The 57671-nt window shown below is 35.7% G+C and carries 43 protein-coding genes (2 of these 43 only partly in view); 19 read left to right on the top strand and 24 right to left on the bottom strand.

What is annotated here, in order from left to right; translation table 11 throughout:
• Window positions 1-560: the 3' portion of an aminoacyl-tRNA hydrolase gene (pth, locus tag QWY92_RS06980; protein ID WP_290269686.1), read on the top strand. Its footprint begins 67 nt before the window's first position; 560 of the gene's 627 nt are visible here — the last part of the coding sequence; its start codon lies beyond the left edge, outside the window; the stop codon is at window positions 558-560.
• An 8-nt stretch (window positions 561-568) separates the two neighbouring features.
• On the opposite strand, the gene QWY92_RS06975 is transcribed toward pth, so the two are convergent.
• On the bottom strand, window positions 569-3280 hold the full coding sequence (locus tag QWY92_RS06975) for a reprolysin-like metallopeptidase (protein ID WP_290269685.1): 2712 nt from the start codon (window positions 3278-3280) through the stop codon (window positions 569-571).
• A gap of 223 nt (window positions 3281-3503) precedes the next feature.
• Between QWY92_RS06975 and QWY92_RS06970 the strand changes: the two genes are divergently transcribed.
• The 5 genes from QWY92_RS06970 to QWY92_RS06950 all read left to right on the top strand — a co-directional run bounded on the left by QWY92_RS06970 (window position 3504) and on the right by QWY92_RS06950 (window position 10142).
• Window positions 3504-4436 (top strand): bifunctional riboflavin kinase/FAD synthetase, encoded by a 933-nt coding sequence (locus tag QWY92_RS06970; RefSeq protein WP_290269684.1) that lies wholly within the window; start codon window positions 3504-3506, stop codon window positions 4434-4436.
• On the top strand, window positions 4429-5745 hold the full coding sequence (locus QWY92_RS06965) for an HTTM domain-containing protein (RefSeq protein ID WP_290269682.1): 1317 nt from the start codon (window positions 4429-4431) through the stop codon (window positions 5743-5745). Before QWY92_RS06970 ends, QWY92_RS06965 begins: the two co-directional genes overlap by 8 nt.
• Window positions 5746-5930: 185 nt before the next feature.
• Window positions 5931-7202, top strand: a complete 1272-nt coding sequence (serS, locus tag QWY92_RS06960; protein ID WP_290269679.1) for a serine--tRNA ligase — start codon at window positions 5931-5933, stop codon at window positions 7200-7202.
• 208 nt (window positions 7203-7410) lie between these two features.
• Window positions 7411-7533 (top strand): hypothetical protein, encoded by a 123-nt coding sequence (locus tag QWY92_RS06955; protein WP_290269678.1) that lies wholly within the window; start codon window positions 7411-7413, stop codon window positions 7531-7533.
• Window positions 7534-8060: 527 nt separating this feature from the next.
• Window positions 8061-10142, top strand: a complete 2082-nt coding sequence (locus QWY92_RS06950) for a T9SS type B sorting domain-containing protein (RefSeq protein ID WP_290269676.1) — start codon at window positions 8061-8063, stop codon at window positions 10140-10142.
• 5 nt (window positions 10143-10147) lie between these two features.
• Here QWY92_RS06950 and pbpC read toward each other — a convergent pair whose 3' ends face one another.
• Together pbpC and QWY92_RS06940 are read right to left on the bottom strand one after the other, a co-directional pair.
• Complete coding sequence (gene pbpC, locus QWY92_RS06945) at window positions 10148-12463, bottom strand: penicillin-binding protein 1C (RefSeq protein ID WP_290269674.1); 2316 nt, start codon at window positions 12461-12463, stop codon at window positions 10148-10150.
• A gap of 114 nt (window positions 12464-12577) precedes the next feature.
• On the bottom strand, window positions 12578-12880 hold the full coding sequence (locus QWY92_RS06940; RefSeq protein ID WP_290269673.1) for an antibiotic biosynthesis monooxygenase family protein: 303 nt from the start codon (window positions 12878-12880) through the stop codon (window positions 12578-12580).
• A gap of 124 nt (window positions 12881-13004) precedes the next feature.
• Between QWY92_RS06940 and QWY92_RS06935 the strand changes: the two genes are divergently transcribed.
• A complete protein-coding gene (locus QWY92_RS06935; protein ID WP_290269671.1) occupies window positions 13005-14837 on the top strand; it encodes a T9SS type B sorting domain-containing protein in 1833 nt (610 codons plus the stop codon).
• Between the two features lie 88 nt (window positions 14838-14925).
• Here the strand turns inward: QWY92_RS06935 and QWY92_RS06930 are convergent, their stop codons facing one another.
• On the bottom strand, window positions 14926-20496 hold the full coding sequence (locus QWY92_RS06930) for an alpha-2-macroglobulin family protein (RefSeq protein ID WP_290269670.1): 5571 nt from the start codon (window positions 20494-20496) through the stop codon (window positions 14926-14928).
• A gap of 268 nt (window positions 20497-20764) precedes the next feature.
• Here QWY92_RS06930 and amaB point away from each other — a divergent pair, with 268 nt between their 5' ends.
• The 3 genes from amaB to QWY92_RS06915 all read left to right on the top strand — a co-directional run bounded on the left by amaB (window position 20765) and on the right by QWY92_RS06915 (window position 25028).
• The gene (gene amaB / locus QWY92_RS06925) at window positions 20765-22318 is read left to right on the top strand and encodes an L-piperidine-6-carboxylate dehydrogenase (protein WP_290269667.1); all 1554 of its coding nucleotides are present in this window, start codon (window positions 20765-20767) and stop codon (window positions 22316-22318) included.
• Between the two features lie 137 nt (window positions 22319-22455).
• Window positions 22456-23835 carry a DUF1800 domain-containing protein gene (locus QWY92_RS06920; RefSeq protein WP_290269665.1) on the top strand — a complete coding sequence of 460 codons (1380 nt, stop codon included), beginning with the start codon at window positions 22456-22458 and terminating at the stop codon, window positions 23833-23835.
• 2 nt (window positions 23836-23837) lie between these two features.
• Entirely contained in the window at window positions 23838-25028 is a 1191-nt protein-coding gene (locus tag QWY92_RS06915) for a DUF1501 domain-containing protein (protein ID WP_290269663.1), read from the top strand.
• Between the two features lie 25 nt (window positions 25029-25053).
• On the opposite strand, the gene mgtE is transcribed toward QWY92_RS06915, so the two are convergent.
• Together mgtE and rsmA are read right to left on the bottom strand one after the other, a co-directional pair.
• Window positions 25054-26427: a magnesium transporter gene (gene mgtE / locus QWY92_RS06910; protein WP_290269661.1), complete on the bottom strand. Its 1374-nt coding sequence runs from the start codon at window positions 26425-26427 to the stop codon at window positions 25054-25056.
• 11 nt (window positions 26428-26438) lie between these two features.
• Window positions 26439-27242, bottom strand: coding sequence for a 16S rRNA (adenine(1518)-N(6)/adenine(1519)-N(6))-dimethyltransferase RsmA (gene rsmA, locus QWY92_RS06905; RefSeq protein ID WP_290269659.1), 804 nt, complete (start codon window positions 27240-27242; stop codon window positions 26439-26441).
• A gap of 212 nt (window positions 27243-27454) precedes the next feature.
• Between rsmA and QWY92_RS06900 the strand changes: the two genes are divergently transcribed.
• The 5 genes from QWY92_RS06900 (at window position 27455) to QWY92_RS06880 (ending at window position 31956) form a co-directional block, all read left to right on the top strand.
• Window positions 27455-28297, top strand: a complete 843-nt coding sequence (locus QWY92_RS06900; protein ID WP_290269657.1) for a helix-turn-helix domain-containing protein — start codon at window positions 27455-27457, stop codon at window positions 28295-28297.
• Window positions 28298-28388: 91 nt separating this feature from the next.
• Window positions 28389-28544 carry a hypothetical protein gene (locus QWY92_RS06895; protein ID WP_290269655.1) on the top strand — a complete coding sequence of 52 codons (156 nt, stop codon included), beginning with the start codon at window positions 28389-28391 and terminating at the stop codon, window positions 28542-28544.
• Between the two features lie 131 nt (window positions 28545-28675).
• Entirely contained in the window at window positions 28676-29227 is a 552-nt protein-coding gene (locus QWY92_RS06890; protein WP_290269653.1) for a carboxymuconolactone decarboxylase family protein, read from the top strand.
• A 70-nt stretch (window positions 29228-29297) separates the two neighbouring features.
• Complete coding sequence (locus QWY92_RS06885; protein ID WP_290269651.1) at window positions 29298-29672, top strand: cupredoxin domain-containing protein; 375 nt, start codon at window positions 29298-29300, stop codon at window positions 29670-29672.
• Between the two features lie 157 nt (window positions 29673-29829).
• Window positions 29830-31956 carry a Tex family protein gene (locus QWY92_RS06880; RefSeq protein WP_290269649.1) on the top strand — a complete coding sequence of 709 codons (2127 nt, stop codon included), beginning with the start codon at window positions 29830-29832 and terminating at the stop codon, window positions 31954-31956.
• A 45-nt stretch (window positions 31957-32001) separates the two neighbouring features.
• Here the strand turns inward: QWY92_RS06880 and QWY92_RS06875 are convergent, their stop codons facing one another.
• The 12 genes from QWY92_RS06875 to QWY92_RS06820 all read right to left on the bottom strand — a co-directional run bounded on the left by QWY92_RS06875 (window position 32002) and on the right by QWY92_RS06820 (window position 48920).
• A complete protein-coding gene (locus QWY92_RS06875) occupies window positions 32002-32397 on the bottom strand; it encodes a hypothetical protein (protein ID WP_290269648.1) in 396 nt (131 codons plus the stop codon).
• A 17-nt stretch (window positions 32398-32414) separates the two neighbouring features.
• Complete coding sequence (locus QWY92_RS06870; RefSeq protein ID WP_290269646.1) at window positions 32415-33008, bottom strand: TetR/AcrR family transcriptional regulator; 594 nt, start codon at window positions 33006-33008, stop codon at window positions 32415-32417.
• A gap of 6 nt (window positions 33009-33014) precedes the next feature.
• Window positions 33015-34430: an efflux transporter outer membrane subunit gene (locus tag QWY92_RS06865; protein ID WP_290269644.1), complete on the bottom strand. Its 1416-nt coding sequence runs from the start codon at window positions 34428-34430 to the stop codon at window positions 33015-33017.
• A 4-nt stretch (window positions 34431-34434) separates the two neighbouring features.
• On the bottom strand, window positions 34435-37572 hold the full coding sequence (locus QWY92_RS06860; protein ID WP_290269643.1) for an efflux RND transporter permease subunit: 3138 nt from the start codon (window positions 37570-37572) through the stop codon (window positions 34435-34437).
• A 22-nt stretch (window positions 37573-37594) separates the two neighbouring features.
• The gene (locus QWY92_RS06855) at window positions 37595-38728 is read right to left on the bottom strand and encodes an efflux RND transporter periplasmic adaptor subunit (RefSeq protein WP_290269641.1); all 1134 of its coding nucleotides are present in this window, start codon (window positions 38726-38728) and stop codon (window positions 37595-37597) included.
• A 14-nt stretch (window positions 38729-38742) separates the two neighbouring features.
• A complete protein-coding gene (locus QWY92_RS06850; protein WP_290269639.1) occupies window positions 38743-39246 on the bottom strand; it encodes a GbsR/MarR family transcriptional regulator in 504 nt (167 codons plus the stop codon).
• A gap of 164 nt (window positions 39247-39410) precedes the next feature.
• Window positions 39411-40718, bottom strand: coding sequence for a Na+/H+ antiporter NhaA (gene nhaA, locus QWY92_RS06845; RefSeq protein WP_290269637.1), 1308 nt, complete (start codon window positions 40716-40718; stop codon window positions 39411-39413).
• A 242-nt stretch (window positions 40719-40960) separates the two neighbouring features.
• A complete protein-coding gene (pheS, locus tag QWY92_RS06840; protein WP_290269636.1) occupies window positions 40961-41980 on the bottom strand; it encodes a phenylalanine--tRNA ligase subunit alpha in 1020 nt (339 codons plus the stop codon).
• Window positions 41981-42173: 193 nt separating this feature from the next.
• A complete protein-coding gene (locus tag QWY92_RS06835; protein WP_290269633.1) occupies window positions 42174-44726 on the bottom strand; it encodes a T9SS type A sorting domain-containing protein in 2553 nt (850 codons plus the stop codon).
• A gap of 530 nt (window positions 44727-45256) precedes the next feature.
• Window positions 45257-45706, bottom strand: a complete 450-nt coding sequence (locus tag QWY92_RS06830; RefSeq protein ID WP_290269632.1) for a DUF3157 family protein — start codon at window positions 45704-45706, stop codon at window positions 45257-45259.
• A 273-nt stretch (window positions 45707-45979) separates the two neighbouring features.
• Entirely contained in the window at window positions 45980-47074 is a 1095-nt protein-coding gene (gene bioB / locus QWY92_RS06825; RefSeq protein WP_290269630.1) for a biotin synthase BioB, read from the bottom strand.
• A gap of 25 nt (window positions 47075-47099) precedes the next feature.
• Window positions 47100-48920, bottom strand: a complete 1821-nt coding sequence (locus QWY92_RS06820; protein ID WP_290269627.1) for a TonB-dependent receptor plug domain-containing protein — start codon at window positions 48918-48920, stop codon at window positions 47100-47102.
• Between the two features lie 71 nt (window positions 48921-48991).
• Between QWY92_RS06820 and QWY92_RS06815 the strand changes: the two genes are divergently transcribed.
• Window positions 48992-50500 (top strand): aminotransferase-like domain-containing protein, encoded by a 1509-nt coding sequence (locus tag QWY92_RS06815; protein ID WP_290269625.1) that lies wholly within the window; start codon window positions 48992-48994, stop codon window positions 50498-50500.
• Here the strand turns inward: QWY92_RS06815 and QWY92_RS06810 are convergent.
• A complete protein-coding gene (locus QWY92_RS06810) occupies window positions 50464-50937 on the bottom strand; it encodes a putative signal transducing protein (RefSeq protein ID WP_290269623.1) in 474 nt (157 codons plus the stop codon). The genes QWY92_RS06815 and QWY92_RS06810 overlap by 37 nt on opposite strands.
• A gap of 191 nt (window positions 50938-51128) precedes the next feature.
• On the opposite strand from QWY92_RS06810, the gene QWY92_RS06805 reads away from it, so the two are divergent.
• Window positions 51129-51653, top strand: coding sequence for a SixA phosphatase family protein (locus tag QWY92_RS06805; RefSeq protein ID WP_290269620.1), 525 nt, complete (start codon window positions 51129-51131; stop codon window positions 51651-51653).
• 236 nt (window positions 51654-51889) lie between these two features.
• Here the strand turns inward: QWY92_RS06805 and QWY92_RS06800 are convergent, their stop codons facing one another.
• Genes QWY92_RS06800 through QWY92_RS06780 form a run of 5 tightly spaced genes read right to left on the bottom strand, consistent with a single transcriptional unit; the run spans window position 51890 to window position 55314 of the window.
• Window positions 51890-52438, bottom strand: coding sequence for a CopD family protein (locus QWY92_RS06800; RefSeq protein WP_290269618.1), 549 nt, complete (start codon window positions 52436-52438; stop codon window positions 51890-51892).
• Between the two features lie 3 nt (window positions 52439-52441).
• Complete coding sequence (gene hemH / locus QWY92_RS06795) at window positions 52442-53476, bottom strand: ferrochelatase (protein ID WP_290269617.1); 1035 nt, start codon at window positions 53474-53476, stop codon at window positions 52442-52444.
• A 14-nt stretch (window positions 53477-53490) separates the two neighbouring features.
• On the bottom strand, window positions 53491-54195 hold the full coding sequence (locus QWY92_RS06790) for a ThuA domain-containing protein (protein ID WP_290269615.1): 705 nt from the start codon (window positions 54193-54195) through the stop codon (window positions 53491-53493).
• Window positions 54192-54356 (bottom strand): hypothetical protein, encoded by a 165-nt coding sequence (locus tag QWY92_RS06785; protein WP_290269613.1) that lies wholly within the window; start codon window positions 54354-54356, stop codon window positions 54192-54194. Before QWY92_RS06785 ends, QWY92_RS06790 begins: the two co-directional genes overlap by 4 nt.
• A gap of 52 nt (window positions 54357-54408) precedes the next feature.
• A complete protein-coding gene (locus QWY92_RS06780) occupies window positions 54409-55314 on the bottom strand; it encodes a helix-turn-helix transcriptional regulator (protein WP_290269611.1) in 906 nt (301 codons plus the stop codon).
• 184 nt (window positions 55315-55498) lie between these two features.
• Here QWY92_RS06780 and hemA point away from each other — a divergent pair, with 184 nt between their 5' ends.
• Both hemA and hemC read left to right on the top strand, forming a co-directional pair.
• Window positions 55499-56761, top strand: coding sequence for a glutamyl-tRNA reductase (gene hemA / locus QWY92_RS06775; protein ID WP_290269609.1), 1263 nt, complete (start codon window positions 55499-55501; stop codon window positions 56759-56761).
• Window positions 56754-57671: the 5' portion of a hydroxymethylbilane synthase gene (gene hemC / locus QWY92_RS06770; RefSeq protein ID WP_290269607.1), read on the top strand. It continues 657 nt past the right edge of the window; only the first 918 of its 1575 coding nucleotides appear in the window; it begins with the start codon at window positions 56754-56756; its stop codon lies off the right edge, out of view. Before hemA ends, hemC begins: the two co-directional genes overlap by 8 nt.

The following is a 57671-nucleotide window of genomic DNA, read 5'->3' as shown; positions in this document are numbered from 1 at the left end:
AATATTTAATAGTTGGTTTAGGAAACATTGGATCAGAGTATGAAAACACTCGCCATAACATCGGTTTTAAAGTTTTAGATCACTTAGCACACCAAGAAGACCTTACCTTTACCACACAAAAACTAGGCGACCTAACCACCTATAAATTAAAAGGACGCACCTTTATTTTACTCAAACCAAGTACCTACATGAATTTAAGTGGTAAAGCCGTGCAATACTGGCTTACCAAAGAAAAAATTCCATTAGAAAACTTACTTGTAATTACAGACGACCTCAACTTACCCTTCGGAAGTATACGCGTAAAAACCAAAGGTAGCGATGGTGGCCACAACGGATTAAAAGATATCCAAAGCACACTAAACACCACAAAATACAACCGTTTCCGCTTTGGTATTAGTGACGCCTTCAGTAAAGGTAAACAAATAGATTACGTACTTGGCGAATGGAGCGACGAGGAAAACAAAACTCTAAAAGAACGTTTAACCAAGTCTATAGAACTTATTAAATCCTTCGGTTTAGCAGGAATGAGTAACACCATGAATAGCTTTAACGGAAAATAAACAACGTATTATTCAACAATAATTTTTCGGGTAGATTGTTTAAAACCATCATTTACACTTAAAATATACATGCCCGATTGCGCATTATTTAATTGTATCATATCGCTAACGTTTCCGTTGCCCTCAAAATTATTACTATAAATTGAGCGACCTCTCATATCAAAAACCTGTACCTCAATATTACTCGATACTGTAGAAAGCTTAAAATTAAACTCACCCTTATTTGGGTTTGGAAATACTTTTAAATCTTCAAACTCAAAAGTGGTCATACTTAATGGCTCTGTGGTGGTGGTACAAATTTCAATATACCAAGAATTTAAAAACCCCTCATCATTAGCACCAACATCGGCTACACCAAGTCGCCATATACCTGAAGCGTCTTCGCCATTAAAAGCAGACAATGCATTTCGTGCCTGATACACCTCATAAGTATCCATATTAGAGCAATCTATTTCCGGTGCATCATCATCAAATTTCACCTTTAAATTTCCAGCAGAACAGTAAAACGGCAGCATTAAATCAACACTATCAAAATCTGGATTAAACAAAGTCACTTGTAAGTCACCATGACTCGTATGAGTAAAATCGACCCCCACATTAATATCGGTTATTACTGTAGATTCCGTTACAAGTAGTTCGCTAAACACAAAAACCGCCGTATTATCAGGGATACTCAAATTAGGCGACACAGTATATTGATTGCAAGTCTGCGTTACCGTGTAACCAATAGCAAAATCTTCAGAATTTATAGCGAAAAACACATTTCCTACAGCTTCAACCATCACCCTACAATTTGACTCTGTAATATCTGGCACTGTAATAGTTTCCGAACCATCGTTACTCACATTTGTGGCCAACTCAATAGGATACGTTAATCCACCATCAGTAGATAAAAGGATATTTACATTAGCCGTATTTACACCATTTCCGGTAGTTCCTGCAACATCCCAAGTAATGGTTTTACTCTCGCCACCAACCCAACCAATACCAGCTGTATTTTGTGAGGTTACCACAAAAGGACCAGCTGCTGAAACGGTTGTTATAACCACATCTGCCGAAGCCGTCCTACCATAAGCAGCATTATCTCTAACGGTCAATTTAAAATTGATATCACGACTTACCGACGCTAATTTTTCCCAAGTAGTAGAACCATTTGAATAAATAAGATCTTTTAATTCAGGGATATAACGCGTCGCATTTGTTGTTCCTTGATAAGAACGCACTAAAGGACCACCGCTCATATCACTTTCCGATGGTAAACCAGCATTTCCTAAGTCGTATTGTTCCCAAGTGTAGGTGTGCGATGCCGTACCATCTGCATCAGTTGAGGCTCCTATAAGTTTATAAGGTGTAGAAATAGGAATAGTATAACTACCTGCTGAAACAACTGCCACTGGCTCACTGTTTCCGCTTGTTGTTTGTGTAGCACAAGCACCACTACCTGTAGCAATATGTGCCCAAATCATCTGTAAACTTTTTTGATGAAAATAATCATCACTATTACTTTGTACATTCTCCGGACTGCAAAGTCCTGCGTAGGCCATTATCGTGCTTCCACTTCCTGGCTCGTACGCATTAGAATTCGTTCTATTTCCATCGCCACATTGGTTTTGCTCACTGTTAAACGTATGCGGAGCTCCTAATTGGTGTCCCAATTCATGAGAAACATAATCTACATCATAAGCATCACCAACCGGTGAAGTTAATCCTGTTACTCCCCTTGCTTTAAAACCAGAAAGACACGCTGAACCTAAATCGGCTACACCACCACCACCAGTGCTAAACACATGGCCAATATCATAGTTGGCATCACCAATAGTATTATCTATTTCGGTTTGATTTTGCCCTAATAATGTTTGCCCGTTATTGTTATTAAAACTATCGCTATCTATAAAAATAATATCCTTATTATTGGGTACAAATTCAAAATGTAACGATAATTCACGCTCGTAAATACCATTAACTCTAGTCATGGTTACCATCATAGCATTCATAACCGCATCTTTTTTATCAGCTTCAGAATCTCCACTTGTTAAGCCTGCAGCCTCCCAATGAAATTGAGAATACTCCACCGTACTCGCTAAAGCAATTCTCAATGTTCTAATAAATCCATCATTTAAAGCGACAGCAACACCTTTTGTTCCTGCTGCTTTTTCAAAAATTTCATCCGTCTCAAATTCACATAAAAAATGATCTTCTAACTGTGGTAAATCTTTTTTTCCATACACTAAGTAATCAGATTCACCATAACTTAATGGATCTATATACTGTGTTCCTTCCCCTGGAGACATAATCATGGTGTGTAAACCTTGCGGTGTTATACTTAACCGGATGGTATTTTCTGGGTTGTCTATACTTTTACCAACATAACTTCTGGAGTTAGGCATGCTAGCCTGAAGATCGGGGTGCAAAACAGAAGCTTCTTCAATTTGAAAAGCCTCAAAACCACCATTACTTACAGGGAAACTTAATATTACATCAGAATTAGAATGCACCTGACGTTGCGGTGCATTTTTCAAATACGCTTTTAAGCCCTCAATATCTAAACTGTAATTTAATGCTTTTTCTGGAGTTGATTTTCTTGGTGTTTGTTTTGAATTTGCCGACCTACTTTGACTCGTTTTTGTCCACAACGTTTCCCCATTCTGGGCATAACCAGCAACAGAAAACAAAAAAACTAACAATAAAAAATGTATCGATTTGGGGTATAAATGCTTCATTTGTTATTTTTTTAATAATGTTCTAGCAATAAAAATAGCGTGTTATATTAGCATTAGCAAAAAAATAATAGAATCATTTCAAATAAGAACATTTCAAAAACGCTTTGTTTTACTATTTATTTCGTTTTATAATCTTACAATCCTTCATTTTTCAATCTAAATTGATCCTTTCAATAATGGTTTTATACAGACTTAATAAGTAAATTTGTGGAAAATTGATACGTTGAAATTAAGCAACTCTACAGACACTATTAAAGATCAAGATACCATTGTTACTATTGGCACCTTTGATGGTGTGCATATTGGGCATCAGAAAATAATAAAACGATTAATAGACTCTGGTAACTTACAGCAGTTAAAATCGGTTATACTCACCTTTTTTCCGCACCCAAGAATGGTGTTACAAAAAGATTCGAATATAAAACTGATTAATACGATTGATGAGCGCCAAGATATTTTAGAGGCTTTGGGTTTAGATTATTTACTGGTAAAAAAGTTCACAAAAGAGTTTTCTCGCCTTTCGGCAGAAGATTTTGTGAAACAAATTTTAGTCGATAAACTCAATGCTAAAAAAGTTATTATAGGGTATGACCATCGTTTTGGAAGAAATAGAAATGCCGATATTAACGATTTAAGAACTTTTGGCAAACGTTATGGTTTTGAAGTTGAAGAAATTTCAGCTCAAGACATTGATGATGTTTCGGTGAGTTCTACAAAAATCAGAACCGCTCTACTAGAAGGCGACATTACCAAAGCTAACAACTATTTAGGCTACCCATTTATGTTAAATGGCACCGTTGTAAAAGGCAAAGGCTTGGGCAAACAACTAAATTACCCAACTGCAAATATCCATGTTGAAGAAGATTATAAACTCATCCCGAAACAAGGCGCATATATTGTAAATACCACTATAAATAACCAATTGGTTTATGGTATGATGAATATTGGCACCAACCCAACGGTAAACGGAAACAAACAAACTATAGAAGTTAATTTTATAGATTTTGATAAGGATATCTATGATAAAAAACTTCAAATAAACTTACTAAAACGTATTCGCGACGAAGAAAAATTTGAGTCTATAGATGCCTTAAAAATGCAACTCTCCAAAGACAAAACCGAGACTATCGATTTTATTAAAACCCACAATGCTTAATAAATTCTTATTTAAACATATAGACAATTCAGCATTAATCGTTTTTCGTATTATTTTTGGATTGCTTTGTTTTTTAGAATCTGTTGGCGCCATTTTTACGGGTTGGGTAAAAAAAACCTTAATCGATCCCAAGTTCACTTTTTCCTTTATTGGTTTCGAGTGGTTACAACCGCTTCCCGGAAACGGCATGTATTTCTATTACGCTGTTATGGGCCTTTTTGCACTGGGCGTTATGGTTGGTTACAAATACCGTTTTAGCATTATAGGGTTTACCTTAATGTGGGCAGCGACGTATTTTATGCAAAAATCGTCGTACAATAATCATTATTATTTACTGATGTTATTGAGCAGCATTATGGCTTTTATGCCTGCAAACCAGTATGCTTCCGTAGATGTTCATCAAAACCCAAGTCTCCAACGTTTTTCCATGCCGCAATGGTGTAAATGGGTATTTGTGCTACAACTTTTTATTGTTTACACGTACGCATCGGTAGCAAAATTATATCCCGACTGGCTAGACACCATAGTTATTGAACTCTTAATGCGGAGCAAAAAAGATTATATTTTAGTTGGCGAATTACTGCAACAAAAAACAGTACATTATTTTCTGGCTTATGGTGGCATTTTGTTCGATGGTTTAATTATTCCGTTGCTCCTTTTCAAACCCACGAGAAGATACATGTTTTTTATTTCGGTGTTTTTTCATTTATTTAACTCTGTCGTATTTCAAATTGGCATTTTTCCGTTTTTATCATTAGCCTTCACCCTTTTCTTTTTTGAACCTCAAACCATTCAGAAAATATTTCTAAAAACGAAGATGTTTTACAATAAATCGGCTGTGATTCTTCCGAAGAAAAAAAACATTTTAATTTCATTATTTGCCATATACTTCATTATTCAAATAGGTTTACCGTTACGCCATCATTTTATTGAAGACAACGTACTTTGGACAGAAGAAGGTCACCGTATGTCTTGGCGCATGATGCTTAGAGCAAAAAGTGGAAGTGCCACTTACAGTATAAAAAACAACACTACAGGCAAAAAAAACATTGTTAAACTGAACGATTATTTAACTCCAAAACAGAGACGAGCGGCAACAACAAAACCTGATGTGATGTGGCAATTTGCACAACACCTTAAAGAAGAACACCAAGCTAAAGGCGAAGATATTTCGGTTTTTGTAAACGCGAAAGTAAGTGTTAACGGCCGGCCATATAAACTATTAACAAACCCAAAAGTAGATTTAGCAGCCATAGATTGGCAAACAATAAAGCACAGCGATTGGCTTTTAAAATCGGATTTAAACTAAGGTTTCTCCACTAAAATCTACATTTTTTACGGCATTCTAAATACTGAAAAAGACTCACGGCCAACCCTCAAAATTCATTTAAAAAGTTCTCAATTCTATATTCGTAATAATTCGTGAAATTCATGACTTTTAAATCCTCAAATTTATTCGCAATTCCCTAAATTTGTTGCTTAAATATTAAGCAAATGCTACAAGTACCTTTTATTAGAGAGAACAAAGATTTAGTTATTAGCCGATTGGAAAAGCGAAACTTAGATGCCACAAGTATGGTAAACGAGGTGATTTCGCTTGATGAAGACCGTAAGCGTATTCAAACCGAACTGGACAACACTTTAGCCGAATCCAACGCGATTTCTAAAGAAATTGGAAACTTATACAAATCGGGAGAAGGGCAAAAAGCCAATATTCTTAAAGAAAAAACGACGCAACTTAAAGAAGCATCGAAAACACTTGCCGATACACTTAGTAACACTGTAGATGCTTTAACGGAATTACTTTATAAAATACCAAATGTACCAAACGCGATTGTTCCTGCAGGAAGCACCGATGAGGATAACGAAGAGATTTTTAAAGAAGGGGATATTCCTGTATTGCACGACGGAGCGTTACCACATTGGGAATTAGCTAAGAAATACGACATTATAGATTTTGAACTTGGTAATAAAATTACAGGTGCAGGATTTCCGGTTTATAAAGGTAAAGGCGCACGATTACAACGTGCTTTAATTGCTTATTTTTTAGATAAAAATACAGCTGCTGGTTACACCGAATACCAATTACCACATTTAGTAAACGAAGCTTCGGGCTTTGGTACCGGGCAATTGCCAGATAAAGAAGGGCAAATGTACCATGTTGGTGAAGATAATTTATATTTAATTCCTACTGCGGAAGTACCAGGAACCAATATTTTTAGAGACACCATTCTTGATGAATCCGAATTACCTATTGGTATTACAGGTTATACACCGTGTTTTAGACGTGAGGCTGGAAGTTACGGTGCGCACGTAAGAGGTTTAAACCGTTTACACCAATTTGATAAAGTTGAAATTTTACGTGTGGAGCATCCAACGCAATCTTACAAAGCTTTAGATGCTATGGTGGAGCATGTAAAAGGTATTTTACAAGAATTGAAATTACCATACAGAATTTTAAGACTTTGTGGAGGCGATTTAGGCTTTACCTCTGCTTTAACTTACGATTTTGAATTGTTTTCTACCGCTCAAGATCGTTGGTTAGAAATTTCTTCAATTTCTAATTTTGAAACTTTTCAGGCGAACAGGTTAAAACTTAGATTTAAAAATGCAGAAGGTAAAAATGAATTAGCACACACTTTAAACGGTAGCTCTTTAGCTTTACCAAGAGTACTTGCTGGTATTTTAGAGAATTACCAAACTGAAGCCGGCATTGAAATTCCAGAAGCACTACAAGCTTACACAGGTTTTAAAATAATAGATTAAGCTAGAAATAACATAATACATATTTAAAAAAGAGGTGTTTCTCAAAAAGCACCTCTTTTTTTAATGTAAAACTTCACGATTTACTTTGATTTTATCGATTAAGTGTATTAAAAACACGATTTAAAGCATAAAACTAGTGAGTTTCTTTGTGGTATCGAAAATATTTTTGACTTTGCAGGTACCAAACCTACTAACCCTTTTTTCGATTATGAAAAACACACTTAGAATAGTCCTACTTATGGCATTGGCTTTTATCGCTTTTGAAGTTTTGTTTACAGATTTCGAAATTTCTAAAAGCGAACAAAAAATCGCCATAAGCCACCATAAATAAAACATCACCTCTCTAAAAATTAATCAAAGCAAAACATGATAACCTCATGTAGAACATGTCCCCAATTAAATATGATCTAGTTTTTGACAAACAGTACGTTATAAAACTTTATTTTGGTTGGTTATGCCCGAATTTACATTCGGGCATTTTTTTTTGTTATACTCTAACTCCCTCTACATAAAAGACTTTAAACACTTGTATGGTTTTTGTATAGGTCTATTTTTCTACTAAACACCTATATTCCAAAATCTATTTTTATAATATAGCAAAACCATTTGTTTTTAAACAAAAGAAAATAAACAACTAAAACGGACATTATCATTATATTTAAAAACTGCATATTAGGGCTTATTCTTTCCTGTTTTGTATTAACGAATCTCCATGCACAACTTGGGTTTTGCAATGGAAATTCTGGCGATCCAATTTTTACAGAATCTTTTGGCTCAGGCACTTCAAATAATCCATTACCATCTAGTGTTACAACATACTCCTACTCTAATAGTTTTCCTGGTGATGGCTTTTACACCGTGGGAAATGGTACTATAGGAAATGGTTTTGATTGGCATCAAATAGAAGACCACACAAGTTTTGATACTAACGGCAAGTGTTTAATTGTGAATGCAGCCACAGACCCAGGCGAATTTTACAAAACGACTATAACTGGCCTTTGTGAGAATACGACATATGAGTTTTCGGCCTGGCTAATAAATTTAGTTAAAGCTAATAGCTTTTGCGCAACACAACCCGGAGGTACCATACCCATTAATGTAAGTTTTGAAATATGGGATGCCACTGACGCTAACCTATTAGCCAGAGGTGTTACCGGTAATATAGCAGAAACATCTAACCCAAATTGGGAGAAATATGGTTTAGTTTTTGAAACGCTTGCTTCTCAAAATACCGTTATATTAAAAATGATAAATAATGGTGTTGGCGGTTGTGGCAACGATTTAGCCATAGATGATATTGAATTTAAATCTTGCGGAGATTACGTAACAACCACAGAACCATCAAACAGTAACGCAGTGAGTTTATGTAGCACAGAAACACCTTATAATACCACATTAACAGCCACTCCTGATTTTTCTGTTTACAGTACTCATTTTTACCAATGGCAAATCAGTTATGATGGTGTTATTTGGAATGATATCACTAGTGAAACAAATGCTTCACTTCCCGTATCCATTTCAGCAACCAGTTATTATAGAACTAAAATTGCACAAGTAGCTATTAATTTAAGTAATCCTCAATGTGTTTCATTTTCAACAGAATATAAAGCTGAAGTTGCTATTTTACCACCTACTCCAACACTTTCATGCTGGCAAACAGCAACATTAAATAGTACAACATGTGATTGGGATATCACCGGAACACAACCTATCCAACCAACTTTAGAGTGTTGGCAAAATGCCACTTTTAATACAGCAACCTGTTCTTGGGATATAACGGGAAGTCAAGCCATAGCTCCAACAACAGCTTGTTATGAAACTGCCACATTTAATACTTCAACATGCGCTTGGGATGTTACAGGAACGCAACCCATTCAACCAACTTTAGAGTGTTGGCAAAACGCCACTTTTAATACAGCAACCTGTTCTTGGGATATAACGGGAAGCCAAGCCATGGCTCCAACAACAGCTTGTTATGAAACTGCCGCATTTAATACTACAACATGCGCTTGGGACGTTACAGGAACACAACCCATTCAACCAACTTTAGAGTGCTGGCAAAACGCCACTTTTAATACAGCAACCTGTTCTTGGGATATAACGGGAAGCCAAGCCATGGCTCCAACAACAGCTTGTTATGAAACTGCCGCATTTAATACTACAACATGCGCTTGGGACGTTACAGGAACACAACCCATTCAACCAACTTTAGAGTGCTGGCAAAGTACGACTTTTAACACAACGACATGTTCATGGGATATTTTTGGAGATCAACCCGGATTTATTTTTGAGAATGATATTGAATTATGTGAATTTCAAACGTTGATTTTGGAGCCCGAAACAAGTATTGCAAATGCCTCCTATTTATGGAATACCGGTGAAACAACTGAAACGATAACTATTGATTCTTCAGGTCGTTTTTCTGTTGAAATAACCGGAAATATTTGCGATTATGAAACCCGAATTTTTAATATTTCAACCGCAGAAACGCCACTTATTGAGACTGTAACATCTCATGGAAATGATATTGTTATTTCAACCTTAAACATGGGTAACTTTCTGTATTCCATTGATGGGAATATTTTTCAACCAAATTCTTATTTTTATAATGTTGATGGCGGACTTTACACGATTTACGTAAAATCTCAGAATTGTTCAGATATTGTTACACAACAGTTTCTTCATTTTTATATTCCGAAGTTTTTCACACCGAATAACGATGGAATTAATGATAGCTTCAATCTATCCGGTATCGAACAGTACAGCGCATCGGAAGTTTCTATTTTCGATCGCTATGGAAAATTATTAAAATTCGCTAAAAACAGTGCTTTTGAATGGGACGGGACTTATAAAAACAACCAATTATCTACCGGTGATTATTGGTATGTAATTATTATTGATGGGCAAAAACTTACCGGACACTTTACATTAAAACGTTAAAAAAACTATAAATCCACCTCAATTTTCCGGGTAGCAGTATTCCCAAATTCATCTACCACAGTAATAATATGCTTGCCTGCTATTGGGATTATCGCCATTTCGTGAATCATTTTTGTGCTCCCAACAAACAACTCGTCCACATACCAAAACAAAGTGCTTTCTGGTTTGGAATGTGCTATTTTAAGAATTAACGCATTGGTTTCACCATCAAAATCCTTTGGTAAAAACACACTATTGTCTTCTTCCGGATAAACAAAATCCATAGACACGCTATTCTCCCCCAAACAATCAGCTCTAAATTTTGGTAATGCTTTATAAAAAGGATTTTTACTTTTATAATAATGTGCCATTAACGGCGGTAGGACAAACCATGATTGATGCCGGATATTGCCGACATCTTCACAAGACGTGTTTACTTGTAAGTTTTCGTTTTTATCTAAATGAATTAAAACATGATACGGACACGGCTTTGTTTTTAAACCTGAAACTTGAATAAAGGCTTCCGTTACATCGTCGCAATTTGGTGATGCTCGATGCCCACTTTGCTTGCAAATAGACACTTCTTGCATGGCATCGAAAGGTTGAGCAAACCAATCGCTATTTGGTAAGACATCAAAAACATCAAACAAAATAGGTGCTGCCGTTTGCACACCAACCAAACCCGGACGTCCTTCGCCATCAGCATTTCCTACCCAAACGCCTACAACATAACCTTTGGTACTTCCAATAGCCCAAGCATCTCGAAACCCAAAACTCGTTCCGGTTTTCCATGCAATTTGTTTGGAATCGTCAAAAAACTCCCAACTTTCATCACTTTCAGGACGATTGACTTCCTTTAAACTTTGGTAGGTTAAATACACCGAAGCTGCATTAAAAATTGTTTTATCCGGTGTTATTTTTCCGAAGTTTACCTTTTCTGAAGCAAAAAAAGTAGGCTCGCAAAATTCATTAGAAAAATAAGTACTCGAATTATCAGAATAATGATTTAAGGTTGAAGATAAGGCTGCATAACTTTTACATAAATCCCACAAGTTGCTTTCGGCACCACCTAAAATTAAAGATAAACCATAGTGGTTGGCATTATACTTTAAATCTTTCAACCTCAACATTTTTAAATAATGATGAAACCGATCTAAACCAAAAGCCTGCAGCATGCGCACCGATGGTACATTTAAAGAGCGAGACAAGGCCAAACTTGCAGGTACAACGCCATCAAAGGTTTTATTATAGTTTTCAGGTGTGTAACTCCCATATTTTGTTGGTACATCGGCCACTAAAGTATTAGGTAATAAATCGCCGGCATCTAACATGGCTGCATATAGAAAAGGCTTTAAAATACTACCAGTACTTCGTGGTTTATCAATAATATCTACATCTTTTTGATGCGCTTTATCGGTTGGCGTATTACCTACATACGCTAAAACTTGGCGCGTTTTTACATCTAAAACCAAAACAGCAGCGTTGTAAATTTCATTTTGTTTTAACTGGTTGTAATGTGTATTTACAATATAATTTACGCGTTTTTGAAGTTTCGCATCTATCGTGGTTTGCATACGCTTACCTTGATTCGTTTTTGCTACTTTCTGCAACAAATGCGGAGCGCTTTGTGGTAACGGATATGGTTTTTGTGGCAAACCTTCAGCAACCGCTAATCGATAAGTTAAACTATCAATTTTACTATTTTCTAGCAACTTGCTCAATAACCTATTGCGTTTTTCCAGTAAACGTTTTTGGTTTTTCCCTGGATAAATTAAACTAGGGGCATTAGGTAACACAGCCAACGTAGCACTTTCTGCCCATGAAAGCTGACTAGCATTCCGGTTAAAATAACGCCAAGATGCGGCATCGAGCCCTACAACATTTCCCCCGAAAGGGGCATTACTGGCATAATAGGTTAAAATTTTACGCTTGGAAGCCGAAAACTCCAGACGTGTAGCCATAATAATCTCTATAATTTTCTCGAAATAAGTTCTTTTTTGCCCCTTACGTGCTAAGCGAATAACTTGTTGTGTAATAGTGCTTCCGCCGCGTTTAATACCATTGGCTTGCAAATTTTCTTTTAAAGCTTTAAAAATAGAAATAGGATTAAACCCTGGGTGTTTATAGAAATAAGCGTCTTCAAACTGAATAATACAAGTTTCAAACTTATTAGGAATACTATCGCTATACGGAAAGCGCCATTGTCCATCGTTTGCTATTTGCCCGCCTAATAAATGCCCTTGCGCATCGGTAATTACCGTAGCCGTAGCATCTTTAAAAAGGGGATTTGGCAAACAAAAACAATAGGCCACTAGCAAGAATGCCAGAATTGCCGATTTCACCTTATGTTTTTTTATATGTTTGAGAATGACTTTCACTTAAATTATATACTCTAAATAGGTGGGTTTAGATGGCGTTTCACTTAAATTAATGAAGTAATATCTAACATCGGAATATTAACTAAAATCGTACTCCCGCTCTACTTTACACACTTTCACATTATACCAACTGTACCAATGCTCTCGGCCCTTATGTTGCGCTTCCAAATGGGCACTTTCCTGTTTCCATTTTTTTATGGCATCTAAGTTTTCCCAATAACTCACGGTAATACCTACCTCGTCCCGAGCACTTTCCATACCTAAAAATCCGCTTTGTGTTTTCACTAAAGCTTCCATTTTTAAAGCCATGGCATCGTAGCCTGCAATATCATCCTTTTGTGTCGATGTAAAAATGACAGCATAATAAGGTAATTCTCTCATTTTTAGATTCTTTCTTTTGAAATTTACTTTAATATTTCACTAATATAGTTATTCGACGTATTTTGCATAGTATTCCAACTAAAAAAAACCAAGCATTATCAAAAAATCCCTCATCCTATTTAGCTTGATATTTGCCATAAAAACACATGCGCAACTCGGCTTTTGTACCGGACATTCGGGCACCCCTATATTTACGGAAACTTTTGGCACCGGAACAACAAACACACCACTTCCCTTCGGAACAACAACATATACCTATGCCAACGGACAACCAAACGACGGATTTTACACGGTATCTAACCGAACCAATGGATTCGGCTGGCACGACATTCAAGATCATACTGTTGGGGACGTCAATGGCCGAAGCCTTATAGTTAATGCCGATTTTACTCCGGGTGAATTTTACCAAACAGCCATTAGTGGTTTATGTGAAAACACCACTTACGAGTTTTCTTCATGGATGATAAATTTATTACCTTCCAACCATTCGTCTTGTGGTTCTGGGATTCCCATAAATGTAAAGTTTGAAATATGGGACAATACCAATACGCAACTTTTAGCAAGTGGTGACACCGGCAATATTAATAGTACATTAACCCCTAATTGGGAACAATATGCACTTGTTTTTCAAACGGAACCGGGGCAAACTTCAGTAATTTTAAAAATGCTGAATAACGGTGTTGGCGGCTGCGGAAACGACTTAGCTATAGACGATATTGTTTTTAAAACCTGTGGTGATAGCATTTTTATTGAAACCCCTACAAACGAAACTCAAATTGCGGTTTGCGAAAATCAGCTTCCTTTTTCTACCACACTAACGGTTATACCCGATTTCACCATTTTCGCAACACACTTTTACCAATGGCAACAAAGTAACGATGGCGTAAATTGGACCGATATTCTTGGAGAAAACAATAAAACATACAACACTCCACCAGTAAACACCAACACCTTTTACCGTGCGAAAGTAGCCGAAGATGCTATTAATTTATCCAATAACTCCTGTAATACCACCTCGGAAATATTCGAAATTCAAGTTATCCCCCAGCCTAATGCGCCAACGAGTAACGGCGATGTTTTTGTTTGCGAAAACAGCAACGCACCAATAACCGCAAATGCGCCCTCTAGCTCCACTATAAACTGGTTCGATGCGCCAACTAACGGCAACTTACTAAAAACCAATAGCAACAGCTACACACCAACCGTTTCAGGCACCTATTATGCTGAATCAGAAACAATAATTGGCGGTTGCATCTCGAACTCTAGAACGCCCATCGAGATTGTTTTTTACAACATCCCTCAAATTGAAGACGAAACTTTAGAGTTTTGCGAAAACGAAACCATAGATCTTCATGCCGATACTAATATCACAACCGCAACCTACCTTTGGAGCACAGGTGAAACCACCGAATTTATTACCGTAAATCAAGCAGGAACATACACCGTAGAAGTCTCTAACCAAACCTGCTCCGTAACTAAAACCATAACGCTTTCGCGGAAAGATTTACCCATATTTGAACAGGTAATTTCGGATGGAAATAACATCGTAATTACCACAGCCAACACCGGAAATTTTATATTTTCTATTAACGGAAACATCTATAACCCCAACCAAACTTTTACTAACATCGAAGGCGGACTTTACACCATTTACGCAAAAGAACAAAGCTGTAACACACTAGTAACAAAAACCTTTATTCATTTTTATATCCCTAAATATTTCACACCTAATAACGACGGTTTTAATGACACTTTTGATTTAAAAGGAATTGAACTCTATGAAAACAGCGAAGTTTCTATCTTTAATCGATATGGTAAACTTATAAAGTACTCTAAAAACGAACCTTTTTCATGGGACGGCACCCTTTCTGGAAACCCTCTAGAATCTGGTGATTATTGGTATAGCATCATCATTAACGGCCAAAAAACTAACGGCCATTTTACATTAAAGCATTAAAAAAGATAGTCATCATTATACAAAAAAAGACCTATTTAATTTTAAACCTAAACAGGTATTTTTTTCTAGCTTTTTATAGGCTGAAAAGTTACTTTTCTACCGTCACCCATTGGCCTTTAGTTCGCACTAAAAAGTCGTTATCGTACATGGCTTCTGCCTGAATGCCATATAAATAATACGATCCTAAATACGATGCATTAAGCATCACATTAAATGTTTTGGTGCTATGTTTTCCTTTTTCCGGTAAATCGAAATAGAAATTTACACGGTCGTCACGAATATCTGTAAATCGTGCCTGACCCGTTGTACTACTACCAAAAGCAGTAAAACGTGTGTTTACAATTTCCCATCCCGATGGAAAAATTTGCGTTAAAGCCACATTATTAACTTCGCTATCTTTTAAATTACTTACTGTTACAGTCGCCACAAAATCTTGACCTTGTTGTAATTTAGATATTGATATTTTATTTCCTGATAAATCTTTATAAACCACCGAAACACTCAAGCCACGTTGTTCAGCAAACTCATTACCCAACGGCAATTTTCCCGAATTTAAAACGCGTACATAAACCAAATTATCCTTTTGGTTGATAAACGTTAAGGTGTTTTCACCATCATTAACTTTTAATTCACGCTGTGCAATGGCGCTTTCCGAAGAAATCGTTTCTTGTTTTCCATTAATAGTATAACTTAAATCTAGTGATTTTCCGCCGTTAGCATTTACCATTTTTGCCATAGCAAGCAAACTATACGCACTGGTTTGCGTACTCATCCAACGCGTACTCGATAAATCTTTAGCAATAGTTTCGGCAAGCTCTCGCATTTTAGAATTTTTAGTCAACACCATAGTTTCTAAGGCCATGGCACGGTTTCTATCTGGCGAACCATAAGTGTACGCATTTGAATTCGACGATTTAAAATTAATGTTAGCCGATTGTGAAATAGCCATACTCGCTTCTTTCTGCCCCGCTAAAGCATACGCCGCTGCTAAACGCCATTTAGCCTCGTTAGAAATCTCGCTAAATTCACGTAAACGATTCATACTTGACAAATCGGGACTTCCCGCCAATGCCAACGTGTATAAACGATAAGCCTGTGCCAAATCGGAATTATAACTGCGATAACTTGGTCGCCAATCTCGAGCCGATTGTGTTTGATATTTTATCCAATTACTTTTAAAACTAAGCGGTAATACAAAGCCTTTCTTTTCGGCTTCCATCATAAAATGTCCAGCGTATGTGGTACCCCAATCATCAGCACTATGTTCACCAATCCAATAACTTAAGCCACCACTTGGTCTTTGAAAATGCCCTAAACGTTTAATACCATTTTCAATATTTGTTTGAATCTCCTTTTTCTTTTCAAATGTTAAATCGAAAATATCAGATAAAAACAACTGCGGAAACACGCCAGATGTAGTCTGCTCTACACAACCATGAGGATACTGAATTAAATATTGTAAACGACGTGAAAAATCCATCGGAGGTAAAGTTGAAAACTCTACCGTTGCCAAATTTGTCCCTGTTACTCCAAAGGTTGAAAACGCAATGGTTTCATTTGCATTAGCTTCTAACGTTTTATCAATAGTTTTTGAGGTGATTGGATTTGGATTCACAACATCAAGTTCTACTTTATAAGTCGATTTTTCACCATTTCCTGTAGCTATAACTTCAACAGTATTGATGCCTTTTGCTTTACTGACGTCTAATTCAAAATACGTCATTTGTTCGTCAGGCCTCGCAAAACTTAAAGTCTTTTTTTGAGCACCAACAACCGAAATTCCGTTGCTTAATTTCAAACTAATATCAACCTGTTTTACTTTAGATTCCATAGCAAAAACCGTTACCGGAAGCGTTACTTTTTCTCCAGGACTCAATTTCCGCGGAAGCGTAGCCAAAACCATTAAAGGCTTTTTAACTTGAACCGATTTATCCGTGCTACCATAAGCTTCATCGGCATTGTTTCCAGCAACCACCATGGCACGCACAGCTCCAATATAATTCGGTAGTTTAACATTATGCGTTTTTTGTTGTCCAGCAGCTAAACTGAAAGGCCCCAAATAAGTGACTACAGGTTTAAAACGGTTGGCTTTTTTATTTTTTCCACCAGCTGCACTGCCATCGCCACCAATTGCAAAAACCTGATCGATACTCCCTGAATAAGCTCCAATAACATCATCATAAATATCCCAAGTTTTTACACCCAAAGCTTCACGTTTGTAAAACTCATTCCATGCATTTGGCGTTTTAAAACGTGTTAAATCAAGTAAACCTTCTTCCACCACAGCAATCGTGTAAGTCATCGCTTTTTTATTTTTTTCTGAAACTTTAATTTCGAAATTTTGTTCTGGACGCAGCGCATCAGGCATACTCAATTGAGGCTCTAGCTTTGTCAATGGATCTTCCACAAGCATTGGAATAACGCCATACAAACGAATAGGTAAATCGTTTTCAGAAATAGCATGCGGTTGTAAAAGTGAAATATTCACAAACACATTAGGCGCCATTTCTGGAGTTACAGGCACATCAACAACGGTTTCTCCCTTTTCGGTTTTCACCCAGCGATAATCTAAAACTTCAGTCCCATTTTCAATACTTACCAACGCACGTCCTTCGCTACCTGAAGCAAAGGTGATTTTGGCTATTTCGCCAACATTATATTTTTCTTTATCGGCAGAAAACACCAACATTTTTGCTGCTTCTTTATCACTCGAAGGCGATTTTTGCCACCAATTTTTATAGAAATAAGCCGTTCTTCCTGTGGCATGACCACTAACTGGGTCGGTAATTCTAATCAAGTATCGTCCGCGAGCATCATCAGGAATAATCAATTTAAAAGTCCCTTTTCCATTGGCATCGGTATTTACTTTTGAATCAAAATACGGACGGTGATAACTAGTAGACACGTAGCTCGATAAATCATCATAAGACGAATTCCACCACCAACGCCATTCTACTTTATAGACTTTAACCTCTAAATTATTGCGTTTTAAAGGCTTGCCATTGGCATCGACCACAACCACATCAAAAGTTTGATTTTCATCTGTAAAAAACGAACCGTAAGCATTACCTTCCGGTGAACGCAACCCCACAAAAGATTCGTAAGGCGCGTATTGTTTAGTAAACGCATCCATCGAAAAATCGCCTCCGTTTTCAAAAGCACGCACTAAAAATTGTACATTCAACATACCAGGCGCATTTTTACCAACAGCCAATTTGTTGTTAATTTCAGCTAAACCTTCTTCATTAACTTTTCCATCAAAAACAATAGCTTCTTCGGTTTGAAAAACACGCGTAGGATCGTTAAAAGTATATTGCTTAAAATTTTCAAAAGCCGTATGCGCTGTGCTAAATTTCGCTTTAATTTCAGCCTTTAAGTTTTTCCCGGGTGCACCATGCAGCCATTTCACATCCAACATACCCTTTAAAGGCGTATTGTTTGTCAGGATTTCATTTTCAAAATCTACCTTAATTTTTAAACGATTTGGTTTTACAGTTTCAATAGATAAACTTTTATAAAACGTAGCGCCACCAACCGAAACTTTCGCGTTATAATCGCCAGTTTTATCTTCTTGAGACGTTGGTACAGTAAATTTAAACACATTGTTTAATTCATCTGTAGTTACTTTTTTATACACTAATTTTCCGTTCGGATCGGTAATTTCCATTTTCACAGGGTGCCCGCTTGGTAATTTATTAGCCTTATCATTCAACATAAAAGTTAAATGCAACGTATCACCCGGACGCCAAACACCACGTTCGCCATAAATATAGCCTTTAAGTCCGCGTTGCAAACGATTTCCTGAAACATCGAATTTACTTAATGACAAGGAATTACCATCGTGCAGCCTCACATAAGTGGTGTTTTTTCCTTTAGAAACAATAGCAAAAGCTGCTTTTTTATCAGAATCAATCAAAGTTAAACCTTCACTATCTGTGATACCACTGCTCAATTCTTGTTGCTGAAAATTATAAAGTGCCACTCTAGTATTCGGCTCTGGGTTGGTGTTTAAAATGTTTGAAACTGCGAAATAATACGAATTATTCGCGCCCTGCTTTACAATAACCCCCAAATTAGAAGCCAATATATTTTGCGATACTATTCTGCGTTCGCCATAATAGGCATCATGGCAAGGATTCTCTTCTTCACGCCAATTATAACTGTAATCTTTATAACGGTAAGTTAAATTATCCCAATAGGCTTCCTCACGTAAATCTTCATCTTCCGAATCTATTTCAGCTAAATCACCTTCATAATATTCATCGTCATAGTAATCATCATAACCATCGTCTTGAGTGTTTGATGTTCCCGCATTAGCTTCACAATCGTATAAAGAATAACTTTTAGTATAACTCACCTCTACACGATAAATAGCTCCCGGATCGGCTTTAAAAAACTGAGATAAATCGATACTATACGCTTTCCATTTCCCTGTATTTTCTTCGGAAGATTGAAGCTGAATAGTCTGTTTTGCAATGCGACGCCCTACTTTTTTTATTTCGTATTGATTGTCCGAATTCAAGTTATTGTCTTGAAGAAATTGAAGTACATTGTCCTCAAAAATTTTGATCACGCGTACATCAACAGCGCTCAAGTTTACGGCTTCAAAATTAAATTTCAAAGCTTCTGAATTAGGCAAAATAGTACCATTTCCAATAAGTCGAGCTTGTGGTTTAATATCTTCAAAAGCTATGGTTTCTGAAAACGGTTTTTTAAGTTTAAAATCGTCTGTGTTTTTAATACCTTGAAAAATATCAACCTGAATATTCCCCACCAATTTACTCTCTGGATATACTTTTAAAACATGTCCATCGACTATATATTTTGGGTTTTTCCCATTCTGAATAGTGACTAATCCATCAAAATTTTGTTGTTTTTTTAAAGGATCGGAAAAATTGATTGCCAAATATTGTTCTGGCGATTGCACCACATCAACATCAACAATACTGAAATTATTAATACCCGGAATGTTTACGGAATTCTCTCCCTCGCTAGATGCGTTTATTGGTTTCCCATTCCATGTTATTAAAATTTTATCATCTTCAATATTTCGATGAATACTATCAATTTTAAATTCGAAATATTTTGCCGTTTTGCTGGCTTCATTAAAAACTAGGTTTAGTTTTTTTCCGCTTTGCGATGCTTCAACTAAGTTTTTAGCATCTGTAATTGAAATAATATCTGCCGATTTTATAACGCCTTCCAGGTATTGCCAATTTTTGCTATACGATTGTAAATACTGCGTTTCTATATTGAAATTTGGCGTAATGGTTTTAAACTGAAAGGTGTAATTTGTATAATCTGCTGGTATATTTTTATAAATTTCGCCCAATTTAACGGTTACAGCATATTCAGTATCAGCGGCCAAAGGTTCGTCGGGCGTAAACAACAGCGTATGGTTATTCCCAACGGTTAATTTACCTTGTGCATGAGGTTTTATACTCACGATATTATCGGTTATTTCTTGCCCCATTTCCCAACCTTCAACCGGATTGGTTAAATTAATTTGAATGGGTTTTGCTACCGAAACACGCCCCGAAGTGGTGTAACTGATATAATCGCGGAATTTGAAAATATTATCAGTTTCCACAACTTCTTTTTTACAAGAAACAACTAACGCAATAAGCGTAACAAAAATGAATAGCTTTTTAAAAGACATAAACTATGAGGTTAAATAAAAACGAACGGTTTTATGAAAAAAAAGACACAAGGCAATCTTAATAAAATTACGTTCAATTACTGAGAATTAGTTTTTTAGGCTTTGTTAATTTCATCACAAAGTTAAAGATTTTTAAACAGTATAGCTCATTCAATCTTGTAAAAAACACTTTAAACAACCTTATATTTAAAAGAGTAATTTCAGTAAAAAAGGTTTTTTATTATTATATTCGTAAGAAAACAACACAAAACCCACAAATTCACAATCCATGCAAACTATAGCCAATCAATTCGGTATACACAAGGCGCTTAAAGTTTTAGGCGTTAATTCTATAAATGAAGGCACATCAACCGGAAGTCAAAAATTTTCCAACGGAGATCTTATCGACAGTTTTTCCCCTGTAGATGGTCAATTAATTGGACAAGTAAAAGCAACAACCAAAGCCGATTTTGATGTCGTTATGGAAAAAGCAACGAGCGCCTTTAAAACCTGGAGAACACTTCCCGCACCGCAGCGTGGAGAAATTGTACGTCAGTTTGGAGATAAACTAAGAGAAAAAAAAGAAGCTTTAGGCAAATTGGTATCATACGAAATGGGAAAAAGCTACCAAGAAGGCTTGGGAGAAGTACAAGAAATGATAGATATCTGCGATTTTGCCGTGGGTTTATCGCGCCAACTTCACGGACTAACCATGCACTCCGAACGCCCCGGACACCGCATGTACGAGCAATACCATCCGCTTGGTGTGGTTGGTATTATTTCCGCATTTAATTTCCCCGTGGCGGTTTGGGCTTGGAATACCGCTTTAGCTTGGATTTGTGGTGACGTTTGTATTTGGAAACCCAGTGAAAAAACACCACTTTGCGGTATTGCTTGCCAGAATATTGCTGCGGAAGTATTTGCCGAAAACAACTTACCCGAAGGTATTTCTTCCTTAATTAATGGCGATTATAAAGTGGGTGAATTTATGACGAAAGACACTCGTATTCCATTAATTTCAGCAACAGGATCTACTCGAATGGGGAAAATTGTAGCCCAAGAAGTTGCAGGACGGTTAGGCAAAAGTTTATTAGAACTTGGCGGCAATAACGCTATTATTGTTACCCCTGATGCCGACATAAAAATGACGGTTATTGGAGCTGTTTTCGGTGCTGTAGGCACTTGTGGACAACGTTGTACATCAACTAGGCGCTTAATTATTCACGAGTCTGTATATGACACGGTAAAAACAGCTATTGTAGACGCTTACAAACAACTCCGTATTGGAAATCCTTTAGATGAAAACAACCACGTTGGACCATTAATTGATACCGATGCCGTAAATATGTATAAAAATGCTTTGGATAAAGTAGTTGAAGCAGGCGGAAAAATTATAGTTGCAGGCGCCGTACTTGAAGGTGAAGGTTACGAAAGCGGATGCTATGTAAAACCAGCTATTGCCGAAGGAAAACCCGATTTTGAAATTATACAACATGAAACTTTTGCTCCTGTTTTATACCTTTTGAAATACAGTGGAGGCGTTGAAAATGCCATTGAAATCCAAAATCAAGTGGCTCAAGGTTTATCATCAGCTATAATGACGAATAATTTGCGTGAAGCCGAACATTTTTTATCCGTTCAAGGTTCTGATTGCGGTATTGCAAACGTAAATATTGGTACATCGGGCGCAGAAATTGGCGGTGCTTTTGGCGGCGAAAAAGATACGGGCGGCGGCCGAGAATCGGGCAGCGATGCTTGGAAAGTGTACATGCGCAGACAAACAAACACGATTAACTACACTACAGAACTTCCTTTAGCACAAGGGATTAAATTTGATTTATAGAAATATACTCAATATATAATACCAAAAACCGTTTTAATTTATTAAGACGGTTTTTTTTGTATTTTACACGGAATTAAACCTTTAGATAAAAAATAAGTCTAAAGAAACACCAGAGTTCATTTTTAATACACTTTCAAATGAAAAGCAAACATGTTCAGCATTTATATTGGCGCGTAGGTTTCGGCATTCTTCCTAAACAACTCGAAACACTTTCAAAAAAGAGTAAAAAATCGGTTGTTAATGCCTTGATTGAATCTTCAAAAGAAATAAAACCTTTGCGGCTTGATACTTCGGAAATGGACAAGTTACTAAACGACTCTCAGGATAATTTCAAAGAAAACATTAAAAAATTTCAGAAGCTAAGCCGAGAAAAAACCAAGGAACTCAACGTGGCCTGGGTTGATAGACTATCACACTCCAACGCTCTACTTCGAGAAAAGATGACCTTATTTTGGGCCAATCATTTTGTATGTGAAGACAATAATTACATATACACCCAAAACTTCCATAACCGATTACGCGAACATGCTTTAGGTAATTTTAAAGATTTTGTAAAAGCTATTTCCAAGGAAGCAGCCATGACCAAATACTTAAACACCAAACAAAATAAGAAACAAAAACCGAACGAGAATTTTGCTCGAGAACTCATGGAATTGTTCACTTTAGGTGTTGGGCATTACACCGAAAACGATATTAAGGAAAGCGCCAAAGCATTTACAGGCTATAGTCATAATTTGAAAGGTGAATTTGTTTTCAAAAAACGAACACACGATGAAAGCGATAAAACTTTTTTCGAGAAAACAGGTAATTTTAACGGTGATGATATTATTGATTTCATTCTAGAAAAAAAACAATGCGCTTATTTTATTTCAGAAAAAATATACCGCTATTTTGTTAACGACACCATAAATGAAACCCATGTAAACCAAATGACCGATGTATTTTATAAAGATTATAACATCGAAAACCTGATGCGCTACATGATGCTTTCCGATTGGTTTTATGATGATGAAAATAGAGGAACGAAAATAAAATCCCCTATTGAATTATTGGTTGGAATGAATCAAGTGGTGCCAATAAAATATAAAGCGCCTCGACAGTTATTTAATATTCAGAAGTTATTGGGACAAATTTTATTAAATCCGCCAAACGTTGCTGGGTGGAAAGGTGGACGAAGTTGGATAGACAGCAATACCATTACGCTACGGCTAAAATTGCCATCATTAATTTTAAATCAATCGTATATTTCCAAGAGTAAAATAGGGATTTCAGATGAGGCTATTTCAGAAAAAAAAGATGCCTTTAAAAAAGCTTATGGCAAACGTTTTAAAACAGAAGCCAATTGGAAGGCTTTCGATAAAGCATTTGCCAACATAGACCTCAACGATATAGAAAACCACTTATTAGCCTGCCCTATTAGTGATAGTGCACGCTTGTATTTAGAGTCGCTAAACAAAGTTTCTAAACAGGAATATGGTATACAACTTATGTCGTTACCCGAATATCAAATGTGCTAATTATGGACAGAAGAAAATTTTTAAAACAATCGTCGCTCGCCAGTAGCTTGTTTTTTGTGCCTAGTTTTGTAAAAGCTTTCGAGCGAGTAGCACAAAGCCAATTAGGTTATAAACGCCTGGTTATTATTCAACTTTCGGGTGGAAATGACGGGTTAAACACCGTAATTCCTTACCAAAACGACTTGTATTATAAAGCCCGCCCCACTTTAGGTATTAAGAAAAATGAGGTTATAAAATTAACAGATGAAGTTGGTTTACATAAAAGCTTAAAACCTTTAAAACAATTGTATGACGATGGGCATTTAACCATTATAAATAATGTGGGCTACCCCAACCCAATTCGGTCGCATTTTAGATCGATGGACATTTGGCAAACCGCTACCGATTCTGATACATATTCGCAAAGCGGATGGTTGGGGCGTTACCTCGATCAATACGGCAAAAACCCACATAGCGCCATTGAAATCAACGACAGTTTATCCCTTGCCATGAAAGGCGAAACCATGAACGCTATTGCTACTCAGGACGCTAAAACACTTTACAACTTATCGAAAGACCCGTATTTTAAAAACGTAATAAAACATCAAAACGATGCACATTTAAGTGAGCATAATTTGGGCTATTTATACAAATCGATGATTTCGGCAGAATCATCTGCTAAATATATTTTTGAAACTAGTAAAACAACTTCATCTAAAATAGAATATCCGAATAACGCTTTTGGAAAACAACTAAAAACAACGGCTCAGTTTATTAATTCAGGATTAGAAACCAAAGTATTTTATAGCGCATTAAATGGCTTTGACACCCATGTGAATCAATTAAATAGCCAAAACCGATTACTCGGTATTTACGCTAATAGTATCGACGCTTTTGTCCAAGATTTAAAAACCAACAATACGTTTGATGACACCCTTATTTTAACCTTTTCGGAATTTGGTCGTCGTGTAAAACAAAACGCCAGCGTAGGTACAGACCACGGTACCGCAAATAATGTTTTTGTTATGGGTGGAAAACTTAAAAAGCAAGGTTTATATAATAACATGGCCGATTTAAGTCATTTAGACACGAATGGCGACTTAAAATTCGAAATTGATTTCCGTACCATTTATGCCACGGTTTTAAATCAATGGCTGGAAGTAAACGATGAAAAAGTACTTAACAAATCGTTTGAGCAATTGCATTTTGTATAAATAGAATAAGAATTCCGTTTACAAACTAAAACCCAAGCATAATTTTCGCGATAAGAAAATAGATTAAAATACCAAACAAGTCGTTACTCGTAGTTATAAACGGACCTGTTGCTACGGCAGGATCTATACCTCGTTTATCCAGAAAAATAGGAATAAATGTACCTACTAATGCAGCCATAAGTATCACGGCTACAAGTGCAATACTAATGGTTACAGACACCATATAAGATGTATTGAACACAAAATGCGTAACGAGTAAACCTATACAAGCTATAGCAAAACCATTGACAAGTCCTAACAAAGCTTCTTTTAGTAAGCGTTTTATAATATTACCTCCTATGCTATTATTGGCTAAACCTTGTACGACAATTGCTGAAGATTGAACCCCAACATTTCCTGCAGTTGCTTGTATTAATGGCACGAAACTTAAAAGCACCACAAATGCTCCCATGTGGTCGTTAAATTGCTCGATTATTCCAGCAGCTCCCAACCCTCCAAACATACCAATTAATAACCATGGTAAGCGGGCTTTGGTAAGTTTCCAAACACTATCATCAGCCTCAACATCTTGAGAGATACCTGCTGCTAATTGATAATCTTTTTCAGCTTCCTCCTTAATAACATCTACAATATCATCAATAGTAATACGCCCTAAAAGGATTTGATTTTCGTCCACCACCGGAATGGCTTCCAAATCGTATTTCGCCATCACTCTGGCCACATCTTCAACATCATCATGTACGTTTACAAAATCGACACTAGAGATGTATATATCAGCAATTTTCTTTTCACTTTTTGCAACAATTAAGTCTTTTAGCGAGAGCCTTCCCACTAATTTTCCTTGTTTATTTACCACATAAACGGAGTGTACACGGGTAACTTCTTCGGCTTGACCGCGAATTCTACGTAAACAACCCGCTACCGTCCAAGTATCATAAACCTTAACCAACTCCTTCGCCATGAGTCCACCAGCGGTATCTTCATCGTAAGCTAAAAGTTCGGTGATTTCAGCTTTATGGGCTTCATCTTCAATTTGAGAAATAACTTCTTGCTGACGTTTCTCTGGTAATTCTGCAATAATATCCGCAGCATCATCCGTGTCTAATTCTTCAATTTCTTCGGCAATTTCTTTAGCAGAAAGGTTTCTTAAAACTTTTTCACGATTATCCTCATCAAGTTCCATTAAAATATCGGAAGTTGTTTCAGAATCTAAAAGTTTAATAACATACACTGCTTCTTCTAGATTTAATTCATCTAGAATTTCAGCAATATCGGCATAGTGAAATTCATCTAGAAGCGATTTGAGTTCCTTATCACTTTTAATAGCGATTAATTCCTCAACTTGCCCAATGAGTTCGTTGGTTAACTGAAATTGTATGTTTTCTTTTTCTTCAGACAAATGGAAAGAATTTAAGAGGTTTCAACGTTGTTTTCAAGCATTTGCGTTAGCTCAATAAAAGCTTCGACGCTTAATTGCTCTGGACGCTTGCCAAATATACTATTTGCTTTTAAATTATCGGACAAATTGAATGTTTTTAAACTGTTACGAAGTGTTTTTCGACGCTGTTGAAAAGCAGTTTTCACCACTTTAAAAAGCATTTTTTCCTCGCAAGGCAAATCATAATTCTCCTTACGCGTGAGCCTTAACACTCCAGATTCCACTTTTGGTGGCGGATTAAATACATGTGGCGGTACGGTAAACAAATATTCTGCATGGTAAAAAGCTTGCACCAAAACCGACATAATACCGTATACCTTAGAGCCTTCCTTTGAACAAATTCGGGCGGCAACTTCCTTTTGAAACATCCCTGAAAACTCAGGAATTTGATCGCGCATTTCCAACGTTTTAAAAACAATTTGTGTTGAAATATTATAAGGAAAATTCCCAATAATAGCGAATGGTTCGCCGTTAAGCACCGTATTTAAATCGAATTTTAAAAAATCCTCTTCTATAATTCGCGGTGCCAAATTAAGGTAATTGGCTTGCAAATATTCCACCGATTCGGTATCGATCTCTACCACATAAGTAGTTACCGGTTTTTTAAGAATATACTTGGTAAGCACACCCATACCTGGACCAATTTCCAAAACTGTTTTGTAATTATTTAAGGTTAACGTGTCTGCAATTTTCTCTGCCACCGTTTCATCATTTAAAAAATGCTGTCCTAAATGTTTCTTTGCTCTTACCTGATGTTGTTTTGGGTTGTGTGCCACGAATTTTGGAGTATTTAATATCGCATACGAAGATATGAAACTTAATCTCCAATTCTGCAACCGAAAGCCTATTACCTACTAAAAGGCCTGCAATCTATAGCATTTCGTTCCTTTTGCAGTATAAATTGGTTGTTTTTAATATATTTAGTGTTACACACAGCGCTACATTACAAAAAATGTAATGTTTTCTTAATCGATAAGACTAACCCCACATGCAGCAAACATTTACAGAGTTTTCGACTAATGCTATTTTAAAAATAGGCAACGAATCGCTTTTAGAGCCATACAAAAACTCTATGCAAGCCGGTTTATATACCTTTATTAGAACGCACAAAACGAAAGCTGAAATTGTTGTAGATAGCATTCCGTACACCATTGAACCTAGTAGCTTACTGGTGTTAACGCCTGTACAATATGTTCAATTTATTAAAGGCGAAAACTTAGTAGTTTACCAATTTAATCAAGAATTCTATTGTATTAAAGATCATGATAAGGAAGTTAGTTGTGCCGGTTTATTATTCTTCGGAAATGTGCATGTGCCGCTTATTGGGCTTAACGCCGATGAAGAACGGAAGTTCTCTATTTTAGATGAAGTTTTTAAGGATGAATTTGAAACCAAAGACACCATACAAGCCGAAATGCTAAGAATGCTTATGTCCCGCTTTATTATAATAAGTACCCGATTGTTAAAAGCAAAAGAAGGTTTTGTTGAAAGCACCAAAAACACAAAAATTGAATTATTACGAGAATACAATATATTGGTAGAAACGCATTTTAAAACCGAGCATAGTGTAGCTTATTATGCCGATAAACTTTTTAAATCTCCAAAAACATTATCGAACACGTTTGCCAAACTTAAAACGAGTCCGTTACAAATTATTCACGAACGCATTATTTTAGAAGCAAAACGTTTATTAATCTACACCGATAAAACAGCTAAAGAAATTGCTTATGAAGTAGGCTTTGAAGATGCCTCACATTTAAGTCGATTATTCAAAAAACACACCACGTTTTCACCTTCAGACTTCAAAAAACAACTCAAAACTTCCGTTTAGGGAAAAATTGACAATCTTTCGGGTATTCTAGATATGTTATTGCCCTTCCTTATGTTTCATCTTTGCAGTGTACAATTAAAACATCAAAGTTATGAACACAAAAAACATATCCATTTTCAACTTAATTGAAATATTCAGAGGAAACAGAAAACCTGTATTAAATACGATTAGCCCAAAAACACATTGCGAGCAAAACAGTCTACACGATTTTTATTGCGATGCCGAGAAACCGTATATCTCACTTTAAAAACCCAAAAACACACCAAGGGAAAAATTGACAACTAAAAAGGAAAAACCTACATGGTGTAACTTTTAAAAGCGTCGCACCTTTGTACCAAGACATTTAATAAAATATAACAGCAATAAAATTTAAAAATTATGAGCACATTTAACATATTATCAAGAGCAGAAGTAAGCGAAAACAACCAAGCCATTTTCGATAACTTAGAAAAAGCAGTAGGTTTTGTACCCAATTTATACGCCACTTACGCACATAGTGATACCGCTTTAGAAAACTACTTAAACTTTGCCAATGCAAAAACATCTTTATCAGCAAAAGAAAAAGAAGTAGTAAACTTAGCCGTTAGCGAAGTAAACAACTGTATTTACTGTTTATCTGCCCACACAGCCATTGGAAAAATGAATGGTTTTACAGATGAACAAATCTTAGAATTAAGAGGCGGTTTTTCTACTATAAACAACAAATTAGATGCTTTAGCAAAATTAGCTAAAAACATTACCGAAAATCGTGGAAAAACCAATGCTGATGTATTAGAAAACTACTTTAACGCAGGTTACACCAAAGGAAACTTAATAGATACCATTGCTTTAGTTGGCGATAAAACCATCTCAAATTACGTACACAGTACTACGCAAGTTCCTGTAGATTTTCCAGTAGCACAACCATTACCAACAACAGTAGTAGCATAATTTCAACACCTTATTTAAAACCATAATTAATATCAATTTTTCACGAAAGTGAAGTAAAAACAATTTTAAAATGAAAAAAGTAATTGCAATTTTAGTATTAGCCTTAGCATTCTCTTTAAATTCTAACGCCCAAGATCAAGCCGTAAAAACCGTTTCTTTAGAACAAACAAAAGGTGATTTTACACAAAAACACGTTACCATAAGCGAAGGTTCGTACATTTTTGAAATCGCAAATAACCATTCTGGAGTAGACGTTGGTTTTGTATTAATTGAAAAAGGAAAAGATGCATCAAACCCAGAAAACCATATTAAAACGGCCTATGTTACAAAAGTTGTTGGCGAAGGTCAAACCGAAAAAAGTAACGTTACCAAATTAGCAAAAGGCGAATACACTTATTTTTGCCCGCTAAACAAAACCCCACAGTACACACTTACTGTTGAGTAATACATTTTCAGTGTTTTTTTAATTATTAAGGCTGCCCACAATACGGGTAGCCTTTTTTATGCACTAAAAACGAGCTTATATTAGAAGAAAAGCTTCGGTAGATGCACGCCATTTTTACAGAACTTTATTACTTTCGCTTCAATATATTTTTAAGCCTATGAAATCGCTCGTTTCCTATATTATTTCAAACACCAATTTACCAGAACAATCTGTAAAAAACACGGTAGAATTATTAAATGAAGATTGCACCATTCCTTTCATATCGAGATACAGAAAGGAACGCACCGGAAATTTAGACGAAGTACAAATAGGCGACATTGTAAAATTTAAAGATCTATTTGAAGCTTTAGAAAAACGAAAAAAAGCAATTCTGAAAGCCTTAGAAGAACAAGGTGTTTTAACTTCGGAATTGGAACAAAAAATCATCAACACTCTAGATTTAACAACGCTTGAAGATTTATATCTGCCTTATAAAAAAAGCAGAAAAACCAAAGCCGAAAAGGCTAGACAAAGCGGACTAGAACCTTTGGCTAAAATAATAATGAGCCAGAATGCCAACGATGTGGAATCTATCGCATATAAATACGTGAAAAACGATATCACTTCCGTGGAAGATGCTCTGGAAGGCGCTCGCCATATTATTGCCGAATGGATTAACGAACGTACCGATATTAGAAATAACATTCGCCGTCAACTAGAGCGTTTCGCAATGATTTCCACGAAAGTGATAAAAACAAAATCGGATGATGAAAACGCTCAGAAATTTCGAGATTATTTCGATTGGGAAGAAAACTTATCGCGCATTCCTTCACACCGGTTACTTGCCATTTTACGCGCCGAAAAAGAAGGTTTTATCCGAGTAAAAATCGCCATTGATAACGATCGCGCATTAGATAATATAGAACGCCGTATTATAAAAAGTAATAACGCTTGCGCGGAAGAAATAACCATTGCCATAAAAGACGCTTACAAACGTTTATTACTACCATCGCTAAGCAATGAAGCTTTACAAATTTCGAAAGACACAGCAGACGAAGCTGCCATAACCGTATTTGCCAAAAACTTAAAACAACTACTACTAGGATCACCACTTGGTGAAAAACGCATTTTAGCCATTGACCCAGGATTTCGATCGGGTTGCAAAGTGGTTTGTTTAGACGCTCAGGGCCAATTAAAATATAACGAAACCATCTATCCGCATCCACCAAAAAGCGATAGTATTGGCGCTATGAAAAAAATAAGTTCGCTTTGCGATGCTTATAAAATTGAAGCTATTGCTATTGGCAACGGCACGGCATCGCGCGAAACCGAAGCTTTGATTAGAAAAGTCCACTTTAAAAACGATGTGCAAGTTTTTGTGGTTAGTGAGGCTGGTGCCAGTATTTATTCGGCGTCTAAAATTGCTCGTGAAGAATTTCCTGATTATGACGTAACGGTAAGAGGTTCGGTTTCTATAGGGAGACGCCTGCAAGATCCGTTGGCCGAATTGGTTAAAATTGATGCCAAATCTATTGGAGTTGGGCAATACCAACACGATGTAGACCAAACCAAACTGCAAAAACAGTTAGATGTTGTTGTGGAAAATTGCGTGAATGCCGTTGGTGTAAACATAAATACCGCCAGTAAAAGTTTACTGAGTTATGTATCAGGTATTGGACCTAAACTTGCCGAAAATATTTTTAATTATCGAAATGAAAATGGTGTCTTTAAATCGAGAAATGATATTAAAAAAGTACCGCGTTTAGGCGGAAAAGCCTTTGAACAAGGCGCTGCTTTTTTAAGAATAAAAGATGCTAAAAACCCGTTAGATGATTCGGCTGTGCACCCGGAAAGTTATACTATTGTTACCCAAATGGCAAAAGATGCTAAAACATCGGTAACCGATTTAATTAATAACAAAGAAGCGCTTCAGAAAATAAATTTAAAAAAATATTGCTCCGAAACTGTTGGTTTACTAACGCTCGAAGATATTGTAAAAGAACTTGAAAAACCAGGTTTAGACATTCGTGAGCAAGCCAAAGTATTTGCTTTCAACCAAAATATTAAAACCATAACCGATTTACACGAAGGCCAATTATTGCCAGGTATTGTAAACAACATTACCAATTTTGGCTGCTTTGTAGATGTTGGCATTAAAGAAAGTGCTTTAATTCACGTTTCCAACCTATCGGATAGTTTTGTGAAAGATGTAAACGAGCACGTAAGCCTGCACCAACAAATTATTGTAAAAGTTTTAGAAGTGGACGTAGCACGAAAACGTATTCAGTTGAAATTACATAAATAACCGTGTAATTTACATCCATAAAACCTCAACCAAAAACCAAAGAAATTATTTAACTAAAACACCACGCGCTTCCATTAAGGGTATAGCTTGCAATGCTTTTAAATTAATAGTGTTTTTTCTGAATAAATACGTTTTATCAAACATTTTATTACCTTCAAAAAAGGAGACTTTAAACGTGTTGTTTAGCGCGAATAATTCCTCTTGAAGTAATTCAATCTTGGCATAACTTTTCTTCGGAAGCCTATCTAGTTTCTTTCTAAAAACAGATGTTGTTTTGTCTTCATTATAACCACTGGTTACAATAATAATCATGTCTAAATCGACATCTTTATCGTTTATTATGTAAGCATTCCAGTCTTGGGTTTTATAAATAGCGTTGTATTCGTTAACCACAGCGATGTAAACGCCTTCAACTTTTGGAATTTCGATATCTTTTTTCATTTGGCAAAAATACGAATCTATTCAAAATAAGAATTAGAATATGTCCTTGAAGTTAGTCCTTTCAAATTATAAATAACCATGTGCTTAAACAACACCTCTTTTCCGTATAAATCGAATAAATTATTTTCTTTGAAAGCAACATTATCAATACGCAAAAAATAGATTCTCACTGCTAATTTAAGATTAACACCTGGATTAATATCTCCATTTTTTTGAGCTTCTACAAGTAAATTATACACTGTAGAAAAGGCTAATTCATCGGTAAAATCTTGAAATATCTTATACGCTTTTGGATAATATTTTTCTAACCCAAAAAGAAAAGCGGGCTTGAAGTATTTTAAATACCCAAACCCGCTTTTATAAATTAAAATAACACAAAGTATAGGATCGTTGCCGTTATTAGCAATAATCTCGTTTATGTCTTGTTTATAATCATCCACCAAACGCTCCAAACTGGCCGTTACTAAAGCGGCTTTATTGCTATAAAACGTGTAAATTGTTTTTTTAGAAATGCCTAAGGTTTGCGCTATTTCGTCTAAAGACACATGTTTACTTCCCATTTGTGTAAACTTACTAATAGCGCAACTTAACAATTCTTTTTTAGTAATCATTTCATTTTATTTCCATCCACCGCCAAGAGCTTCATATAAATCTACAATAGAAACTAACTGTTGTAGTTTAGTATCTATCACGTTAAGTTCTGCACTTAACGCACTTTGTCTGGCTGTTAATAAATCTAGGTAATTGGCATAACCGTTTTTAAGTAACTCTTCGGAATGGCTTTCTGCTTGCCTTAAAGATTCAACTTCATTTTTTCTAAATTGAAATTTTTCAGTTTCAGCTTTATAAGTGTACAATGCGTTAGACACTTCGTTCCCGGCAATCAATAGCGTTTTCTTAAAGTTTAATAATGCGCTTTCTTGATTTGCGATAGCCACTTCTTTTTGAGTTCTAAGTTTTCTTTGATTTAATAAAGGTTGTGTTAAGCCACCAACTACGGTTGCGAACAATGAACTTGTATTAAATAAATCATCTAACTGTAAACTTTGCAAACCTCCCGATGCTGTTAGGGTTAACGATGGGTAAAAACTGCTATTTGCCACATTGGTTAACTCAAAAGCATTAATTAAACCGTACTCGGCCGCCATAACATCTGGACGGTTGTTTAGCAACGTTGCAGGAACTCCTAATGCTATATCTTGTTGAATTTTTTGAGCATCTAAACTACTACGTTCAAAATGTTGAGCACTTCTACCTAATAGAATACTTAATGTATTTTCAGCTTTAAAAATAGCTGTTTCTAAATCGACTTGTAAAGCTCTAGCACTGTTGTATTGCGCTATGTTTTGATCTACAGCAACCTGAGTTACATTTCCTGCGTCTTTTAAAGCCTTAATAGTCTCTACACCGCTTTTTCTAGTTTCAATAGTTTGCTTAGTTACCTCTAACTGAGCATCTAAAGCTAACAAATTGTAATACGTGTTTGCAATACTAGAAATTAATTGTGTTTTCACCGCTTGATGCCCTGAAACACTTTGTAAATATGCCGCTTGCGTAGCACGTTTATTACTTCGGATTTTACCCCAAATATCAGCTTCCCAAGATAACTTGGCTGTAACATCATAAGTATCTAGACCACCACTAAATATGGAACCAAACTGACTGTTTTCTGAAAATTCTTGACGGGTATAATTAGGCCCCACGCTTAATGTTGGAAAATAACCTGCTTTCCCTTGTTTTGCATAGGCATTAGCAGCTGCCATTTGCTGAATTGCAATACGAACATCCATGTTGTTTTCTAAACCTTCTGCTATGTATTCATTTAAAAATGAATCTGTGAAAATGGTTTTCCAAGATACATCGGCCATTGAAACACTATCGGTTGGCAAATTATCCGTTCTGTATAGCGCTTCGTTAGCAATTAATTCTGGGCGATCGTATTCTTTTGCTACAAAGCAACTTTGCAAGGTCACTAAAACCAAGCCTATTAGCATGGTTTTAGTGAAATTTTTATGTTTTATAATTGATTTCATAGTTTTATTCTTCAATAGTTTGTATTTCTGGTTTACTAGAAACTTTTTCTTGTAACCACTGGAATAATATAAATAAGATTGGAATTACAAAGACTCCTAAAATAGTTCCTATAAGCATACCTCCGGCAGCACCAGTACCAATAGAATTGTTTCCTTCTGCTCCAACACCCTTTGCTAACACCAATGGCATTAAACCAAGAATAAAGGCAAATGAAGTCATTAAAATTGGACGTAATCTTGATTTTGCACCATGTATTGCGGCATCTACAATGCTTTCTCCGTTTCTACGTCTTTGCAGCGCGAACTCCACAATAAGTATGGCATTTTTGGCGAGCAGACCAATAAGCATAATTAAGGCAATTTGGAAATAAATATTATTTTCTAAGCCAAAGAACTTCGTACTAATATAAGCTCCAAATACACCAAATGGTAACGATAATACTACTGCAAATGGTAATAAATAACTTTCGTACTGCGCACTTAACAAGAAGTAAACAAATAGAATACTCAATGCAAAAATGAACAAGGTTTGGTTACCTGCACTTACCTCTTCTCGTGTTAAACCAGAATAAGCAACCGTATAATTGTTTGGTAATTTAGCAACTTCTTCCTCAATAACTCTAATAGCATCACCTGTACTAAACCCTTCGTTTGTAGCACCCGTTATTGACGTAGAATTAAATAAGTTAAAACGCGTTACCGATTGTGGACCATACACACGCTCTAATTTCACAAACTGTGTAATTGGTGTCATCTCTCCAGAATCTGTACGTACATACATGCTGTTTAAATCTTCTACATTCGCTCTGTCGTCTGGTAAAGCTTGAATATACACTCTAAATTGTTTCCCAAATCGAGAGAAATCTGAAGCGTAAATACCACCAATATAACCTTGTAATGTAGAGAATATACTGTTAATAGGCACACCTTTTTCTTTTGCTAATGGTACATTAACCTCCATTTCGTATTGTGGATAGTTTGTACTGAAAGATGATTGTGCATATTTAATTTCTGGATGCGAATTTAAAGCCATAGAAAACTCTTTATTCGCTTTATCTAAGTCTTTAAATTCGCCTCCAAACTTATCTAATAAATTCACCTCAAAACCAGCTGAATTACCAAAACCACGAATACTTGGTGGAGAGAAGAAAATAATATTCGCATCTTTTATACCTGCCGCAACTCCAAACAACTTACCAGTGATGGTTTGTACAGAGGTTGCTACATCATCACGTTCTGCCCAATCGGCTAGTTTTATAATACCAAAAGCATAATTACTACCCGTACCATTAATTAAACTTCTACCTTTAATAAAATTGACTGCAACAATACCTTCAATATCTTTTATTTTACCATATAAATCTCTTGAAACAGCGTCTGTTCTGTCTAAAGAAGACCCTTCTGGTAACGCAATATTTGCGAAAAGAATACCTCTATCTTCGTTTGGTACAAATCCTGTAGGTGTTGTGCTAGATGCCCAGAAAATTCCGGCAACAGCTAAAATTAATAATAGAGGAGATACCCATTTCACTTTATATAAAAACTGAAGTGATTTACCGTAGCGCTCTATTGTCGCGTTAAATCCGCGATTAAAAAGTGTGTAAAAACGTTTTAATGGTCCTTTACTTTTTAACTCTTCATCATCTTTATGCCCTTTTAATAATAGAGCACATAATGCTGGACTTAAAGTCAAGGCGTTTACTGCTGAAATTAAAATAGCAATAATTAAAGTGACACCGAATTGCTCGTAAAATACACCTGTAGGCCCTGTTACAAACGTTACCGGAATAAATACCGCTGCCATTACTAAAGTAATAGATATAATAGCTCCAGAAATTTCGTTCATGGCTACTAATGTTGCTTTTTTAGGATTCTTTTCGCCTTCGTCCATTTTAGCATGTACGGCTTCTACAACAACAATAGCATCATCCACCACAATACCAATGGCGAGTACTAGCGCGAATAGCGTTAATAAATTAATTGAGTATCCGAAAACATTCAAGAAAAAGAACGTACCAATAATAGAAACCGGAACGGCAATTGCTGGAATTAATGTCGATCTAAAATCTTGTAAGAATATAAATACAACCAAAAACACTAATAAGAAGGCCTCTAATAACGTACTAACTACTTTTTCAATAGACGCATTTAAAAACAAACTTGTATCGTAAGGCACAAAAACATCTAAACCTTCTGGAAGATCTTTTTTAACCGACTCTAGTGTTACTTTAATGTTTTCAATAATTTCTCTTGCATTCGATCCTTTGGTTTGGAAAATACCCATAAAAACCGCAGGGTTACCCATACTCATCGCGTTAGCTGCATACGATTGTGCATCTAATTCTATAGTTGCTACATCGTTTAGACGAAGAAATTCTCCGTCTCCTAAAGCTTTAATAACAATATCTGCATATTGCTGTTCATTTTTAAAACGGCCGCTATAGGTTAATGTATATGAAAACGCTTCCCCATTATTTTGCCCCAATGAACCTGCAGCTGCTTCTAAGTTTTGTTCAGCTAAAGCTGCTGTAATATCTGAAGGAATTAAACCATAGGTTGCTAATTTTTCAGGTTTCAACCAAATACGCATCGCATAATCTTGCTGAGAGAATAAACTAACATCTCCAACACCACTAATACGTTGCATAGCAGGCACTACGTTTATTTTCAAATAATTCTGAATAAATGTAGCATCGTAATTCTCATTTTCAGAATACATTGAAATAAACATCAAAGCACTCGTTTCTTGCTTTTGTGTGATTACACCTGTTTGCAATACCTCTTGAGGTAATAAAGCACTTGCTCTTGATACACGGTTTTGAACGTTTACCGCTGCAATATCGGCATCGATTTCCTGATCAAAATAAACTGTGATTTCTGCGGTACCAGTATTAGATGCTGTAGAGGTGATATAACTCATCCCTTCTACACCATTAATTTGCTCTTCTATCGGGATAATTACACTCTCTAAAACCGTTTCGGCGTTGGCTCCTGCATAAGATGCCGTAACTTTAATGGTTGGTGGTGCAATATCGGGATACTCTTCTATGGGTAGACTCGATATACTAATAACACCAAGCACTACTATGATAATAGAAATTACCGTTGAAAGAACAGGTCTTTCAATAAATGTTTTTAACATAACTAAATAAGTTTATGGTTTTCTAATTTTTAAATAATACAGCAACTGGCTTAATAGCTTCCTCAAAAGGTGTGTCTTGTGGTGCAATAGGCATTCCTGCTCTCAATTTCCCAACTCCAGATACAATAAGCTTATCACCTACTTTAAGTCCAGATTCTACAACATACAAGTTACCTACAGTACCTTGTACTTTTATAATGTTAGATTTTACTTTATTCTCTTGATCAACGGTAAAAACCATGATGTCTTTTTGTTGTTCAAACGTTGCCGATTGTGGGACTACAATAGCATCTTTATATTCTATAGGAAGTCTAATTGTACCACTGTTTCCATTGGTTAAAATTTCGTTTGGATTATCGAAAGCGGCTCTAATTTTTATAGTTCCTGTACTTTCGTTGATTTGACCTGTACTGGTTTGAATACGTCCAGTTTCAGAATACACTTTTCCATTAGCTAAAACTAAATTCAAATCTGGCGAATTTTTAATACGCTCAGTTTTGTTTTGTCCTTCAGATCTTTGTAAATGATCTATATATTGAGCTTCATTAAAACTGAAAAATGCATAAACCTGGCTAATATCGCTAACTGTTGTTAACGGACGACTATCGCTTGGGCTGATTAAAGCACCTTCTCTAAAGTTAATAGCACCAACATAACCATCTACAGGACTTTTAATAGTGGCATAACCAATATTAGCAGAAACCCCACTTAAGCTCGCTTTTGCTTGTGCTAAATTCGCTTTTGCTGTTTCTAACTGCACCGCACTAATAATATTTTTTTCTACAAGAGGAATTAATTTATCTACCTCAACCTGAGCTACATTAACACGTGCTTTTGCGGCACCTGCATCTTGACTTAAAGACTGTGTTTCTAATCTAAATAAAGACTGACCTTTGCGTACTTTTTGACCTTCATCTACCAATACGGTTTGAATATATCCAGAAACTTTAGCTCTAACATCACTATTTACAATACCTTCAATATTTGCTGGGTATTCTTGGTAACCTGTTACTGTTTTTTGCTGTATTGTAGTTACAGGGAACGAAGCTGGTGGAGCTTGTTGTGTTGCGGCAGCTTGCTCTGCTTTGTTGCCACAGCTAAAAACGACTAAAATAAGACTTAGCGTTAATATGGAGTATAAGTTATTCTTTTTCATTTTATTGGTGATTTTTAAATTTTGAATTGGTTGTTTATTAATTTTTCTCTTAATTCTTTTACGGAAGAAGAAGCTTCATCTATAAATTTCATGTAAACGTTATGAAAGTCAAGATCAAATTTATCCTCTTCATTTTCAATTTTTAAAGCGTTTTGTTTTTCTTTATATTCTTTAATTTCTAAATGTATCTCATGTTCTTCTTGCCAATGGCTTATCATTCTGTCCACATGTTGAATAATAGTATCTTTATTAATTACAAAATACTTTTTACGATCCCCTGTTTTTGTGAAATACTCGATTTTGCTTAAATCTTGCAAATGATTAAGGTGTGTTGAAATAGTACTTTTGCTTGCACAAAGAATACTTACCATATCTTCAAAAGTAGCTCCTCTTTTTCCCGTAAGGATAACGTAAGCCAAAATACGCGCAGCAACCGGTGCTAATTGCTCTCTGGCTTCTAAATGCACCCCTAGTTTTTCAACTAAGCCCATTTTTTTTTGACAGGTATTATCTTTCATTTTTCATTGTTTTTGTTACTGTTTTCTGAAAACGAATTATTTGTTCTCATAAAACAAGCTGCAAAAATATTATTAGTTCGGAACAAACCGAACTAATCGAAGTTAAAAAAATGTTAAATAAAAAAAAGCCCGTAGGCTTTTTTAAAATATAAAGGAAGAACAGACTAAGCTCTGACCTCTTTACTCGATCCTATACGAAGTATAACATAACCTATAATTGCTGAAATAAAAGACCCTATAAGTATTCCTATTTTAGCCGAATCTATAAATTCTGGTGTAGAAACAAATGCCAAACTCGCTATAAATATAGCCATAGTAAAACCTATACCTGCTAAAAAAGCAACCCCTATAATTTGTTTAACACTAATATCACTAGGCACTTCTATCCATTTTAATTTTTGAGCAAGCAATACTATAGAGGTAATTCCTATACCTTTTCCTAAAACTAAACACACAATGATATTAATTACTAAAGCGGTATCTAAATTTTCTGAACCTGAAATTAACACACCGGCATTAGCAAGCGCAAAAATAGGAATGATAAAATAGGCTACCCACCCGTGTAAACTATGCTCTAAATGCTGTAATGGCGACTGAAACTTAGAAGACCAATCGTCTAAATTATCAACATGTCCCATTTGTTCATGCGAAAGAATGGGTTTTTTAAGAACACTAGCCTCCTTAATATTATTGTACACATTTTCTAATTCTTCTAAAAATTTAGAAGTATCAATCTTTTGTCTAATTGGCACAGAAAAAGCTAACAAAATACCAGCTATGGTTGGATGAATACCTGACTTTAAGAATAAAAACCAAATAATAACTCCGAAAATAAACATTATGAATTTTGAATAAAACCCTTTATAAGACAAGACATATAAAACAGCAAGCATAGCTAACGCGATTAACAACAACATGATATTAATACTCCCACTATAAAAAATAGCGATAACTAGCACAGCACCAATATCATCTACAATAGCAAATGCTGTTAAAAATATTTTAAGACTTAAAGGCACGCGTTTACCAAGCACATTTAAAATAGCTAGTGAAAACGCTATATCTGTTGCCATAGGTATCCCCCAGCCTTTAGTAGTATCGGGGTTTTGATTTAAAACTAGAAAGAAAATTACTGGCACTAACATACCTCCCAAAGCACCTACTAACGGGAATGCTATTTTTTTAGGCGTATTAAGTTCGCCAATTAACAACTCTCTTTTTATTTCTAATCCAATAAGAAAGAAAAATATAGCCATCAACCCATCATTAATCCATAGAATTAAGGGCTTCTTAAACTCAAATGTTTCTGTTACAATTCCTAAATCGTATTGCCAAAGTTCTCGATAACTATCTCCAAAAGGAGAATTTGCCCAAACCAACGCTAAAACTGTAGCAAACATGAGTAGAATACCACTAAAACTTTCAATTTTTACGAATTTTTGGAATGGTGTAAGGAAAACTCTTTTAATCATATAATTATATTTTTCTAAATTGAATTAGCTTCAAATATAGGGCTTCATTAACAAAATTAATGACCTAATTATTCACTTTAAAGAATATTTAACATTGAGTAACAATTTATTAGGACTTAACCTACATCTATATTTTAACTTCATCTACAAAAAGAGAACCTTACGTTAACCAGAAAAATATTTAAACAAAAAAAGCCGACTGTAAATAACAGTCGGCTTTTTAAAATATATTTTATTGCAATTTATAGAGCGCTTTTAAATTGCTCTAAGAATCTAACATCATTTTCACTTAACAATCTAATATCTCCAATTTGGTGCAATAACATTGCAATACGATCTATACCAACACCAAAGGCAAAGCCTGAGTATTCGGTTGGATCGATATTACAGTTTGTTAACACATTAGGATCTACCATACCACAACCTCCAATTTCTAACCAACCTGTTCCTTTGGTAATTTTGTAATCGGTTTCGGTTTCTAATCCCCAATAGACATCTATTTCGGCACTTGGCTCGGTAAATGGAAAGTATGACGGACGTAAACGAATTTCACTTTTACCAAACATCTCGCTTGTAAAATGTTGTAAAGTTTGTTTTAAATCGGCAAAACTCACATCTTTATCAATATACAAACCTTCTAATTGATGGAAAAAACAGTGCGAACGTGCCGATATAGCCTCGTTTCTATAAACACGGCCCGGAGAAATGGTTCTAATAGGCGGTTGGTTGTTTTCCATATAACGCACTTGTACTGAACTGGTGTGGGTACGTAATAAAATATCTGGATTGGTTTGAATAAAAAATGTATCCTGCATATCGCGTGCCGGATGGTATTCTGGCAGGTTTAATGCCGTAAAATTGTGCCAATCGTCTTCTATTTCTGGACCTTCACTCACATTGAAGCCAATACGAGAAAAGATATCGATAATTTGATTTTTCACTATAGAAATAGGATGACGCGCACCTATTTGTACCGGCTCGCCAGGACGTGATAAATCGCCGTAAATCCCTTTAACTTCCTCCGTACTTTCTAGTTCTGCTTTTAGGGTGTTTACCTTATCTTCAGCAGTGGTTTTAAGCTTATTAATAATTTGACCGAACTCCTTTTTCTGGTCGTTTGCCACATTTTTAAGTTCGCCATAAAACTCTCTAAGTAAGCCTTTAGAGCCTAAATATTTTATACGAAATGCTTCTACCTCATCTTTCGATTGCGCTTTAAATGCTTCGGCTTCGTCTATAAGTGCTTTTATTTTATCTATCATGATCTGTTAAAAATGTGCGCAAATTTAATGAAATTATCGTGATTTGCGTTAGGGATTAAGGCATTTGTTGAAGCTCTTTTTGTGTTGTTGCACCTATGCAACACAAAAAAGCGACTGCCGAAAGCCCGACCCTTGTGGTAACGCCCTAATTTAAAAAGGACTTCATTTTATTCTAAATAACCTTATTCCCGCCTTATTTTATAACGATGCGTTTTATGGTTTCTTTGTGATTGGCCTGAATTTTAACTAAATACAGGCCTGTGTTTAGATGATTGATTTTTATGTTGTTTTGATTTTTTGTTTTTAAAACGGATTGCCCTAAGGTGTTGAAAATTTCTACGGCATCGATTTGTATTTCGGAAGCTATATTGATGGTGCTGCTTGTAGGGTTTGGATACAATTGTACGGCATTTAAGGCTTCGGACGTGTTTACGCTTAATCCGATGTCTTCAATTTCTATGCTGAAACTGGTGTAGCTTAAATTTTGGGCGAGGCTTTCGGTACGGAATACGCGCAATAGATATTCGGTGTTTTCGGATAAATTATCGAAAACTACGGAACCTTCTCCGCATTGTATTTCGCTAGAATCGCAGCTGGTGTAAAGCTGAAATTTATTCCAACTCAGACTGCCGTCTATGGTTACGTTTCCGTTGGATGGCATGGTAAATTTATACCAAACATCGGCATAATCTTCCGCTTCGGTATCGGCACAGCCTACCTCATTAGAAATTTCAGCTCCTGCCAATTGAAAATTAACGGTATTCGGTTCGTTGGAAACCGATATGGTTTCGGCTGTTGCGCAAATGTCGTTATCGACTACCGGGAAAGCTTGTATGGTGAAGCTTTTGTAGCTTGAGCTGTTTAGATATGCTTTGGTACGAGATACGCGCAGGGTGTAACTGTTACCCGCCGTAAGACCTTCGACTAACATATTTGATACGTCGCAGGAAATTTCAGTGCCTTCGCAGGTATTGTAAAGTGCAAATTTATTCCAATTCAACGAACCATTTATGTATACGTTTCCGGTTACAGGCATGGTAAAGGTGTACCAAATATTGCCATAATCGTTTTCGTTATCATCGGCACAATTATATTGACCTGACGTGGTTGCTCCACCTATTTCAAAGGGTACGGTTGTACTTTCGGTAGTTACGGTTAGGGTTTCGGCGGTTGCACAGGTATCGTTTGTAGCATCTTCAAAAGCTTGTATGGTAAAACTTTTGTAGCTATCGTTTGTTAGATATGTTTTTGAACGCGACAAGCGCAATTTATAGCTTGTGCCCGCGGTGAGGTTTTGCGCCAGCATACTAGAGTTGTCGCATTCTAATTGTGTTCCATTACAAGCATCAAAAAGCGCAAATTGGTTCCAAACAATAGTACCATTTACGTACAAGTTGCCAGAAACGGGCATGGTAAAATTGTACCAAAGGTCGCCATATTGTGCTTCGGTATCGCTATCGCAACCTACACGATTAACAACGGTTAATCCGCCAGTATCGAACGCTACGGTTGCGCTTTCTGTAGTTACATTTATATTTCCTGCAGTTTCGCAAGACTGGTTAACAGGTGCCTCATAGGCTTGTATTGTAAAACTACTATAATTTGCATTTATAGCTACATTTTTTGCACGATATAGGCGTAATTTATACTCGGTTCCTGCACTGAGGTTTTCAATGAGTACTCGTGATTCGCCGCAAAATAGTTGTGCGCCGCCGCAAACATCATACAATTCATACTTATTCCAACTAATTGTACCATCTATATATATGTTTCCAGAAACGGGCATGGTAAAACTATACCAAATATCGGCATACTCATTTATATCTCCCGAACAATTTGGTGTATTTTCGATGTTGGCACCACCAACATTAAATGCTACGGTAGATTTTTCTGTGGTTAAGACAAGGGGTTCGGCTGTAGCACAGGTGTCGTTGGCTACCTCTTCATGGGCTTGCACAGTAAAACTCTCATAAATACCATTGTATGCTACATCTTCAGAACGATACAAAAGTAATTTATAGGCCGTGCCAGCAACTAGGTTTTCGACTAACATATAGGTTTCATCACATGCTATTCGAGTGCCATCGCAAGCATCAAATAATGCGAATTTGTTCCAACTGGTTGCTCCGTTTAATATAAGATTACCATTTACTGGCATGGTAAAATTGTACCACATTGTGGCATAATCTCCTGCGACATCTGAGCAATTTTCCACACTTGTAATAGAGGAGCTACCTGGTTTAAAGTTTACCGTTTGCATGGTTGTGGTTACATCAAGATAATCCTCTGTATCGCAAGTATCATTACTAGCTTCTTGAAATGCTTGAATACTGAAATTTTGATATACTGAATTTGAAGCATAATTTGAAGTTCTATACACCCGTAAAACGAAAGTAGCATTAGCTGCAAGATCTTGGGCTAAAAGACTGGAGTTTCCGCACATAATTTCGGTGCCATTACAGGCATCGTAAAGGGTGAAATTATTCCAACTTACATCTCCATCTATAAATAAATTCCCGGTAACGGGCATTGTAAAACTATACCAAAGATCGGCATAGTCTTGAGCATCGGTTCCTGCACAGCCTACTTCGCTAGCTATATTTGCAGAATTAATATCGAAATTAATGTTTAATTTCGTTTCTGAAATAGTTAAAGTTTCGGCCGTTGCACAGGTATCATTTGTTGCTTGAGAAAAGCACAAAGATACAGTTAGCATGGCGAGAAGTAACATGTAATTTTTTTTCATAATTTTTGGATTAACAATTTGATTGATTATATAAATAGCTTTGAGTGAGGAAGTTATTGAAATTTTAAATAATCACAATTAGAATACGACGAAATGCATCTTTTTCGTTTAAAAAGAAATTCTTACAATAATGATTTTAAAGACGCCTTAAAACATCATGAGCAAACCCGCTTTAAAACGCACATAGATTTTAACGCTATTTTCATTACACAATCACTTCCCCATAGACTTCTAATAGGAAAACTAGTCATTATTGAAAAGTACTTCGCAAAAGCACACTACAACATCTTTTATAGAGTTACCACTTAAATAACAAAAGAAAGAGTACCATTTGAGAAAAGGCACTATTATTAACACAACCAAAAATTTAACTTATCAATTAGGACGTTACAACAAACCAACAGCTTTTAGTAAGCACCAAAAGCATTAAGATATAAAAATTGATTATTGAAATCTTTTTTACTAGCAAACCTCTGTCAATTTCAACCAATAGACGCCAATAAAAAATCACGACAAAGCCTGAAAACAATCTAAAATAACGTACTCGCCTTTATAATAGAATTCCCAATACGCTTATAAGTCACTTTGCTGCCATTTGCACAAAACCGGTAAACAGCTCTTGTTTTTTGTTCAGAAAAAGAAATTAACAACACATCGGCCACCGTACAATTTTTATCTTTGGCAACCTTCTTTTTTACATATTCCATAGTAGAACGTCCACGCTTTAATTGCGCCTGAATTTTACTATCTAACTTAGGTTCTACATAATCAGCCTCAAGATTACAGGCGTTTTCATCTGTAGATTTTGGTAATTCTTGAGCCGCTGCATAAGCCACCGAATCTTCCCCGTTAATATATTCCCAAGTATAATCCGCCTTTAATAACACACGCCGTCCGTCTTCCGTTTTAATAATTTCACCTTTTTGAGCGAAAATAACAGCAGTAACAAAAAACAACAAAACAGATAAGACACCTTTCATAATAAATAGATATTGGAATTATAATATTTCAAAAATACAGCTTTCAAACGATAAGACAGAAACAATAACATCGATTTAAAAAAACCGCTAATTTTTATATTATTTTGGGCGTTACCCAAAAAGGGTCGGGCTTTCCGCTAAAAGTTTTGGCTCGATGCTCGCCTCGCCAAAAGCTACCGCTGCAATCCCTAACGCAAAAAAGTCCGCCAACAACATGCACAACACGTTATCAACAGACTTTCGCTATTAATCAGCTTATCTAATAAAAAGGAATTACTTAACCAACTTCCCTTTTTCTTTAGCCAATTCGTTTCGTTCAATTTTATGTTTTGGGCGTGTCCATTTTGGTTTTTCTCCCAAAGATTCAAATTCAGAATCGTTTGCCTCTACCGTTTGCGGTTGCACTTTTTTGGTAAAAGGTTTTTGCGGATTCAAGCCTAATAATTCAAACATTTTCAGGTCTTCATTAACATCAGGGTTTGGTGTGGTTAATAATTTATCGCCAGCAAAAATAGAATTCGCCCCAGCAAAAAAGCACATCGCTTGTCCTTCTCTACTCATTTGCGTTCTACCTGCACTTAAACGCACCTGGGTTTCTGGCATAACAATTCTCGTGGTTGCTACCATTCTTATCATTTCCCAAATAGAAACCGGTTTCTCATCTTCAAGCGGCGTGCCTTCAACAGCAACAAGTGCATTAATTGGAGTAGATTCTGGTTGCGGATTTAATGTGGAAAGCGCAACAAGCATACCTGCCCGATCTTCAATATTTTCGCCCATACCAATAATACCACCGCTACAAACAGTAACATTGGTTTTGCGCACATTATCAATAGTATCCAATCGATCTTGATAACCACGCGTAGAAATGACTTCTTTATAATATTCTTCCGAAGCATCTAAATTATGATTATACGCATACAAACCAGCTTCAGCTAGGCGCTGTGCTTGATTTTCAGTAATCATACCTAAAGTACAACAAACCTCCATATCGAGTTTATTAATGGTACGCACCATTTCTAAAACGGTATCAAACTCTTCACCATCTTTTACATTGCGCCATGCCGCTCCCATACAAACCCGAGAACTTCCGCTGGCCTTAGCACGCAAAGCTTGTGCTTTAACTTGTGGCACAGACATTAAATCGTTGCCTTTAACATTGGTATGATATCGTGCTGCTTGTGGACAATAGCCACAATCTTCACTACAGCCTCCTGTTTTAATAGAAAGCAAAGTTGATACTTGCACCACATTAGGATCATGATTTACACGATGTACTGTTGCAGCCTCGTAAAGCAACTCCATTAATGGCTTATTATAAATCTCTAGAATATCTTCCTTAGTCCAATTATGTTTTGTATCACTCATAAGTTCTATTACAGAAAATATTTAATTAATTTAAGCTATATCGCAAACCAAATAACACATTACTCGGTGGCATAGGCACAAAACCAGCTTCAATATAATCGGCATTAAAAATATTACTTGCCGTAAGAGTAAACTCGAACTGTTTTACATTCACAATTAACGAGGCATCCCAAACATTATAACTATCGCCTGTGGTACGCTCTGCATGTTTGTAAATAATATTCTGACTTACATTTTTAAATAACTGTGTACTTAAACGTGTTGAAAAATGGTGTTTTAATGTATTTAATGAGTAACGCGATAATTCTTTATTCTGATTTAAAATATCATCTTCTAAAAAATTATACCCCACTGCTAGTGTTTGATTAAAGCTATTTAGTTTGAAATTATAAGCCGCATCAACTTCAAAACCTTTGGTATTAACCTCTGCAATATTTGTTGCTGTATAAATGGCTTCCGTAGTGTTTGGACGAATAAAATCAATTAAATTTTGCGCATCTCTATTATAAACCGCAACTGAACCTGTAAACCTTGGCGAAAAATATTTAATTCCAATTTCTTGAGCAAAAGCTTCTTCAACCTCTAAATCTGGGTTTCCAGCTGTACTTGAGTCATTATAAAACAAATCGGTATAGGTTGGTGTTCTATATGTATAACCAATATTTGCGTAAGCTTTCACCGCGTCGCTTATTTTATAGCCAACATCTAAACCAGGAAAAGCATAAAAATCGAAATCTGAAAAATAAGTCACCGCAACACCAGGCGTAATATCCAATTTATCATTAAACACCTTGAATTTGTGTTCTAGAAAAAGTGTGGTCATAAATCTATTTCGGTCTCCTAGATTATTACTTTTAAGGTAAACCTTAGAAATATCGACACCAAAACCAGTAACACCTACTACAGATTCGTAAGACGCATTAACCTCCGCACCCATTTTATTAGTAATATGTAAGTTTCTGTAAACAGTTGGATCATCTCTTAAGTAAACATATTCATCTTGATTACGTTTCCAATACACCCGTGGCTTAATTGTTAGGTTTTCTGTTTTAAACTGTGTAGAAAATCCTATTAAGCTATTTTGTGTTTCTTCATATTGCTCTGTAGCACTTTCTCTAGCATAAAAACCGTTTGCACCAAACTTACGTTCTTGGAAAGTCGCAATCATTTCAATAGCTTTTTTCTTCTTATTGAATACACTTTTCAGAAAATAGTTGCTATTATCATAATCGGTATTGTGACGATAACCAGCTGAAGTCATTTTATCCACATGCACAATATGCGATGAATTTTCTAAATCTGTGCCCACAGTAACACCACCGTTTAACTGACCAAACGAACCGGTTTCTAATTTAACCGACACCGTATTGTCTATTTTATTTTTAGTTACAATATTAATTGCACCATTAAAAGCATTTTGTCCAAACACGCGTGCAGCAGGCCCCTTAATAATTTCAATACGCTCAATAACTTCTATAGGTAATGCGGCATTCAGGGTATGATGCCCTGTTTGTGCATCGTCCATTTTAATACCATCGATAAGTAAAAGGGTTTGATCGAAACTACCACCTCTGATATATAAATCGGCTTGACTTCCAGAAGTTCCTCGTCTTCTAATATCAACACCAGCCACTTGTTGCAGCAAATCTGCTATATTATTGGCAGCACTATTTTTAATAGCTTCCGAAGAAATAATATTTATAGTTCTTGAGTTTTCCTTAAACGGAAGGTTTATTCTTGTCGACGCTATGACTATAGTATCTAAATCTTGTTTTTGCTGTTCTTTTTGCGCATGCGACATAAATGCACATAAAATAAAAGTAGTTAAAGCGAATGTAGTCTTCATAAAATGTTTTGTTTATAACGGTGCAAAATTCGTAACTTTCCGGACGAGTTAAGTAGTCCAGTTTTAAAACAATGAATAGTCCGGTTAACAATTTACTAAAACAGTTAATAGATTTTGAAAAAAATACGGCGCAACCCGTTTATATTCAAATTGCTCAGCAACTTATAAATGCCATCCAACGTGGCTATTTATCTATAGGCACTGCATTACCAGGGAGCCGTGTTTTAAGTCAGACCTTAAAAATTCATAGAAATACCGTTGTCGCGGTTTACGATGAGTTAGCTTCTCAGGGTTGGGTGGAAATCATCCCGAATAAAGGCACATTTGTTTTGGTTCCAGAGCAAACCACAGCAAGCATTAAGGCCACAGCTCACCAAATAGACCAAGTGTATCAATATCCAAAAACCACTGGTTTTCCTTTTCAACCTTCGTTTAATCTCGCCTCTACTTTACAAACAACAAAAGCTAAATACAGCATAAACGATGGTAACCCAGATTTAACGCTGCATCCGGTTCACGAATTTTCTAGATGGTATAGTGCCGCTATGAAACGGAAATCATTAATTTCAAAATGGAACCAAACCTCAGCAGTATCCTATTCAAAATTTGAAACCCAACTCTGCAATTACCTAAACGCAACGAGAGGATTTCATATAAAACCAAACAACCTTATAAGCACGCGAAGTACAGAAATGAGCTTGTATATTGTTTCTCAGCTTTTAATAAAACCTAAAGACGTGGTTTTGGTTGGGCACTTAAGCAACTACGCCTCAAACATGATTTTTCAACAAGCTGGTGCCGATATAAAAACAATTCCAGTAGACGAAAACGGTTTAGACGTCGATTACATAAAAACCCATTTTATAAAAGGTAGCATACGTTTTATATACATCTGCGCGCATAGACATTACCCAACCACAGTAACACTTAGTGCCGAACGTCGATTGAAATTATTAGAACTAGCAAAAACCTACAAATTTGCCATTATTGAAGATGATTACGATTACGATTTTCAGTATAACGGTTCTGCCATGTTACCTATGGCTAGTGCGGACGCCCATGGCGTAGTCGTTTATTTAGGAAAGTTGGGACAATCACTATTCCCTAGTTTTCAAACGGGTTTTGTAGTGGCTCCTGAAAGTTTAATTTCTGAAGCAAAAAACTATTTGCAATTACTAGACAAGCAAGGCGACATGATACAGGAGCAAATACTTGCCGAATTAATTCATGAAGGTGAAATATACCGACTCCTTAAAAAAAACATTATAACTTATAAGGAAAGGCGCGATTGTTTATGCGAACACTTAACAACTTATTTTAAAAATATTGTTACTTGGGAAAAACCGTCGGGTGGCTTAGCGATATGGTTGCGATTCAATAATAAAATTTCATTAGTAAAATTAGCTGAAGCATCAGAAAAACTAAACTTATTTCTTCCAAAAACAATACTTTATCAAGACAAAGATACTTGCGCTATCCGTTTTGGTTTTGGACAGCTCAACGAAGAAGAATTAGAAACTGCTATTAAAACTTTAAAAACCGCTTATGACATGGTAGTACCAACATCTGGCACAACATAAATAGGAGCAACTTCTTCTACATCGAATTCCGTTTTACAAGCTTCGCACCTATATCTATGCTTGGTATAAATTGGTAAAGCAGAAGTAAGGATATTTGTTACAAAAGCAAATACAAAGGCAAAAAACGCCTTAATATCTTTTATTGTAGAATACATTTCAATTTTCTCACTTTTACAATTCGGGCATTTTATAGCATTACCTTCGTTATCTAAAGAGAATTTATTTATCGATTTTAAAATATGTTCGGCTTCTTCAGCTTGATAGGATAACACTTTCAGTTTTACGCCACCAATAGCATTACTCACAAAAGGATCGGTATCTATCGTTAGATTATCAAATAAAAAAACCTGAATACCATCGGCTTCCAAACGCCCCTTTATAATTTGTGCTTCGGCAGAATACTGAAATCTCGCTATGGTTTTAAAAGTATCGTTCATATTAATAATTTATTCATGTTAAAAAAAGGCTTAAACCCTAATAACATGTAATATACAACTTAAAAAGAAATCCCTCACTTTTTATTTTTCACAATTATACCGACAGCAATAAACCTCCTTTTTGAAAAAATCATATATTGTGTCTGATAAGAAATTATCGTACACCAACCACCATCAAACATCTAAAAACAATGAGTTTTAAAAATTACATCATAATCGTTTTTGCAATATTAGGATTACAACACGTTGTAAATGCCCAAGAAAATGATGAACTATTTACCATATATTTAGTTAGGCATGCAGAAAAAGAACTATCACCTGATAACCGAAAAAACCCTTCGCTTTCTCCATGTGGTGTACAAAGAGCCGAGAGTCTAAGCGACTTTCTTGAAGACGTACCGCTCGATGCCATATACAGCACAGATTATACACGAACAAAAAGCACGGCTCAACCAACTTCCATAGCAAAACAAATAGAAGTTAACATATATAATCCGTCTAAACTTAAAGATTTCGCAAAGTCATTATTAGAAAGTAACGAGGACGCCTTAGTGGTAGGACACAGCAATACCACAGCAGCATTAGCTGGTTTATTAATAGGAGAAAAATTAGAAACCATTAATGAGAAGACCTATAATCGCGTTTACCAGGTAGTTATTCATAAAGATTCTGGACGACTTCATATATTACGCACAGCTTTTACTTGTAATCACTAAAAACCTTTGCGTTAATCATCCTGAAAGTTCAATATCTCTATTTTTTATTTGGAAGAAATCCAGACCTCAAGAACAGGTGTTTTAGAACTTTTTTTAAAGTTTCATTTTATGTTTTTACAAGGAATAAATAAACACCATAACTCCTGTAAACAGAGGCTTATTCAAAAAATAAATTTTGGCATCAACAAGTAAAAAACACTCTAAATTTAATGATAAAAACCAAAATCCAGACGTTTTTAAGCATCTGGATTTTTCTTTCTAATATTTTTATAGATTTTGAAACCTAGCATCAGTAAAACTCCTAGAACAAAAATTCCGATAACACCCCAAACCCAATCGATAGCACTTTTTAAAACCACTAAAAACACCACTGCAAACAAAATAAAAGTAGCGCCTTCGTTCCAAATACGCATAAAACTGGACGTTTTTTTCACCACATCATTTTGTAATTGCTTAAAATATTGATGCGTTTTTAAATGATAAATAATCAACAAAAACACGAAAACCAATTTCACATGCATCCATGGTTGTTTTAACCACTCAGGTTGTAAAATTAAAAGCCAAACAGCAAAAAATATCGCTAATATCGCCGATGGCCAAGTGATGATAAACCACAAACGCTTAGCCATAAGTTTCAATTGTTTCCCTAAAATTTCTTTATCAGGCGATGGTTTATAAAACGCCTCAATTTGATATACAAAAAGCCTCGGGATATAAAACAATCCTGCAAACCATGTAATTACAAAAATGAGATGAAACGATTTGATGTAATGGTAATACTCCATGTTTTAATTGGTTTCCACCGGGCTTTCAGCCCAAGTATTTATCCACTTAGAAAGCAGCTCAACAAATTCGTCATCATCATTTAAACAAGGTACGGTTGTATAATTTTCGCCCCCCATTTCATGAAAAATTTCTTGACCTTCCATTGCTATTTCCTCAAGAGTTTCTAGACAATCGCTCACAAATGCAGGCGTAATAATAGCCATGTTTTTCACTCCATTTTTACCTAAACGTTCGATAGTTCTGTCTGTATAAGGCAATAACCATGGATCGAAACCTAAACGTGACTGAAATGATGTGGAAAACTCACCTTCAGTAAATTGTAGTTTTTCGCCCACCAATCGCGTTACTTCCATACATTGATGACGGTAACAAAACTCGTGTGCTTTACTTGGCGTGCTACAACAACTTTTATCGATTTTACAATGCGATTTAGTGATATCACTTTTACGAATATGCCTTTCAGGAACACCGTGATATGAAAACAAAACATGATCGTATTTTTTTCCTTCCAAATGTTTTTTAATTGAATTTGAAAGTACTTCTATATAATCGGGTTTGTTATAAAACGCTGGTACCGATTCTATTTTCAAACTTGGAAAAAATTCCTTCCGTAGTTCTTCTGCTAAAACCGTTATCGTTTCCGTAGTTGCCATAGCAAATTGTGGATATAACGGAAACAACAAAACTTCGGTAACGCCTTTATCTACTAATTCTTGCAAACCTTTTTTAATAGTCATACTACCATAACGCATAGCAAGTGCCACAGGGTATTCTACTTCATTTTGAATTTTCTTTTGAAGTCTTTCAGACAACACAATTAGAGGAGACCCTTCATCCCACCAAATTTTTTGATAAGCTGCCGCCGATGCTTTGGGACGTGTTTTTAAAATAATCCCTTTAACCAACGCCGTTCGCGCCAAAAACGGAATATCAATAACACGCTCGTCCATTAAAAATTCACCTAAATATTTTTTTACGTCTTTTGGTGATGGACTCTCGGGAGAGCCTAAATTGACGAGTAAAATTCCTTTTTTCATGTTATATTTTTATTTTACTTGTCTAAACAGTATAAAATACCGCCAAGTAAATGTTGTCTAAATTCTGGGTTTGCATATGATTCTTCGGTGTGTCCCATTCCGGTGTAAAACATTTTTCCGCCATCGAATTCTTGGCACCAAGCTATAGGGTGAAAATCTTTGTTTTTACCACCTTCATAACTACTTTCATCTAAAGTTAAAAGCACATGAATATCGCTGCTAATATCTTTAAAATTATACCATTCATCATAATGACTCCATGGGCTTGGTAAATGTTTTGTAGCTTGATGTTTACTATCATTTACTACCATAGATGCTTGTTGCTGTTTTGGATGATTTATAAAATAAGCACCAACTAATTTCCCGTACCATTCCCATTCAAATTCAGTATCGGTAGCCGCGTGAACTCCTAAAAAGCTACCACCATTATTAATATATTTTTTAAACGCTTGTTCTTCTTCAGAATTTAAAATATCTCCTGTGGTATTCAGAAAAATGATTAAATCGTAGCGCTTCAATTTCTTATCTAAAAACACTTTAGAGTCTTCGCTATGCGTCACTTTAAACTTATTTTCTAAACCCAAAGCTTGAATTGCTTTTACTCCGGTTTCAATAGATTTATGGCGAAATCCTTCTGTTTTTGAAAACACCAATACGCGGTCGGCGGCATGACTTGTTAATGAGAAGAAGGCGATTAATACGATTAAAATTGATTTCATTTTGTTTTTGGTTTATTTGTTAGTTGTTGTTGATATAATTTTGGTCGTGTTTCGGTATAATCGCAATCTTGAAAAATCCCACAAGACGTTGTAGGTCGTGCTAACGATTTTGTACTTACATTTTTTGCTAGCGCTTCAATTTCTGGGCTTAAATATTTCATATATTTTTTAATTTATCACAAAAACATATCATAGGTTTCGTTTTTGCTTTGATTATGATGTTAACGACATCACATATTTTTTAGGCGTGGTACCATATTTCTTTTTAAATGCTGAAATAAAATGACTGGATGTACTGTAACCTACTTTTAAACCAACTTCGTTCACGTTATCATTACCGGCTTCCAATAATTTTCGTGCCACTTCCATTTTATAGTCAAATAAAAAACTAAAAACCGAATCGCCATAAATTTGTTTAAAACCTTCTTTTAATTTTTTAATATTCAATCCAATTTCATCGGCCAACTCTTGTAAACTTGGAGGCTCTGCCATTCTTGAAATTATAATATCTTTTGCTTTTCGCAACTTAATTACGTTCGTTTCATCCACTAAAAACGGACACTGTTCTACATTCGCATCTTCGCTTCGGTTAAAGTACAAACTTAAAAGCTCGTAAGCCTTACCTTTAAAATAAAGATTCTTAATAGAATTATTCAGATTGTAATTTATAAGCTGATTTAAAACAATGGCCATCGATGGCGAAATAACACCATCTTTATAATATTTTTTATCTTTATTATCACCACTTAAAAAGGTGATATAACCCGCTTCTTGCGAAAATAAGCCGTGAAATTTTTTAATTGAAATTAAAATAGAAACCATCCACGAATTCGGATCAATTTTTAAATTTATTGGTAAATCACGCTGTGGATTATAGAGTAACAATGAGTTTTCTTCTAGAATATTTAACGTGTAACGCCCTTCGTTAAAAACAAACTGACTACCACCTTTAACACAAAAATGAAACTGAATAAAATCACTATGTATATCTTTTACAATGTTTTGCGATTCAATATCATCGTTTTTATACATTAAAACCAAAAATCCTTCTTCCACCTCCGTTTCTAAAAATGAACTTTTAGCGGTGTTTTTACTCGTACTTTTAGCGGTATTTTCCATTATCTTATTTAGATTCGTTCTAGATTCTATTGATAAAACCCATTACTTTCAGTGCAAAAATATGATATTTATTACATATTCAGAAAAAACACCGCTAAAAAACCACAAACGATACTAAAAGTTCTTTGAGCGTTATTTTTTAGAGGACTATAGATATACTTTTGCTTCACATTTTTAGTTAAGTATGCAAAAGTATAACATTTCGAAAAGTAAATACTTCTACGCCATTGGGTTGAGTTACAAAAAAGCCGATGCCGACATGCGAGGTCGTTTTAGTTTAAGTGAAGAAGGTAAATTAGCCCTTTTAAACCAAGCTAAAACCAACGCTATAGAAAGCTTAGTTGTTACATCTACTTGTAACAGAACCGAAATTTACGGATTTGCAGAACACCCATTTCAACTTATCCAACTGCTTTGTGACAACACAAACGGCACCATAGAAGATTTTCAAAAGGTAGCTTACGTTTATAAAAACAACGAAGCCATTTCCCACATGTTCCGTGTAGGTTCTGGATTAGACAGCCAAATTCTAGGCGATTTCGAAATTATAAGTCAATTAAAAATTAGCGCAAAACTATCTAGAAAACACGGTTTATTAAATCCGTTTTCAGAGCGTTTAATAAATGCCGTAATTCAGGCCAGCAAACGTATTAAGAATGAAACCGAAATCTCATCGGGTGCCACATCGGTATCTTTTGCATCGGTACAATACATTTTTAATGCTGTTGAAGATATTACCAATAAAAACATTTTACTCTTCGGAACAGGAAAAATAGGTAGAAATACTTGTGAAAACCTGGTAAAACATACTAAAAACGAACACATCACACTTATAAATAGAACTAAAACGAAGGCCGAACAAGTAGCCGGAAAGTTCAATTTAGTAGTTAAAGATTATTCGAATTTACAAGAAGAAATAAGCGAATCGGATATTTTAATTGTGGCTACTGGTGCACAACGCCCAACGATTGACAAACACATTATTCAATCGAATAAACCGCTTTTAATTTTAGACTTATCGATTCCTAAAAATGTTGATGAAAATGTTGAAGAACTAGAGCATGTTAAACTGGTACATTTAGATCATTTATCACAAATAACCGACCAAACATTAGAAGCTCGAAAATTACATATCCCTTCCGCGGAAGCGATTATAGAAGAAGTAAAAGCAGAATTTAACAGTTGGTTAGAAACTAGAAAATTCGCACCAACCATTAAAGCTTTAAAACATAAACTGAACGATTTTGCTGTGGCAGAATTAGATACACAACGTAAAAAACTGTCAGACTTTAACGAGTCGCAAGCTGCATTAATCAGCAATAATATCATTCAGAAAATAACCAATCATTTTGCGCATCATTTAAAAGATGATGACGTTTCTACAGACGATAGTCTTGAACTTATTAAAAAAGTGTTCCAACTAGAACCTTCTACAAAAAATGTCTAAAATTATAAGAATTGGCACGCGCGATAGTGAATTAGCACTATGGCAAGCCAAAATAGTACAAAGTCAACTTGAACATTTAGGTCATAAAAGCGAACTCGTTCCTGTAAAATCTACAGGCGATTTAGTTTTAGACAAACCGCTTTATGAGTTAGGTATTACTGGTGTTTTTACACGAACATTAGATATTGCCATGCTTAACAACGATATTGATATTGCTGTGCACTCCTTAAAAGACGTGCCAACACTCTTACCGAAAGGTATTGTACAAGCCGCCGTTATAAAACGTGGTAATGTAAAGGATACTTTAGTATTTAAAGATAATGAAGAATTTTTAGGATCTAAGGATGCCGTAATTGCAACCGGTAGTTTACGCCGCCGTGCTCAATGGCTTAACCGTTTTCCAACACATACCATCACCGAAATAAGAGGTAACGTAAATTCCCGTTTACAAAAGCTTGAAGATAGCGATTGGAATGGTGCTATTTTTGCTGCTGCCGGTATTGGACGTATTGGAGTTAGACCAGAAGAAGCTATTAATTTAGACTGGATGGTACCTGCTCCAGCGCAAGGCGCTATTATGATTACAGCTTTGGAAGAAGATGAAGAAACGATAGCTATTTGTGCAGAATTAAACGACAAAGAAACTGAAATTTGCACCACGATTGAACGCGAGTTTTTAAATAAATTAGAAGGTGGCTGTTCGGCTCCTATTGGTGCTTTAGCCGTTATAAAAGACGAAGAAATAACCTTTACAGGTGTTTTATTAAGTCCTGATGGTACCAAACGCATTGATGTTTCTCGTGTTAAAAAACTTGGAGAGCACAATGATATTGCTCAGTATTGCGCCGATTTTGTTATTGAACGTGGTGGAAAACGTTTAATGGATAAAATTAAAAATTCCGATAGGAAA

Source organism: Algibacter miyuki (genome assembly GCF_030409805.1).
In the GTDB taxonomy this organism is placed as follows: Bacteria; Bacteroidota; Bacteroidia; order Flavobacteriales; family Flavobacteriaceae; genus Algibacter; species Algibacter miyuki.
The sequence above is the reverse complement of the archived record's forward strand: the minus strand, read 5'-3'. Positions and strand labels throughout refer to the sequence as shown.

Excerpts from the sequence above, each read along its gene's own strand:
- QWY92_RS06975 (WP_290269685.1), bottom strand. The coding sequence starts at position 3,280 with ATGAAGCATTTATACCCCAAATCGATACATTTTTTATTGTTAGTTTTT.
- QWY92_RS06965 (WP_290269682.1), top strand. The coding sequence starts at position 4,429 with ATGCTTAATAAATTCTTATTTAAACATATAGACAATTCAGCATTAATC.
- serS (WP_290269679.1), top strand. The coding sequence starts at position 5,931 with ATGCTACAAGTACCTTTTATTAGAGAGAACAAAGATTTAGTTATTAGC.
- QWY92_RS06955 (WP_290269678.1), top strand. The coding sequence starts at position 7,411 with ATGAAAAACACACTTAGAATAGTCCTACTTATGGCATTGGCTTTTATC.
- QWY92_RS06940 (WP_290269673.1), bottom strand. The coding sequence starts at position 12,880 with ATGAGAGAATTACCTTATTATGCTGTCATTTTTACATCGACACAAAAG.
- QWY92_RS06930 (WP_290269670.1), bottom strand. The coding sequence starts at position 20,496 with ATGTCTTTTAAAAAGCTATTCATTTTTGTTACGCTTATTGCGTTAGTT.
- amaB (WP_290269667.1), top strand. The coding sequence starts at position 20,765 with ATGCAAACTATAGCCAATCAATTCGGTATACACAAGGCGCTTAAAGTT.
- QWY92_RS06920 (WP_290269665.1), top strand. The coding sequence starts at position 22,456 with ATGAAAAGCAAACATGTTCAGCATTTATATTGGCGCGTAGGTTTCGGC.
- QWY92_RS06915 (WP_290269663.1), top strand. The coding sequence starts at position 23,838 with ATGGACAGAAGAAAATTTTTAAAACAATCGTCGCTCGCCAGTAGCTTG.
- QWY92_RS06900 (WP_290269657.1), top strand. The coding sequence starts at position 27,455 with ATGCAGCAAACATTTACAGAGTTTTCGACTAATGCTATTTTAAAAATA.
- QWY92_RS06895 (WP_290269655.1), top strand. The coding sequence starts at position 28,389 with ATGAACACAAAAAACATATCCATTTTCAACTTAATTGAAATATTCAGA.
- QWY92_RS06890 (WP_290269653.1), top strand. The coding sequence starts at position 28,676 with ATGAGCACATTTAACATATTATCAAGAGCAGAAGTAAGCGAAAACAAC.
- QWY92_RS06885 (WP_290269651.1), top strand. The coding sequence starts at position 29,298 with ATGAAAAAAGTAATTGCAATTTTAGTATTAGCCTTAGCATTCTCTTTA.
- QWY92_RS06880 (WP_290269649.1), top strand. The coding sequence starts at position 29,830 with ATGAAATCGCTCGTTTCCTATATTATTTCAAACACCAATTTACCAGAA.
- QWY92_RS06875 (WP_290269648.1), bottom strand. The coding sequence starts at position 32,397 with ATGAAAAAAGATATCGAAATTCCAAAAGTTGAAGGCGTTTACATCGCT.
- QWY92_RS06870 (WP_290269646.1), bottom strand. The coding sequence starts at position 33,008 with ATGATTACTAAAAAAGAATTGTTAAGTTGCGCTATTAGTAAGTTTACA.
- QWY92_RS06865 (WP_290269644.1), bottom strand. The coding sequence starts at position 34,430 with ATGAAATCAATTATAAAACATAAAAATTTCACTAAAACCATGCTAATA.
- QWY92_RS06860 (WP_290269643.1), bottom strand. The coding sequence starts at position 37,572 with ATGTTAAAAACATTTATTGAAAGACCTGTTCTTTCAACGGTAATTTCT.
- QWY92_RS06855 (WP_290269641.1), bottom strand. The coding sequence starts at position 38,728 with ATGAAAAAGAATAACTTATACTCCATATTAACGCTAAGTCTTATTTTA.
- QWY92_RS06850 (WP_290269639.1), bottom strand. The coding sequence starts at position 39,246 with ATGAAAGATAATACCTGTCAAAAAAAAATGGGCTTAGTTGAAAAACTA.
- nhaA (WP_290269637.1), bottom strand. The coding sequence starts at position 40,718 with ATGATTAAAAGAGTTTTCCTTACACCATTCCAAAAATTCGTAAAAATT.
- pheS (WP_290269636.1), bottom strand. The coding sequence starts at position 41,980 with ATGATAGATAAAATAAAAGCACTTATAGACGAAGCCGAAGCATTTAAA.
- QWY92_RS06835 (WP_290269633.1), bottom strand. The coding sequence starts at position 44,726 with ATGAAAAAAAATTACATGTTACTTCTCGCCATGCTAACTGTATCTTTG.
- QWY92_RS06830 (WP_290269632.1), bottom strand. The coding sequence starts at position 45,706 with ATGAAAGGTGTCTTATCTGTTTTGTTGTTTTTTGTTACTGCTGTTATT.
- bioB (WP_290269630.1), bottom strand. The coding sequence starts at position 47,074 with ATGAGTGATACAAAACATAATTGGACTAAGGAAGATATTCTAGAGATT.
- QWY92_RS06820 (WP_290269627.1), bottom strand. The coding sequence starts at position 48,920 with ATGAAGACTACATTCGCTTTAACTACTTTTATTTTATGTGCATTTATG.
- QWY92_RS06815 (WP_290269625.1), top strand. The coding sequence starts at position 48,992 with ATGAATAGTCCGGTTAACAATTTACTAAAACAGTTAATAGATTTTGAA.
- QWY92_RS06810 (WP_290269623.1), bottom strand. The coding sequence starts at position 50,937 with ATGAACGATACTTTTAAAACCATAGCGAGATTTCAGTATTCTGCCGAA.
- QWY92_RS06805 (WP_290269620.1), top strand. The coding sequence starts at position 51,129 with ATGAGTTTTAAAAATTACATCATAATCGTTTTTGCAATATTAGGATTA.
- QWY92_RS06800 (WP_290269618.1), bottom strand. The coding sequence starts at position 52,438 with ATGGAGTATTACCATTACATCAAATCGTTTCATCTCATTTTTGTAATT.
- hemH (WP_290269617.1), bottom strand. The coding sequence starts at position 53,476 with ATGAAAAAAGGAATTTTACTCGTCAATTTAGGCTCTCCCGAGAGTCCA.
- QWY92_RS06790 (WP_290269615.1), bottom strand. The coding sequence starts at position 54,195 with ATGAAATCAATTTTAATCGTATTAATCGCCTTCTTCTCATTAACAAGT.
- QWY92_RS06785 (WP_290269613.1), bottom strand. The coding sequence starts at position 54,356 with ATGAAATATTTAAGCCCAGAAATTGAAGCGCTAGCAAAAAATGTAAGT.
- QWY92_RS06780 (WP_290269611.1), bottom strand. The coding sequence starts at position 55,314 with ATGGAAAATACCGCTAAAAGTACGAGTAAAAACACCGCTAAAAGTTCA.
- hemA (WP_290269609.1), top strand. The coding sequence starts at position 55,499 with ATGCAAAAGTATAACATTTCGAAAAGTAAATACTTCTACGCCATTGGG.